The sequence below is a fragment of the Enterobacter cloacae complex sp. P29RS genome, from assembly GCF_014893445.1.
Classification (GTDB): Bacteria; Pseudomonadota; Gammaproteobacteria; order Enterobacterales; family Enterobacteriaceae; genus Enterobacter; species Enterobacter intestinihominis.
In genome coordinates this window covers 1-57,671 of sequence record NZ_JADBPZ010000021.1, presented here as the reverse complement: position 1 = coordinate 57,671, position 57,671 = coordinate 1, and the positions used below count along the sequence as shown (strand labels likewise).

The 57,671-nt window shown below is 53.1% G+C and carries 54 protein-coding genes and 1 tRNA gene (1 of these 55 running past the window's edge); 37 read left to right on the top strand and 18 right to left on the bottom strand.

From position 1 onward, the window contains the following. Both proA and IM282_RS16140 read left to right on the top strand, forming a co-directional pair. A protein-coding gene (gene proA, locus IM282_RS16145; RefSeq protein WP_165716275.1) for a glutamate-5-semialdehyde dehydrogenase crosses the window boundary here: on the top strand, positions 1-864 show its 3' portion. The gene continues 390 nt to the left of window position 1, outside the view; only the last 864 of its 1,254 coding nucleotides appear in the window; the start codon falls outside the window, past its left edge; the stop codon is at positions 862-864. A gap of 111 nt (positions 865-975) precedes the next feature. After that, positions 976-1,051 (top strand) — tRNA-Thr (locus IM282_RS16140). A gap of 319 nt (positions 1,052-1,370) precedes the next feature. Here the strand turns inward: IM282_RS16140 and IM282_RS16135 are convergent. Continuing rightward, positions 1,371-1,859: a hypothetical protein gene (locus IM282_RS16135; RefSeq protein WP_038418009.1), complete on the bottom strand. Its 489-nt coding sequence runs from the start codon at positions 1,857-1,859 to the stop codon at positions 1,371-1,373. After that, positions 1,852-2,709: a winged helix-turn-helix domain-containing protein gene (locus tag IM282_RS16130; protein WP_165716273.1), complete on the bottom strand. Its 858-nt coding sequence runs from the start codon at positions 2,707-2,709 to the stop codon at positions 1,852-1,854. The genes IM282_RS16135 and IM282_RS16130 overlap by 8 nt, the downstream gene beginning before the upstream one ends. Positions 2,710-3,130: 421 nt before the next feature. On the opposite strand from IM282_RS16130, the gene IM282_RS16125 reads away from it, so the two are divergent. The 7 genes from IM282_RS16125 (at position 3,131) to hha (ending at position 10,033) form a co-directional block, all read left to right on the top strand. Beyond that, entirely contained in the window at positions 3,131-3,910 is a 780-nt protein-coding gene (locus IM282_RS16125) for an EAL domain-containing protein (protein WP_192970636.1), read from the top strand. A gap of 13 nt (positions 3,911-3,923) precedes the next feature. Further along, positions 3,924-4,511: a hypothetical protein gene (locus IM282_RS16120; protein WP_192970635.1), complete on the top strand. Its 588-nt coding sequence runs from the start codon at positions 3,924-3,926 to the stop codon at positions 4,509-4,511. Between the two features lie 216 nt (positions 4,512-4,727). Beyond that, positions 4,728-5,276 carry a fimbrial protein gene (locus tag IM282_RS16115; protein ID WP_045622410.1) on the top strand — a complete coding sequence of 183 codons (549 nt, stop codon included), beginning with the start codon at positions 4,728-4,730 and terminating at the stop codon, positions 5,274-5,276. 62 nt (positions 5,277-5,338) lie between these two features. Further along, positions 5,339-6,052, top strand: a complete 714-nt coding sequence (locus IM282_RS16110; protein ID WP_058677403.1) for a molecular chaperone — start codon at positions 5,339-5,341, stop codon at positions 6,050-6,052. Positions 6,053-6,076: 24 nt separating this feature from the next. Continuing rightward, positions 6,077-8,662, top strand: coding sequence for a fimbria/pilus outer membrane usher protein (locus IM282_RS16105; protein WP_370553812.1), 2,586 nt, complete (start codon positions 6,077-6,079; stop codon positions 8,660-8,662). 29 nt (positions 8,663-8,691) lie between these two features. Next, positions 8,692-9,780: a fimbrial protein gene (locus tag IM282_RS16100; RefSeq protein WP_165716271.1), complete on the top strand. Its 1,089-nt coding sequence runs from the start codon at positions 8,692-8,694 to the stop codon at positions 9,778-9,780. Between the two features lie 49 nt (positions 9,781-9,829). Then, complete coding sequence (gene hha, locus IM282_RS16095; RefSeq protein ID WP_192970634.1) at positions 9,830-10,033, top strand: hemolysin expression modulator Hha; 204 nt, start codon at positions 9,830-9,832, stop codon at positions 10,031-10,033. A 366-nt stretch (positions 10,034-10,399) separates the two neighbouring features. Here hha and IM282_RS16090 read toward each other — a convergent pair whose 3' ends face one another. The 5 genes from IM282_RS16090 to IM282_RS16070 all read right to left on the bottom strand — a co-directional run bounded on the left by IM282_RS16090 (position 10,400) and on the right by IM282_RS16070 (position 14,787). After that, positions 10,400-10,894 (bottom strand): DUF523 domain-containing protein, encoded by a 495-nt coding sequence (locus IM282_RS16090; RefSeq protein WP_154051903.1) that lies wholly within the window; start codon positions 10,892-10,894, stop codon positions 10,400-10,402. Between the two features lie 169 nt (positions 10,895-11,063). Next, positions 11,064-11,810 (bottom strand): cyclopropane-fatty-acyl-phospholipid synthase family protein, encoded by a 747-nt coding sequence (locus IM282_RS16085; protein ID WP_192970643.1) that lies wholly within the window; start codon positions 11,808-11,810, stop codon positions 11,064-11,066. A gap of 10 nt (positions 11,811-11,820) precedes the next feature. Then, on the bottom strand, positions 11,821-12,078 hold the full coding sequence (locus IM282_RS16080; protein WP_022647185.1) for a YjhX family toxin: 258 nt from the start codon (positions 12,076-12,078) through the stop codon (positions 11,821-11,823). A gap of 259 nt (positions 12,079-12,337) precedes the next feature. Next, complete coding sequence (locus IM282_RS16075) at positions 12,338-14,275, bottom strand: bifunctional diguanylate cyclase/phosphodiesterase (RefSeq protein ID WP_022647186.1); 1,938 nt, start codon at positions 14,273-14,275, stop codon at positions 12,338-12,340. Positions 14,276-14,292: 17 nt separating this feature from the next. Next, positions 14,293-14,787: a molybdopterin-dependent oxidoreductase gene (locus tag IM282_RS16070; RefSeq protein WP_045308926.1), complete on the bottom strand. Its 495-nt coding sequence runs from the start codon at positions 14,785-14,787 to the stop codon at positions 14,293-14,295. Positions 14,788-14,969: 182 nt separating this feature from the next. On the opposite strand from IM282_RS16070, the gene IM282_RS16065 reads away from it, so the two are divergent. Further along, entirely contained in the window at positions 14,970-15,479 is a 510-nt protein-coding gene (locus IM282_RS16065; RefSeq protein WP_192970633.1) for a hypothetical protein, read from the top strand. A gap of 22 nt (positions 15,480-15,501) precedes the next feature. Here the strand turns inward: IM282_RS16065 and IM282_RS16060 are convergent, their stop codons facing one another. Continuing rightward, the gene (locus IM282_RS16060) at positions 15,502-17,286 is read right to left on the bottom strand and encodes a diguanylate cyclase (protein ID WP_192970632.1); all 1,785 of its coding nucleotides are present in this window, start codon (positions 17,284-17,286) and stop codon (positions 15,502-15,504) included. Positions 17,287-17,400: 114 nt separating this feature from the next. Further along, positions 17,401-18,510 carry an AI-2E family transporter gene (locus tag IM282_RS16055; protein ID WP_022647190.1) on the bottom strand — a complete coding sequence of 370 codons (1,110 nt, stop codon included), beginning with the start codon at positions 18,508-18,510 and terminating at the stop codon, positions 17,401-17,403. A 158-nt stretch (positions 18,511-18,668) separates the two neighbouring features. Between IM282_RS16055 and mmuP the strand changes: the two genes are divergently transcribed. The 6 genes from mmuP to tauD all read left to right on the top strand — a co-directional run bounded on the left by mmuP (position 18,669) and on the right by tauD (position 24,625). Continuing rightward, complete coding sequence (gene mmuP / locus IM282_RS16050; protein WP_023305550.1) at positions 18,669-20,069, top strand: S-methylmethionine permease; 1,401 nt, start codon at positions 18,669-18,671, stop codon at positions 20,067-20,069. Further along, on the top strand, positions 20,056-20,988 hold the full coding sequence (gene mmuM, locus IM282_RS16045; RefSeq protein WP_058645979.1) for a homocysteine S-methyltransferase: 933 nt from the start codon (positions 20,056-20,058) through the stop codon (positions 20,986-20,988). The genes mmuP and mmuM overlap by 14 nt, the downstream gene beginning before the upstream one ends. Before the next feature lie 224 nt (positions 20,989-21,212). Further along, on the top strand, positions 21,213-22,175 hold the full coding sequence (gene tauA / locus IM282_RS16040; protein WP_038415446.1) for a taurine ABC transporter substrate-binding protein: 963 nt from the start codon (positions 21,213-21,215) through the stop codon (positions 22,173-22,175). Between the two features lie 10 nt (positions 22,176-22,185). Next, positions 22,186-22,953 carry a taurine ABC transporter ATP-binding subunit gene (gene tauB, locus IM282_RS16035; RefSeq protein WP_046620594.1) on the top strand — a complete coding sequence of 256 codons (768 nt, stop codon included), beginning with the start codon at positions 22,186-22,188 and terminating at the stop codon, positions 22,951-22,953. Continuing rightward, positions 22,950-23,777: a taurine ABC transporter permease TauC gene (tauC, locus tag IM282_RS16030; protein ID WP_022647195.1), complete on the top strand. Its 828-nt coding sequence runs from the start codon at positions 22,950-22,952 to the stop codon at positions 23,775-23,777. The genes tauB and tauC overlap by 4 nt, the downstream gene beginning before the upstream one ends. Further along, positions 23,774-24,625, top strand: a complete 852-nt coding sequence (gene tauD / locus IM282_RS16025; RefSeq protein ID WP_023305554.1) for a taurine dioxygenase — start codon at positions 23,774-23,776, stop codon at positions 24,623-24,625. The genes tauC and tauD overlap by 4 nt, the downstream gene beginning before the upstream one ends. Before the next feature lie 69 nt (positions 24,626-24,694). Here the strand turns inward: tauD and IM282_RS16020 are convergent, their stop codons facing one another. Both IM282_RS16020 and hemB read right to left on the bottom strand, forming a co-directional pair. Further along, entirely contained in the window at positions 24,695-26,419 is a 1,725-nt protein-coding gene (locus IM282_RS16020) for a lysophospholipid acyltransferase family protein (RefSeq protein WP_192970631.1), read from the bottom strand. A 125-nt stretch (positions 26,420-26,544) separates the two neighbouring features. After that, entirely contained in the window at positions 26,545-27,519 is a 975-nt protein-coding gene (gene hemB, locus IM282_RS16015) for a porphobilinogen synthase (RefSeq protein ID WP_003859169.1), read from the bottom strand. Between the two features lie 452 nt (positions 27,520-27,971). On the opposite strand from hemB, the gene IM282_RS16010 reads away from it, so the two are divergent. Next, positions 27,972-30,746, top strand: a complete 2,775-nt coding sequence (locus tag IM282_RS16010) for an autotransporter outer membrane beta-barrel domain-containing protein (protein WP_023305556.1) — start codon at positions 27,972-27,974, stop codon at positions 30,744-30,746. An 87-nt stretch (positions 30,747-30,833) separates the two neighbouring features. Beyond that, a complete protein-coding gene (locus IM282_RS16005; RefSeq protein ID WP_022647199.1) occupies positions 30,834-31,460 on the top strand; it encodes a helix-turn-helix domain-containing protein in 627 nt (208 codons plus the stop codon). A gap of 2 nt (positions 31,461-31,462) precedes the next feature. Here IM282_RS16005 and ampH read toward each other — a convergent pair whose 3' ends face one another. After that, entirely contained in the window at positions 31,463-32,623 is a 1,161-nt protein-coding gene (gene ampH, locus IM282_RS16000) for a D-alanyl-D-alanine-carboxypeptidase/endopeptidase AmpH (protein WP_192970630.1), read from the bottom strand. Between the two features lie 204 nt (positions 32,624-32,827). Here ampH and IM282_RS15995 point away from each other — a divergent pair, with 204 nt between their 5' ends. The 3 genes from IM282_RS15995 (at position 32,828) to IM282_RS15985 (ending at position 35,806) form a co-directional block, all read left to right on the top strand. Further along, positions 32,828-33,361, top strand: a complete 534-nt coding sequence (locus IM282_RS15995; RefSeq protein WP_022647201.1) for an isochorismatase family protein — start codon at positions 32,828-32,830, stop codon at positions 33,359-33,361. Positions 33,362-33,475: 114 nt separating this feature from the next. After that, complete coding sequence (sbmA, locus tag IM282_RS15990; RefSeq protein ID WP_022647202.1) at positions 33,476-34,696, top strand: peptide antibiotic transporter SbmA; 1,221 nt, start codon at positions 33,476-33,478, stop codon at positions 34,694-34,696. Positions 34,697-34,708: 12 nt separating this feature from the next. Further along, positions 34,709-35,806: a DUF1615 domain-containing protein gene (locus IM282_RS15985; RefSeq protein ID WP_045308919.1), complete on the top strand. Its 1,098-nt coding sequence runs from the start codon at positions 34,709-34,711 to the stop codon at positions 35,804-35,806. Here the strand turns inward: IM282_RS15985 and IM282_RS15980 are convergent, their stop codons facing one another. Beyond that, on the bottom strand, positions 35,807-36,109 hold the full coding sequence (locus IM282_RS15980; RefSeq protein WP_003859159.1) for a DUF2755 family protein: 303 nt from the start codon (positions 36,107-36,109) through the stop codon (positions 35,807-35,809). 249 nt (positions 36,110-36,358) lie between these two features. Here IM282_RS15980 and IM282_RS15975 point away from each other — a divergent pair, with 249 nt between their 5' ends. Continuing rightward, complete coding sequence (locus IM282_RS15975; protein ID WP_022647204.1) at positions 36,359-36,577, top strand: DUF2754 domain-containing protein; 219 nt, start codon at positions 36,359-36,361, stop codon at positions 36,575-36,577. 3 nt (positions 36,578-36,580) lie between these two features. On the opposite strand, the gene ddlA is transcribed toward IM282_RS15975, so the two are convergent. Continuing rightward, positions 36,581-37,678, bottom strand: coding sequence for a D-alanine--D-alanine ligase (ddlA, locus tag IM282_RS15970; protein ID WP_022647205.1), 1,098 nt, complete (start codon positions 37,676-37,678; stop codon positions 36,581-36,583). 104 nt (positions 37,679-37,782) lie between these two features. On the opposite strand from ddlA, the gene IM282_RS15965 reads away from it, so the two are divergent. The 5 genes from IM282_RS15965 to adrA all read left to right on the top strand — a co-directional run bounded on the left by IM282_RS15965 (position 37,783) and on the right by adrA (position 42,139). Continuing rightward, on the top strand, positions 37,783-38,466 hold the full coding sequence (locus tag IM282_RS15965) for an extensin family protein (RefSeq protein WP_192970629.1): 684 nt from the start codon (positions 37,783-37,785) through the stop codon (positions 38,464-38,466). A gap of 169 nt (positions 38,467-38,635) precedes the next feature. After that, positions 38,636-39,859, top strand: coding sequence for a multidrug efflux MFS transporter (locus IM282_RS15960; protein WP_023299423.1), 1,224 nt, complete (start codon positions 38,636-38,638; stop codon positions 39,857-39,859). 199 nt (positions 39,860-40,058) lie between these two features. Then, positions 40,059-40,319 (top strand): anti-adapter protein IraP, encoded by a 261-nt coding sequence (iraP, locus tag IM282_RS15955; protein WP_003859148.1) that lies wholly within the window; start codon positions 40,059-40,061, stop codon positions 40,317-40,319. 293 nt (positions 40,320-40,612) lie between these two features. After that, positions 40,613-40,933: a phosphate starvation-inducible protein PsiF gene (gene psiF, locus IM282_RS15950; protein WP_022647208.1), complete on the top strand. Its 321-nt coding sequence runs from the start codon at positions 40,613-40,615 to the stop codon at positions 40,931-40,933. Positions 40,934-41,035: 102 nt separating this feature from the next. Further along, positions 41,036-42,139 (top strand): diguanylate cyclase AdrA, encoded by a 1,104-nt coding sequence (gene adrA, locus IM282_RS15945; RefSeq protein ID WP_192970628.1) that lies wholly within the window; start codon positions 41,036-41,038, stop codon positions 42,137-42,139. A 16-nt stretch (positions 42,140-42,155) separates the two neighbouring features. Here adrA and proC read toward each other — a convergent pair whose 3' ends face one another. Then, positions 42,156-42,965, bottom strand: coding sequence for a pyrroline-5-carboxylate reductase (gene proC, locus IM282_RS15940; RefSeq protein WP_023305563.1), 810 nt, complete (start codon positions 42,963-42,965; stop codon positions 42,156-42,158). Between the two features lie 97 nt (positions 42,966-43,062). Here proC and IM282_RS15935 point away from each other — a divergent pair, with 97 nt between their 5' ends. The 5 genes from IM282_RS15935 (at position 43,063) to ppnP (ending at position 45,699) form a co-directional block, all read left to right on the top strand. After that, positions 43,063-43,521 (top strand): YaiI/YqxD family protein, encoded by a 459-nt coding sequence (locus tag IM282_RS15935; protein ID WP_192970627.1) that lies wholly within the window; start codon positions 43,063-43,065, stop codon positions 43,519-43,521. Between the two features lie 144 nt (positions 43,522-43,665). Beyond that, positions 43,666-44,190 carry a shikimate kinase AroL gene (gene aroL / locus IM282_RS15930; RefSeq protein WP_022647212.1) on the top strand — a complete coding sequence of 175 codons (525 nt, stop codon included), beginning with the start codon at positions 43,666-43,668 and terminating at the stop codon, positions 44,188-44,190. 44 nt (positions 44,191-44,234) lie between these two features. Continuing rightward, positions 44,235-44,426 carry a protein YaiA gene (gene yaiA / locus IM282_RS15925; protein WP_023305565.1) on the top strand — a complete coding sequence of 64 codons (192 nt, stop codon included), beginning with the start codon at positions 44,235-44,237 and terminating at the stop codon, positions 44,424-44,426. Positions 44,427-44,662: 236 nt separating this feature from the next. Further along, positions 44,663-45,340: an AroM family protein gene (locus IM282_RS15920; protein WP_003859133.1), complete on the top strand. Its 678-nt coding sequence runs from the start codon at positions 44,663-44,665 to the stop codon at positions 45,338-45,340. Positions 45,341-45,411: 71 nt separating this feature from the next. Beyond that, positions 45,412-45,699, top strand: coding sequence for a pyrimidine/purine nucleoside phosphorylase (gene ppnP / locus IM282_RS15915; protein ID WP_003859131.1), 288 nt, complete (start codon positions 45,412-45,414; stop codon positions 45,697-45,699). 47 nt (positions 45,700-45,746) lie between these two features. Here ppnP and rdgC read toward each other — a convergent pair whose 3' ends face one another. Beyond that, positions 45,747-46,661 carry a recombination-associated protein RdgC gene (rdgC, locus tag IM282_RS15910; RefSeq protein ID WP_058645975.1) on the bottom strand — a complete coding sequence of 305 codons (915 nt, stop codon included), beginning with the start codon at positions 46,659-46,661 and terminating at the stop codon, positions 45,747-45,749. A gap of 123 nt (positions 46,662-46,784) precedes the next feature. On the opposite strand from rdgC, the gene mak reads away from it, so the two are divergent. Beyond that, positions 46,785-47,690, top strand: coding sequence for a fructokinase (mak, locus tag IM282_RS15905; RefSeq protein ID WP_003859127.1), 906 nt, complete (start codon positions 46,785-46,787; stop codon positions 47,688-47,690). A gap of 87 nt (positions 47,691-47,777) precedes the next feature. Here the strand turns inward: mak and sbcC are convergent, their stop codons facing one another. Continuing rightward, positions 47,778-50,909, bottom strand: coding sequence for an exonuclease subunit SbcC (gene sbcC, locus IM282_RS15900; protein ID WP_192970626.1), 3,132 nt, complete (start codon positions 50,907-50,909; stop codon positions 47,778-47,780). Next, a complete protein-coding gene (gene sbcD / locus IM282_RS15895; protein WP_155024988.1) occupies positions 50,906-52,111 on the bottom strand; it encodes an exonuclease subunit SbcD in 1,206 nt (401 codons plus the stop codon). The genes sbcC and sbcD overlap by 4 nt, the downstream gene beginning before the upstream one ends. 187 nt (positions 52,112-52,298) lie before the next feature. On the opposite strand from sbcD, the gene phoB reads away from it, so the two are divergent. The 4 genes from phoB to proY all read left to right on the top strand — a co-directional run bounded on the left by phoB (position 52,299) and on the right by proY (position 57,489). Continuing rightward, a complete protein-coding gene (phoB, locus tag IM282_RS15890) occupies positions 52,299-52,988 on the top strand; it encodes a phosphate response regulator transcription factor PhoB (protein ID WP_003859122.1) in 690 nt (229 codons plus the stop codon). 21 nt (positions 52,989-53,009) lie between these two features. Continuing rightward, complete coding sequence (phoR, locus tag IM282_RS15885) at positions 53,010-54,305, top strand: phosphate regulon sensor histidine kinase PhoR (protein ID WP_023299433.1); 1,296 nt, start codon at positions 53,010-53,012, stop codon at positions 54,303-54,305. A 409-nt stretch (positions 54,306-54,714) separates the two neighbouring features. Beyond that, positions 54,715-56,034 carry a branched-chain amino acid transporter carrier protein BrnQ gene (gene brnQ / locus IM282_RS15880; protein ID WP_003859118.1) on the top strand — a complete coding sequence of 440 codons (1,320 nt, stop codon included), beginning with the start codon at positions 54,715-54,717 and terminating at the stop codon, positions 56,032-56,034. 81 nt (positions 56,035-56,115) lie between these two features. Further along, positions 56,116-57,489, top strand: coding sequence for a proline-specific permease ProY (gene proY, locus IM282_RS15875; RefSeq protein WP_017383160.1), 1,374 nt, complete (start codon positions 56,116-56,118; stop codon positions 57,487-57,489). Positions 57,490-57,671: the final 182 nt, after the last annotated feature.

Sequence of the window (57,671 nt, the reverse complement as noted above, 5' to 3'; positions counted from 1 at the left end):
TCCCTGTGCCTGAAAACCGGTAACGCCGCTATCCTGCGTGGCGGGAAAGAGACCTGGCGCACCAACGCCGCCACGGTGAACGTCATTCAGCAGGCGCTGGAAGAGTGCGGCTTACCGGCGGCTGCCGTGCAGGCGATTGAAAGCCCTGACCGCGCGCTGGTCAACGAGATGCTGCGCATGGACAAATACATCGACATGCTCATCCCACGCGGCGGCGCGGGCCTGCACAAGCTGTGCCGTGAGCATTCCACCATTCCGGTCATTACCGGCGGTATCGGCGTATGCCATATCGTGGTGGATGACACCGCGGAGATCGAACCTGCGCTGAAGATTATCGTCAACGCTAAAACTCAGCGTCCAAGCACCTGCAATACGGTGGAAACGCTGCTGGTGCATCAGGGCATCGCCAGTACCTTCCTGCCAGCGCTGAGCAAGCAGATGGCGGAAAGTGGCGTTACGCTGCATGCGGACGAGAAGGCTCTCGCCCTGCTGAAAGACGGTCCGGCAAAGGTCGTTCCGGTTAACGCGGAGCAGTACGACGATGAGTATTTGTCGCTGGATCTGAACGTGAAGGTAGTTGCGGATCTCGATGATGCTATTGCGCACATTCGTGAACACGGAACCCAGCATTCTGATGCGATCCTGACGCGCACCCTGCGCAATGCCGATCGTTTTGTGAATGAAGTGGATTCGTCTGCGGTTTACGTGAATGCCTCGACGCGCTTCACCGACGGCGGCCAGTTTGGTCTTGGCGCGGAGGTGGCTGTGAGCACTCAGAAGCTGCATGCCCGCGGTCCGATGGGGCTGGAAGCGCTGACCACCTACAAGTGGATCGGCTTCGGTGATGATACCATTCGTGCGTAAATAATCTCGGGTGATGCAAAAATAGCCGTTTGATTCAAAAGGGCATTGACGCATCACCCGGTTAGATCTACTCTTTTGCCCCGTGGTTACGCTCGTAACCGGTCTCTCAGGGCCGATATAGCTCAGTTGGTAGAGCAGCGCATTCGTAATGCGAAGGTCGTAGGTTCGACTCCTATTATCGGCACCATTTCAAATTCTCCCGCTATCTCTTTTCGGATTCGTTTGGTTGCAATCTGAAGTTCTATTTAAACGCCTAATCACTTTGGTTTGTCTCCCCGCCTGGTTTGCCATCCGTTCTGTTGTGAACAGGTCGAGAATAACGGTAAGATATGCACAGTGTATTCATCTCAGACATACGTTACGTCGTACCGCAAAGTTATGGAGCAGAACCAGTTGACCGTATTCTGGTTTGAACTCTGCCCTGAGATGTGCATATCACCAACGTTAAGATGGTCATCCGAAAATCACCTTATTTCATATTAAACCGATTAAAGGGTTATAAAATTTTATCTTTTTTTCACACAAATAAATAAAGGAAGAGGAACATCGCCAAAAACAAAGGTATTGAGATATCTTCGAACGGTGAGCCTGTTGTTTTCCAGATCAAACATATCGAAAAGCAGCCCAGAGGCCTCTGTCTCGGTCATGCTGTCCCCGGGGTGAGCTGTTGTCTTCATATCACTCAGGTAAAAATCGCTTTTGTTTCTGCTCAGGACCGTGAATGTTATATCCCGATTAACGAGATGCGTATTGATAGGGGAAGGCTGTCTTGCTGATACCGAAGTACCAAAGATACTGATAATACTTTCAGTACCCGGTCGTATTACCACACTGATGGTTCCATTAAAGAGATACTCTTGATCGCCCGGTGAGTTCATTTGTAAGGTTCCAGAACAGTTAATGTTGCCACTTTTAGTCATGTTACTGATAGTGACAAGGATGCCTGAGAAAAACACAAATAAAGTAATTGTTAATAATTTATATTTTTTATTCATGGCTATATACGCTCTTGCAACTGGATAACTTTTTCTTGTTGCCAGCCTGATAACTGCATCTGCTGATGAATAAACGTCCTGCTTCATCAAAAATCAGGCTGTCTTCCTGCTGAGAGATATAAAAGCTTCCTGGGAGGCAAGGTATTGATTCTCTGGCTATCTTTTCAGTTAAGGTGAGTCTCACGGGGAGCAGTTCATGCGCACTTCTGAAAAACATATATACAGGGCAGCTGTCAATCGTACCGACCTGGTATACCCTGGATACTTTCATCTCATTAGTTTTAAGCTGAATATGATAACAAATAAGTAAGAACATGATTAATGACAATGCATTAAGGCCATGAAACCATACTAATCTTTTACTGTTTTTTGTAATGGAAGTCGTACTGTCCTCTTCAGTGCCTGTATCTTTATTAGTCTCTGTAAGAGACATCCCCTGTTCGACCGTGTCAGGTAGAAAATCATCACTGAATAAACGGGTATCCGGAAGCAACAGGTCTTGTTTTTCTGCTCCGGGTTCGATCATTTTCACTTCTACATCTTTGTTCATCACAAAACCGGTACGTGGAATAGTGATGATGATATCGGCTGTTTCACCAAGTAACTGAAAATTTTTTCTAATCAACGATACATATTGTGTAAGTGTATTGTTGGACGCTTTATAACCGTACTCATCCCATACGCAATTGAGAATTTCTTCACGGGTTAAAGTTGACCCCTGATATCTGATAAATAACGACAGCAACCTTGAGGCCGTTGCTGGAAGAAGGATCGAGTCATAACTCTTACAGTTAGTTAAAGAACACTGAGCGTCATCATAAACAATATTCTCATTGAAAATATAGAGCATAACCCGTCCTTATCCTTCAGGTCTTACCTGCGGAACTTTTACCTGTATGAAATAGTGAAACTGATTTTGGCGCAGATTTTAGCATATTAAACATATCTGTCACGCGAATATGATGGTGTTTTGTTATTTACAATAACTATCATATCAAAATTTAGAATTGTCCTTCCGACATGAATGTTTTATATACATTCTGATAGTTCGTAAAACTCTCTCAATGATGAGCCTTATTTCTATATAAAAGAATAAAAAAATTAATATTGCACATATACTCAGATGAATCATCTGATATTTATATATTTTGCAATATATTATATAAAAAATTAGAAGTCAGAGTTATGATTGTTTCATTGCAGACGGACACGCTGAAGCAAACGAAAGTAAGGATAAACACTGCGATACAGATAAAAGAAGGGTATGAAACATGCTGATAATGAATGATACACTTGAAAAGAAATGTTCTTACAATTGTGAAATGGATGTTACGCCTTTCCTTCAGCCTGTTATTAATACTTATGATAACTGTATCGTGGGAGCAGAAATCCTCTGTAGAGTAAAAACAAAAAAAGGATACATACTGAATCAGCTGCATATCGAAGAGCTTGAGGTTCCTGAGCGTGCAGATTTTTATGCAAGAGAGCTTTTACTGAAAACGGCAGAACTGTTAAGGAAAAATGACGGCGCAGGCGAAATCCCATCGGGCTTTGTTTTTTCTCTGAATATCACCTGTGGTCAGATAAGTTCTCAAACTATCAGAAATGCGGTGGTGAGGTTTAAGAGTTATTTCAAAACAGACGTGGTGATCCTGCTTGAGATAGTGGAAAGAAATATTACTGATGCGACCAGTGATATTCTGAATGCAATCACATTCTATAATTCTATCGGAGTGAAGTTCGCTATTGATGATGCTGGGATAAACACTGCTGCAATGAAATTTTTTGGCGTAAGTAATGTTTCAATTCTAAAACTGGATCGCTCGGTTACGCAGATAAAAGAGAACTTTGAACTAATTTACCGGAAGTTAATTGATGGCATCGTAAAAGTATCCTCTCTGTGCGGGGTGCATATTGTTGCGGAAGGAGTGGAAAATCAACATCAAAAAGAAGCTCTGGAAAAGGCTGGCATCATACATATGCAAGGGTATTTTTTTTTACGACCTTTATCCGTAGCTGCTTTTTGTGATTTTATAAAACACTACCGCTGACAGGACGGATACCATGACAGTAAAAAAAACAGTTTTTATCATCTCCGATGATTATTTTTACCTTAATGGGTTGGGGTTTTTATTAAAGAATGAAAATAATCTAAATGTTTTTTGTCATTATGTAGATCAAAACCAGCAGGAATGTTTTTCTGATGGTATTCCTTTTGAAAACTATAATGAAAAAAGCATCATAATACTGGCAGTGGATGACTTGAACCTCATCAGGAATTTCGCTGCGCGTTTTAGAACTAATATTGTCTTTTCTCTGAGAACCCTCGGCAAAAGAGAAATGGCGCTTTGTTATAAAGGTTTTTTGGTAATTAACAGATGCCTTTCATCATGGCGGATGTTAGATGTAATTAAGAAGTACGGGAGGGTAAGTTTTATGCCTGGCATATCTCTTACCCAAAAAGAGGAACAGGTGATTTTCAACTATTTTAACTTAACCGGTGCCCAGTTTAGTTCCTTTAAGTATAAAACTGGGGTTAAGAAAATTAGTCATTATAAACGTTCTGCTTATCAGAAAATGTTGGTTAATGGTGATGGGGAAGCTCATTTTGTAGTGAAAGCATTAAGTGAAATTATAACAGGGATGCTATAACCGCTGTCCCATGGTTTACCTCTGTTTGTTTATTGCCAAAATTCATTTGTTTGAACAGATGAAGTGCTTAATACTGAAAATTAATAACTCAACGCTTTATGTTTTTTTGTAGTGCCTGGTGATTTTCACCATTCTAAGTAAGGGTTTTGATAAGGATGTTTTCACATCTCCTTATTACAACTCTATCGTGTATAAATATGATCTAAGGATATAGACATGAAAAAAAGTGCTATTGCGTTAACGCTGTTTGCTGTTCTGGGTGCAACTGTAAATTCTGCGAATGCTGCATCGACAGGAACCATTACCTTTAATGGTCAACTGACTGCCACTACCTGTGATGCCGTCGTTGATACACAGGGTGCAGATGCAACGGTTATTCTGCCTACCGTTGGTACCAACCAGTTGACTACTGCAGGCCAGACCGCGGGGCGTACGGGATTTAATATTGCCCTGACTAATTGCCAGGGCACTCTGCAAAACGCCTCCGCGTTCTTTGAAGCAGGTCCGACCGTGGATTTAGCCAGCGGACATCTGCTGAATAAGACCGGAACGGCAACCGGCGTCAGCCTGCAGCTGCGTGATGAGTCCTCTGCTACTGGAGGTGTCATTGTGGCGGGTAACGGCAATCAGGCTGCCAACACAACTTATGTTGATGTTTCATCCGGCAGTGCAAATCTGCCTTATTCAGTTGAGTATTTTGCTGATGCTGCAACCACTGCCGGGACAGTTATCAGCCAGGTGGTTTACTCCATTCAGTACATGTAATTCAACGTACTTTATTAATCAGGGGGCTTCGGCCCCCTTTCAGAGAGGGTGGATTTATGCCTATGCAGCGGAAGCATACCTTTTTTTTTATTCAGACACTGAGTTCACTATGCATACTTTTTCTGGTGCTGCTTAGCGCGCCCGTGAAAGCCAGTATTGTTATTACCGGTACCCGGGTGATTTACTCTCAGGGCGAGCGCTCTGTCAGTGTGAAACTTAATAATAATGGTAAATCCCCCGTACTTATCCAGAGCTGGGTTGATGATGGAGTTATGAGTAAATCTCCGGATACCAGCACTGCCCCCTTTATTGTGACGCCCCCGATAAACCGTGTTGATCCCGGCAAAGGTCAGACACTACAGATCAGTTTTACCGGAAAACACCTGCCTTCAGATAAAGAGTCAGTATTCTGGCTTAACGTGCTTGAAGTGCCAGCACGTAACAGTGCAAAGAAAGATGATAATTTTTTACAAATCGCTTTTCGTACCCGGATAAAACTTTTTTATCGGCCGCAGGCGCTTCAGGGGAAATCCATTGAAGCTCCGGATAAGCTCGAATGGAAAACCGTAGACGGGAAATTACAGGCCATCAATAAAACGCCCTGGAATGTATCTATTTCTGGCGTAAAAGCGAATGGAAAAAAGACCGAAGGGAAAATGATAGCACCTTTTGATGCTGAGTCGTTTCCGTTGCAGGTAAGGCATGGACAAACGATTCACTTTGACGCCGTCAATGATTATGGCGCAGTCACTGCGAAATCTGCTGCTGTTCAATAACGTCTGTTTGACAGGGAATATAACGTGAAAAACCATAATAAATATTTCCGCAAGAGCTTTCTTGCAGCAGCTGTTGCGGGTTTTTGCAGTATATCGCATTCAACTGAAGCAATGGAACACACAGGAGCGCAGCCTGAGAATCCTCTGTCAGAAGTGATACCTGACCCCGGGACCGGGGACGTTGAATTTATCAGTGATGTACTGATGTTACAAAACAATCAACCCGTCGATATCAGCCGCTTTTCAAAGCGCGGTTTTCTTTTACCCGGGAAATATTATGCCTCTATTCGGGTAAATGGGAGTGAAGTAGGGAATGAAAATATCGAGATTAAAACCCGGGCGGATAACTCTGGTTATGTCTGTATAACGCCGGAATTACTGAAAGCGATCCCTCTGGCCTGGGAAAGAATCAATGAGACCGACACAGTGCGACAGCCAAATTCTGATGGCTGCACCGAGATCTTATCTGGCATCCCGAATGCCAGGGTCGAATTCGATGCCGGTGAGCAGGTACTGGATATTACGTTGCCGCAAAAATATGTTCATCGCTCTGCGCGTGGTTCCGTGAACCCGGAGCTCTGGGATAGCGGTATACCAGCAGCATTTCTCAGCTATGGGCTGAACGCCTGGACAAGTCAGTCCAGTCATTACGATTATAAGTCGTTGTTTGCCTCACTGAATACCGGATTTAATCTTGGCGCATGGTATTTCCGTCATAATGGCTCCTATTCATGGTCTGATGATGGGAAAAAGGATTATCAGTCTCTGAACACGTTTGCTCAGCGAGATATTCCGTTTATCAAAGGTCGTTTACTTATTGGCCAGTCTAATACCACAGGCAGGGTTTTTGACTCCCTGCCATTTTCCGGTATGCAAATTGCCAGCGATGAGCGCATGTATCCAACTTCGCAGCGGGGCTATGCGCCTGAAATCAGGGGGATGGCCAGAACGAACGCCAAAGTCACTGTACGCCAGAATAACGCCATCATTTATGAGACAACTGTCTCCCCGGGTGAATTCGTCATTAACGATCTTTATCCGACGGGGTTTGGTGGCGACCTTGCCGTGACCGTTCGGGAAGCAGATGGCAATGAAAACTTTTTTCTGGTCCCGTATACCGCGATGCCGCAGTTGATTAGACCGGGGTCGTACCGCTATTCCTTTACGGCGGGTAAATTACGCCAGCTTAACCTTAGAGATAAACCGGAGTTTTATGAGGCAACCTGGCAGCATGGCCTGTCAAATTACCTGACGGGCTATACTGGCTGGCAACAAAGCGACGGTTATTATGCCGCTCAGGCCGGTATGGCAATAGGAACCCAGGCCGGGGCGATTTCTCTGGATATCACCCAGTCGCATGCTTCTTTCTCAGGCAATCCGAACGGTCAGGAATATGGCCATAAAACGTCATCCGGACAGAGCTACCGACTTAGCTATTCAAAATTTATCCCCCGGTCGGGCACCAATCTGACGCTGGCAACCTATCGTTTTTCAACGCAGGGCTATTACGATTTGGCAACAGCCATGATGACAAAAGATATGCTGGCGCGTGGTTACGATGAACAGCGTCTGAAACGTTCCAAAAGCCGCTATACCCTGACTGCCAGCCAGTCTCTTCCAGAAGGCCTGGGACAGTTCTATGCAAGTGCGTCATTACAGAATTACTGGAACAGTAAGGATACCGATAAACAATTCCAGGTCGGTTACAGTAATAGCTGGAATTCCGTCACTTACGGATTAAATGTCAACCGGACATACACCTGGTACGGCAAAAGTGATACCAGCTGGCTTCTTTCCCTCAGCTTCCCCTTGGGTACTGCCGGAGATACACATGTTCCATCCGCGCGTCTGGAAACAGGGCGCAACAATGATGGATCCTGGTCTGAGGCGGCCTCCCTGTCCGGAAGTGCCGGCGAAGACAACCAGTACAGCTATGGGGTAACAGCCCGCAATACCAGCGGCGCAACCGGCAGCAGTCTGTATGTTAACGGGCAGTGGCGAACACCGTATACGTACCTTAATGGCAGCAGCAGCGTTGGTAATCACTACCAGAGCCAGTCATTTGGTGCGAATGGGTCCGTGATCCTGCATTCCGGTGGCGCAACCCTCAGTCCTTACACCTCAGATACCTGGGCGTTGATTGAAGCCAGAGGAGCCGAAGGTGCCCGGGTTTCCTCTTACCCTGGTATCCGCATTGATAATATCGGTTATGCCGCAGTGCCTTATCTGAATGCATATGAACTGAATGAAGTGGCCATCGATCCAAAGGATGCGACAAACAATGTCGGTTTTGAGAGCACGTCACGTAAGGTGGCCCCCTACGCCGGTGCCATTGTAAAGGTTCAATATCATACGCAGACAGGGGTCCCCGTACTGATTTCTGCCCGATGGAAAGGAAAACCAGCCCCCTTCGGCGCGGATATCAGCAATGAGAAAGGTAATTATATTACGACCGTCGGCCAGGCCGGGCAGATATTTGTTCGCCTTGAGCCAGGCACTCATATTCTCAAACTGAAGGCCGGTAATCAGGGACAATGCAAAATGAAAGTTATCATTTCCGAAGAAGGTTCAGCAATTAATATGAAGAAAGAGGTCCTGGAATGTTACTGAATGCGGTAGGGTTTCTGTCACGCAGTAGCATGAAAATGTTACTCGCTATTTCATTGTTCATCATGGCGCATTTCCCGTCGGTGGCCTTAGCTGCACCTGTTTGTGACGACACGAATATTGGCCACAAAGAGATAGTATTACCTGGAGGTAGTATTTCACCCGGTGTTGACCTATCCTCGTTGACCACTGTGATAGCCTCTAATTACACTATAACTTCAAGTTACAATTATCAGTGTCATGTAACTGCTGGAGATTTTGCAACTTATACGCTATATGTTTTTCTTGAACCATTGAGTTCATATGGTAGTTCTTATAATTTGAATATAGGGATTAAACCAGCTTACAGTGTCGTTGCAATGAATGCTCCGGCATTTGGAGTCGGATTCACTAATTCTCTTTCTTCTCCACCAGGCATGGCGGTGACTACAGTTCATTATGTAACAATTTCCGGCCCCGCTGGATCTTCTGCCATTGGTAATGGTTCTGGCATAGGTACTGGTATATATTATATAGCATTAGTTAACGGTTCCCTCTTACAGCCAGGCGTTTTATCGGGGAGTGACCTGCCCACCTTCGGCATATACGGCATGATTTATAAGAGTGATGGAACACTCTATGACGGAAAGAAAATAACGATGGGGTCTGTATCTTTTAGCGGCTCAGTGAATGTTATTCCGTTTACATGCCAGACACCTGATGTGGTCGTGCCAATGGGAAAATATAAAACGACTGATTTCACCGGTGTGGGAAGTACCAGTCAATGGGTGGATTTCAACATTGAATTAGATAATTGCCCGGGGAATTATCCAGGATATTTTCAGGCAAAAAACCAAATGAGTGTATTGATTAATCCCGTTTATGGCAACCCTACACCTGATTCATTCAGTCTCAAATCAGGTACTGGCAGTGCAACGGGGATAGATATGCAGGTCAGAAAGCAAAATGATACCAGCATGATAAAAATGGGAACAGCTTTTTATCCTCTGGGCCCCGTAACCGGAAATACGGGAGTGACGCAATTACGGATCCCTCTGCAGGCCAGATATATACAGTCAGGCGGGCAGGTGACTCCTGGTTTGGCGGAGTCAGCGCTAACGTTCACAATAAATTATTATTAGTATGATAAATAATAATTTTTCTCTCATCCATTGAAATTAAAGAGTCGATATGACCAAACAGGAATGGCTTTTACAACTCAGGCGGTGTACATCAAAAGATACGTTAGAAAAACTCATAGATAAAAACACCTATTCTCTTTCCAGTGATGAGCTGGAGACATTTAACTCTGCGGTCGATCACCGACTGGCCGAACTGACAATGGGGAAACTTTACGACAAGGTACCTCCAGAAGTGTGGAAATTTGTGAAATAAAATGCGGGCGTGGCAGGTAGCACAGCGCCTGCGTGACGTTAAGTTATGTCAAACCTGACGGCTGAAAGAGGAGTATCCTTCTTGTCGTCAGGTGGGCTGAATGCTCAATGCACGTTAAATTTTATGACGTTATTGGCCATCCGCAGATAATCACTAGAAAGGTAACAGGATGGCTGAGATGATCATATTTTTAGCAATTTTCATGTGTCTATCCCTGATCTCATCGACATTTCCGCGCTAACGTTTCACCAAATCAATTGGTGCTTAAAATTAATGAGATTCAGAAAGGTTTTGTGAAGTGTGTTTTTCTCAAAAAATAGCATAAACGGATTAAGTGAGTCTTATCCGTAGCCATTTAAAAAGAACTCACTTTTCTTTTTCATCAATCCAGGCAATCAGGTCGGCGAGCCTCTTCTCAGAAAATACGGCTATACCATGTTTGGAGAGTAGCGATGCAGCGACACCCATTCCTGACTTACGCTGGCCGCTGAATGAACCGTCATAGATAAATTGACTACCGCATGTTGGGCTGTCGTCGGTTAATAGCGCCGCGGTACAATCTGACTCCTGAGCGGTACGAAGCGCTAATCTGGCGGCGAGCTGATATTGTTCAGTGACATCCTGCCCATTAATTTCAATTATTCTGACCTGCGCCAGCAATGTATCTTTAGTTTCAGCAGAAATAATTTCAGCCGGAGGACGGGGCACTGATAAACCGGCGGCCAGTTCTGGACAGAAGATCACAAGGCGTCCTTCTTTCTGCCAGCGCTGCAACTGATCTGACATCTGTGCTTTCTCGCTTCCGTCATAACGTACTTTGAGTCCCGTCAGGCATGCACTTACCAGTATTTTATTGATCATCGTTATCTAATATGACGTAACCCGTATAGCTGTATGTTAACACATTACTTGTATATATCTGTCTCTTAGCGGGGGAATGCTGCGCTGTATCTTTAGACTGATTGAGAAAAAGCATGATCGTAAACGCCGAATGGCGGTATACCCCAAAGGCTATACCGCCAGCGCCATATTATCGCGCCATTAACGCAAACACCCCCCAGCCAAAGTACTCCCGCGAGTACGTCACATGACGTTCAGGCGCTATCGTCAGCTCCGCCCGAACCTCCTGCGCGAAGTCATCTTCTGGGTTTTCCTCCAGCCAGCGACGCATGGTCATCCATTTTGCGGCTTCGTACCTGTCCCAGCCTTCCTGGTCTGCCAGCACCATTTCAACCAGGTCATAGCCCTGTTGATCGAAAGACACAACCAGACCGGGCAGAGTGAGAAAGTCTGCAATCGACGAGACGCCGCACGCCTGGGCTGTCTCCTCCGTCGCGGGTACCTGACGCCAGTACGGTTCGCCAATGAGCATTATTCCCCCGGGCTTGAGGCTTTTTGCCAGCAGATCCATCGTCCCGGCTACGCCACCCGCAATCCAGGTTGCGCCAACGCAGGCCGCCACGTCACATTTTTCATTCGCGACATAGCCAGCCGCGTCGTTATGAATGAAATGGACGCGTTCGCTGACGCCGAGTTCCTCTGCGCGCCGCGTGGCCTGCGCGGTGAAGAGCGGGCTCATGTCGATGCCGGTACCGGTGATACCGTAATCACGTGCCCAGGTGCAAAGCATCTCTCCCGAGCCGCTGCCAAGATCGAGAATGCGTGTGCCTCGCTTCATGCGTAACACGCGGCCCAGCGTCGCGTACTTCTCTGGCGTAAAGGGGTTATGAATGCGGTGTTCGCTTTCGCTAACAGTAAAAATACGTGGGATATCCATCATCCTCTCCTTAGCGGTTATCGGGCTGGGCGCGGACGTTATTCAGCCCCGTAGTGTTAATACGGTAGGGCTGACCGTTAACGGATTTGATCAGCTTTTTGGTTTTGAGCTTTTTGAAAACGGCGAGCGTGCAGTCAGCCAGCAGTAGCCCTTCGCGGCTATAGCATTCAACGGCGGTGACGCGGCCGGAGGTATTGCGGACGTGCACAATACGGCCACCTTTGGCGAGAACGTGTAAGGTACGTTGTTCCTGACGGGATAAATTCATACTGGAAAACCTGTTTAATCATCATGTGCAAAACGTGCAAACACACAGCGGTGTCCGCATTCGATTTCGGCGCATTGATAATCAGTCCGGCCTGGAAAGGTCGGTAAGCTGATTATCGGATGATTACATTCTCCAGCATCAAAGCCTCGGGTTGAGTTGAAAGGTATTTACGGGGTGAATGATAACACCTGATTTTTATAAGTGAATACCCAGGGGTGAAAAACGTGATCACGGTTGGCATCGGGTTGAGGAGAGGGAATCATTCCAGGCCGCTCTTAATTTTGCTGTCGACCTGAGGCTGTGGTTTGCTGAAAAGATATCCCTGCACAAGCTCGCAACCCAGAGCCTGAAGCCGCTCAAGCTGCTCTTCGGTCTCAACGCCCTCGGCTATAACGCCCATATTAAGGCTCTTAGCCATACCGGTAATAAGCTTCACAATATTAAGCGCATCTTCTTGTGTAGATATCGGATTGACAAAAGATTTATCGATCTTGATTTTATCAAAATTCAGTTCGCTGAGTCTGGAGAGCGACGAATAACCCGTGCCAAAATCATCAATGGAAATTCTTACGCCCAGTGCGCGGAGTTTTTTCAGAATCGCAATGGGGTTATTTCTGTCACTAAAGAGGGATGACTCCGTGACCTCTAACTCAAGACGGTTAGCCGGGAGCCCGGTCTCAGCCAGAACGGTCTGCACCGTATTAATAAATGATTTGCTGCCTAATTGAACAGGCGAGACGTTTACGGAGATCCTGGCCGGAACAGCCCAGGAGACCGCTTCCCTGCAGGCCAGTTTAAGTACGGTTTTACCTATCTCGTTGATCATGCCTGTTTTTTCAGCGGCGAAAATAAAGCTATCCGGGGAAAGCATTCCCTTTACAGGATGCATCCAGCGAATAAGCGCTTCATAGCCGTAAATTTCCTTGCTGACGGAATTCACAATAGGCTGGTAATAAACAATAAATTCATTGTTTTCTATCGCCCTTGCCATATCATTTTCAAGCGTTCTGCTCTCCTGCAACTTCTGAAGCATTCGCTGACGGAAAACTTTAATCTGCTGTGAGCCTGCCTTTTTGGCTTCATAGAGCGCCAGATCGGCGAACTTATAAAGATAATCAGCACGTCGTTCATTATCTGATAAAACAATACCCACGCAGGTGGCAATTTTTATGAGCTGGTTATTAATCGTATAGGGTTTACTGATATTCTCGCTGATCTCTCTAGCGCGCAAAACGGCTTCGCTTTCGTTTAACCCACTGGCTAAAAAAGCAAACTCGTCTCCGCCTAAACGGTAAAACCTGTCTGAAATATTGCTCATGGCGGTCAACCGCCTGGATACCTGACGTAACAGTAAATCGCCAGCATCATGGCCATAGGTATCGTTGACCTCTTTGAATCGGTCTAAATCAAATAACATTACCGTAACGGGAACATGATTTTCTTCGGCCTCAAGATTGAGTTTGCTGAGCTCATCCCAGAAGTACAGACGGTTTTTCATGCCAGTGAGGGAATCATGGTAAACGTCATACTCTAGTTTTGAATTCTGAATCTGTAGGGTCTCCTTGGATAACTGGAGTTCTTCTGCAAGACTTTCAACCTGCCTGTGCGCTTTAAGGATGTTTTTATTTTGATAGATCGTTAAAAAACCCAGGATAATACTCAGAATGATCAGCAGTAAAGAGAGGGCTGAGTAAATATAATACAGGATCTGTATTTTATGGTTGCTACTGTTAATCGTGCTAATGTCTTTCGTTAACGCGCTTGATGAAAGCTGACTGAGTGGAGCATCCAGCAAATGCATGGTATGAAGGTATGTTTTTACATCCGAATGGCTCATTTTTTCGAGGTTAGCATCCAGATACGTAAGGATTTTATCAAGGCTTAACGCGAGGTCATGATGTGCCTGAACGTTTTTAATGTAATGTCCTAAATCCCCCTCCTTAAACAGATCATTCTGGCTTAGCATAATTTCCAGCCGCATCCGGACCTGGTCTATCGTAACGTCATCGGAATCGGTTGCGTACAGACCAAGCCATGATTCAAAGCGGTAATATTCGGATACCAGTTGGGCGACAGACCATGACTCCGTGTAATGAGTCAGTTTTTGGAGCTCCTGCTGTCGATCGTAAACAAGAAAAGCAATATATCCAGTGGTGATAAAAAGAGAAAAAATGATACCAACCAGTATCCTGTTCATTATGTTCTCCTGAACTGCTATTCAATCTTCATTTTGCTGACCTGCCATGCCGATCGCGAATAATATATCTGATTATTTAATTCAGGAAGACTGTCGTAGGGATATACAATGAATGCCGGACCTTTATCTCGGATGCGCATATATTCACCATTAACCTTCAAAGCGAGTATGGCATTATATTTTTTAAAGTCGCTCAGCGGGATGGCTGTCGCGTAATCATTAAGCGCTATAACATTGACCACGTTACCCTTTGCGCCAATATAATCCATGAGTTTGCTCATTGGAACACCCTCAAACTTTGTGCGGCCATTATACCAGGGGGATGATGTCTGGAAGCTCACCATACCGAGTTTTTCAAGGCTGGCGATATCAAACACGGCTTTTCCACTTTCATTCGTGTTCTCGATATTACCGTAAATCGTTAAAATGGGTTTACCATCAGGTTTTGGCAACTCACCAGCCAGGGTGACGCTTTGCACTAAAAAGCAGCACAGCATTAGGATTAATCGCATTTCAGCCTCCACGTTTTAACATAAGTATAAGAATTATAATTTAGTTATCCTACTAGTTTATATATTTTATCTCTCCCCACGTTTATCCATCATAATCAGGATGTAAAAACGCCGTCAGTCGGCAGCCACCCGAGCGATGCTTAACCTTCTTACCGCAGACGCATGACAAGGAACCGTCCATCATGAAAAAAGATAGCTATGCCTTTTTAATTCCACTCATCGTTGGCGGGTTAGCGTTGATATTTGGCTTTGTTGTCTGGTCAATCGAGATTTATCGCGTGACATTTCTTACGGCCCTGGGGGAACAGTATCTTGCGGCTGTCACATTGCTGCTGCCGCTGGTGGCGATAGTGATGTTCGCCGCGAAGAGGGCGTTTAAAGACAAAACCCTTGTTGACGTTGTCAAACTTTACCTCGGCCTCATCATCTTCAGCCTGCCGGTTGCCATTTTCGTCATCTTTACCGCGGCCTGGCTACTGAACGGAGAATACTCTGCCTGGAGCCAACATTACCGGTATGAATCCGGCAGCAGAAATAGCTGTTCGGGGGCGGAAGTCTATGAGCCGGAACTCAAGAGAGAGATCCGCATCTGTTATCCTCAGGGATATTATTTAATCGATGGCACCCTGTACGTGGACAAGCGGAGTAATTCGCTGGGTATGGTGGTGCTTTGGGCGATCGCGCGATCCTGAACCTCAGGCTCGAATAACCCCTTTAGCCCGCCTCCAGCATCCCAAAGCTGACAATCCGCGAGCGGCCCAGCTCTTTCGCCCGGTACAACGCGACGTCCGCCGCGCGCAGCAGATTATCGCTCTGCGCGTGCTGCGGATAGCTGGCGATCCCGATCGACACATCCACCGGGCCAATCTCCGAAAGCCCGTAGCGCAGCGAAAGCGCATGCACGCCGTTGTAGATCTCCGTTGCAGCGCCGTGCGCTGCTTCCTCATCTGCATCGGTAAGAAGCACCAAAAACTCTTCACCCCCATAGCGGAAGGCCAGCCCGCTATCGTGTACCGCCCGTTGAATAATGGCTGCCACGCTTTTGATCACCAGATCGCCAGCCTCATGACCAAAGCGGTCATTAATGCTCTTGAAGTGATCGATATCGATCATCAGGCAGCTTACCGGCTCCTCGTTACGCACGGCCTGCTTCATTTGAGTACGTAACGTATCTTCCAGATGGTGGCGGTTACGCAGCCCCGTCAAGGGATCGAACAGGGCTTTTTCCAGCAGCGCATCGCGCAGCCGCTGGTTGGCCAGCGCCAGTCCCAGCGCCTCGGCCATCAGTTCCAGATAGGCGCGGGACGGCGCGGTTTCAGGCGTGATGTTCTGGAATGAGAGCAATCCAATCGCCTCGCCCTGAGCAATCAGGGGAACGCACAGCGATTGCTGCGCCTGTGATTCGGGCAGATGATAACAGCCGATATCCGGCTCGCCGTTCACTGGCGGATGGCTTTGACCACGCCGGACGGCCCAGCATTCGTCAGGATGGAACGGCTTTTTATCCCCTTCTGGCGATAGCCATTCGGCCGTACAGCGCATCTGCCACGGCTCGCGTTCCAGAATATACAGACGCCCTGAAACCCCCGGCGCAATATTGGGTGCAAACAGCTCCGCCACATTCATCACGTCGGCAAAGTTTTCACAGCCCTGCAACCGCTGGGTCATTCGCGCCAGCAGTTCGCGGATGGCCCAGTCAGCATCGCGCTCTTTTTCCAGCCGCTGCCTTGCCAGCCCGTTCTCACGGAAGATGCGGATGGCCTGCGCCATATCACCGATTTCATCAACCTGGGTAAAGTTCGGCGTTTCGACGGCGTAATCCTGCGATGCAAGACGATGAACCACGTCACTCAGACGCACCACCGGACGGAGTACGCGGCGCTTGAGGATGAAAACCATCACAAACAGGAAGAGCAGGGCGGTCAGGCCGACCATCACCTCAGAGGCCGTTCGAAGCGTTTTGGACGTTTTGGTTGCGGCCTGCACGTCGGCAATAATGCGCTTGTCCAGCAGCATGCGAAAGCGTTCGATAGTGTTGTGTGCCCGTTCGAGTTCCAGCTCATAGCTCTTACCAAACAGCAGCGAAACGGCCTGCTGTTCCTCGCCACGGGCGATGCCGTCAATGGCTGCCTGCTGTTCATCCTGGAGATCGTCTACAATTTTCAGTCCGTCGTACAGCAGCGCCAGCTCTTCGCCCGATGCCCCCGTATTTTTGAGCTGTCGCAGCGTGTGTTCGATATTCTTCAGCTCGGCTTCTTTCGCCTGATATTTCTCAAGCACCTCGGGCTCTTTTTGGATGACGTAAAGCCGCGCCAGATCGGAGAGCATCCAGGTGTCTGTCTCGATCTCCTCCGTCAGCTGATCGAAGACCTGGCGTTGTTTAACGGCTTCACGTTCGATGTTATCGGCGTGGGAAGCCATCAGCATGACGATGCCGGAGGCAATGGTCAGGCACACCGTGACACCATAAGCCCAGTTCGTGATCGTGGCGATTCGCACCTGTTGGATCCTTCTACGACAAATGTGGAAGAGCGTTCATTTCAGATTATAGAAAACCTCTGATTTATCGCGAAAAAAAAGGCGGCACAGGGCCGCCTCACAGAACGCGTTTCTTTATAGATCCGGAGAATTTCTCCCCTCTTCGATAAAGTCTGCGTCCAGCTCCTCGGCGTTGCCTGCGTGGTCGCGGCCGGAGAAGAGGTTCCAGCAGGCGATAAACAGAGCGGCAATCAGCGGCCCAATCACAAAGCCGTTAATGCCATACAGCTCCATACCGCCGAGCGTGGTGATCAGTATCAGGTAGTCCGGCATTTTGGTGTCTTTGCCCACCAGCAGCGGACGCAACAGGTTGTCCACCAGCCCGACGATAATGACGAAGAAGCCCACAATGAACAGACCCTGCCACAGCTGGTGAGTGGCAAACAGGAAGATGGCGGCGGGAACCCAGACGATGGCCGACCCAACGGCAGGCACCAGGGAGAGAAATGCCATCAGTGCGCCCCACAATACGCTGCCGTCAATACCGACAATAGCAAAGGCGATACCACCGAGCGTGCCCTGAACCACCGCCACGACCGCCGTGCCTTTTACCGTGGCGCGCGACACGCCGACAAACTTAGCGAACAGGTGCTGTTTGACGAAGTCAGACAGCGGCAGCGAGTCGAGGATCTGGCGCACCAGATACGGCCCGTCTTTCAGCAAGAAAAACAGCAGATACAGCATAATGCCAAAGCTGATGGCAAAGCCGAACGTCCCTTTCCCAATCAGGAACGCGCTGCCCGCCAGATACTGCCCGCCCTGTAACGCGACATCGGAGAGTTTTTTCTGGATCTGCGCGGCGTTGGTCAGGTTGTGATCCGCCAGGAAGCCGCTGGCCCAGTCCGGCAGGCGGTTGAAGATACCGGCGATCACTTCCGGGAACTGCGTGTTGTTCTGTTGCAGCCTGGTGTAAACCATGTTCAGTTCCACCGCGAGCGAGGAAAGGATCACCATCAACGGAATAAACACGATCAGGCAGATAATGCCGAGTGTGAGGAGTGAAGCCAGCCCGTTGCGATCGCCCAGCGCGGTACGCAGTTTGTTTTTCACCGGGTTGAAAATGATGGTCAGGATCGCGGCCCACAGAATCGCCGAGAAATAGGGAGACAGCACGTCAAAGAAGGCCCAGGTTACAAGGGCCAGGATGAGAATAAAGAAACCTTTGGTCAGTCCGTTAAATCGCATAGTGAGTCCTGGTGAAGAAGAAACTGTGTCGACTATAGAACTGATTTAAGGATTTACCAATAATTGCGCTGAAGTCGCGCCGGGTGGCTTTTTGTTAACAATCGCGGTATAACACTCCTTCTTTGGATGTTTAGATGTCCATACGTTTAGAAGGTAACATGCAAACACAACAAGAAAACGGGCAACTTAAGCGCACCATGAAAACCCGCCACCTGATTATGCTCTCGCTGGGTGGCGTTATCGGCACAGGGTTATTCTTCAATACCGGATATATCATCTCGACAACCGGCGCGGCGGGCACGCTGCTGGCATATCTTATCGGTGCGCTGGTGGTCTGGCTGGTCATGCAATGTCTGGGCGAACTTTCCGTGGCGATGCCGGAAACCGGCGCGTTTCACGTCTATGCCGCCCGCTATCTCGGCCCGGCGACGGGGTATACCGTGGCGTGGCTCTACTGGCTTACGTGGACAGTGGCGCTGGGATCGAGCTTTACCGCGGCCGGGTTCTGCATGCAGTACTGGTTCCCACAGGTTCCCGTCTGGACGTGGTGCGTTGTGTTTTGCGCTGTGATCTTTGGTCTTAACGTGATTTCCACGCGCTTTTTCGCGGAAGGGGAATTCTGGTTCTCGCTGGTCAAGGTTATCACCATCGTCGCCTTTATTATTCTCGGCGGCGCGGCCATCTTTGGCTTTATCCCGATGGCGGACGGCTCTGCCGCGCCGGGACTAAGCAACATTACCGCCGAAGGCTGGTTCCCGCACGGTGGCCTGCCGATCCTGATGACCATGGTGGCGGTCAACTTTGCCTTCTCAGGAACGGAGCTTATCGGCATAGCGGCAGGGGAAACGGAAAACCCACATAAGGTTATTCCGGTTGCTATTCGCACCACCATCGCCCGGCTCATCATCTTCTTTATTGGCACCGTGTTTGTGCTGGCGGCGTTGATCCCGATGCAGCAGGCTGGCGTGGAGAAAAGTCCGTTCGTGCTGGTGTTTGAAAAGGTCGGCATTCCGTATGCGGCGGATATCTTTAACTTCGTGATCCTGACGGCGATCCTCTCGGCGGCGAACTCGGGTCTGTACGCCTCGGGCCGTATGCTGTGGTCTCTGTCTAACGAGAAAACGCTGCCGCGCTGCTTTGCCCGCGTCAACAAAAACGGCGTGCCGCTGACGGCGCTTTCTGTTTCCATGCTGGGCGGCGTGCTGGCGCTGTTCTCCAGCGTGGTCGCGCCGGATACGGTGTTTGTGGCCCTGTCAGCCATTTCCGGTTTTGCGGTGGTGGCGGTGTGGATTAGCATTTGCGCGTCGCACTTCGTGTTTCGTCGCCGTCACGTGCAGTCCGGCCAGCCGCTATCCGCGTTGCAGTATCGCGCGCCATGGTATCCGCTGGTGCCCGTGCTTGGCTTTATCCTCTGTCTGGTGGCCTGTGTCGGCCTGTGGTTTGACCCCAGCCAGCGTATTGCCCTTTATTGCGGGCTTCCGTTTGTCGCCCTGTGTTATGGTGCGTACTACCTGACCCGAAATCTGACCACGCAGGAGCCTGAACATGTCGCAGAATAATCCGCTTACCGCCCTCCTTGAAAAACAGCCGTTTGTCGTGCTGGATGGGGCGATGGCAACGGAGCTGGAAGCGCGCGGTTGTAACCTTGCCGACAGTCTCTGGTCGGCCAAAGTGCTGATGGAAAATCCGGAGCTGATCCGCGACGTACACCTCGACTACTACCGCGCGGGGGCACAGGTGGCGATCACCGCCAGCTATCAGGCGACACCCGCAGGCTTTGCCGCTCGCGGGCTGGACGAGTCGCAATCCCGGACGCTGATCGGCAAAAGCGTAGAGCTGGCACGCAAAGCGCGCGAAGCGTACCTGGCTGAGAACGCAAATGCAGGCACTTTGCTGGTGGCGGGATCTGTGGGCCCTTACGGCGCGTATCTGGCCGATGGTTCCGAGTATCGCGGCGATTATGTGCGTAGCGCTGAAGAATTTACCGCCTTCCACCGCCCGCGTGTAGAGGCGCTGTTGGATGCGGGCGCGGACCTCCTGGCCTGTGAAACGCTGCCTTCGTTCACTGAGATTAAGGCGCTGGCGGCGTTGCTGACGGCGTATCCGCGCGCCCGAGCATGGTTCTCATTTACCCTGCGTGACAGCGAGCACCTGAGCGACGGAACGCCGCTGCGGGATGTTGTTTCTGCGCTGGAAAGCTACCCGCAGGTTGTCGCGCTGGGGATTAACTGTATCGCGCTGGAAAACACCACGGCGGCGCTGACGCATCTGCACAGCCTGACGTCGCTGCCCCTGGTGGTCTATCCGAACTCCGGCGAGCATTACGATGCGGTGAGTAAAACCTGGCATCACCACGGTGAAACGTGCGAGACGCTGGCGGGGTATTTACCGCAGTGGCTGGAAGCAGGCGCGAAGCTGATTGGCGGCTGCTGTCGGACCACGCCGCAGGATATTGCTGCGCTGACGGTTCAGCGCTGAGGCCTTTGCCGGGCGGCGGCTGCGCCTTACCCGGCCTACGGTTCGTGCAATTTGTAGGCCGGGTAAGGCGCAGCCGCCACCCGGCGAAACAACCGCACAAAATTCACTATCCTTTCCCGCTTTTTTTCTAAAAACGAATCGTCATTAGCGATTCTTTTTTATTCCTTTATCAAAATTCTCGCGCCGGAAATACTGCCCTCATAACAACAAGGGGAGCAGACATTATGGCAATTTCATCGCGAATCACGTTACTTGGTGCACTGGCGCTGTGGGTATTTCAGGCGCAGGCGGTGGACGTCACCGTCGCGTATCAGACTTCCGCGGAACCGGCGAAAGTCGCGCAGGCGGATAACACCTTCGCCAAAGCGAGCGGGGCGAACGTCGACTGGCGCAAGTTCGACAGCGGCGCGGCAATTGTGCGGGCGTTAGCCTCGGGCGACGTGCAGATTGGCAACCTGGGTTCCAGCCCGCTGGCCGTTGCCGCCAGCCAGCAGGTGCCGATTGAAGTCTTCCTGCTGGCGTCGCAGCTCGGAAATTCCGAAGCGCTGGTGGTGAAGAAAAGCATCACGAAACCCGAAGATTTGATTGGCAAACGCATCGCGGTGCCGTTTATCTCCACCACGCATTACAGCCTGCTGGCAGCGCTGAAACACTGGGGTATTAAGCCGGGCCAGGTGCAGATCATCAACCTGCAACCTCCAGCGATTATTGCCGCCTGGCAGCGTGGCGACATTGACGGAGCATACGTCTGGGCGCCCGCCGTCAACGAGCTGGAAAAAGACGGCACCGTGCTGACCGACTCCGAAAAAGTGGGGCAATGGGGGGCGCCAACACTTGATGTCTGGGTCGTTCGTAAGGACTTTGCCGAAAAACACCCTGAAGTGGTGAAAGCCTTCGCCAAAAGCGCCATCGACGCCCAGCAGCCTTACATCAGCAATCCGGATGAATGGCTGAAACAGCCCGCCAACCTGGAGAAGCTCTCACGTCTGAGCGGCGTGCCGGAAGCTGACGTGCCGGGGCTGGTGAAAGGCAACACCTATCTGACACCTGCGCAGCAGGTCCAGCAGCTGAACGGGCCGGTGAGCAAAGCGATTGTCGACACTGCGACGTTCCTGAAAGAGCAGGGCAAAGTGCCTGCGGTGGCAGCGGATTACAGCCGGTTCGTGACCGACCGCTTTGTGAAATAAGGGGGCTGCGATGCTGAACATTACCAACCTGTCTGCCGATTACGGCGGCAAACCCGCCCTGAAAGAGATCAACCTGACGCTGGACAGCGGTGAACTGCTGGTCGTACTGGGGCCGTCCGGCTGCGGGAAAACGACGCTGCTGAACCTGATCGCCGGGTTTGTACCGTATCAGCACGGCACGATCCAACTCGAAGGAAAACAGGTAACGGGGCCGGGCGCAGAGCGCGGCGTGGTCTTCCAGAACGAAGGGCTACTTCCGTGGCGAAACGTGCAGGAAAACGTTGCGTTTGGTCTGCAACTGGCCGGCGTAGCGCGTGAACAGCGTCTGAATACGGCGCGCGACATGTTGAAAAAGGTCGGGCTGGAGGGGGCTGAAAAACGCTTTATCTGGCAGCTTTCAGGCGGGCAGCGTCAGCGCGTCGGGATTGCCCGTGCGCTGGCGGCTAACCCTCAGCTGCTGTTGCTGGACGAACCTTTCGGGGCGCTGGATGCCTTTACCCGTGAGCAGATGCAAACCCTGCTGCTGCGCCTGTGGCACGAAACCGGCAAGCAGGTGCTGTTAATCACCCACGATATCGAAGAGGCCGTGTTTATGGCGACGGAGCTGGTGCTGCTCTCACCGGGACCGGGACGCGTGCTGGAGCGTCTGCCGCTTGAGTTTGCCCGGCGCTATGTGGCGGGAGAGCCAGTACGCAGCATTAAATCAGACCCGCTATTTATCGAAAAACGGGAATACATCCTGAGCCGTGTGTTTGAACAGCGGGAGGCGTTCTCATGAGCATTGTCTTCAGTGAAAAAACGCGGCGGACGCGCCGTGCCTTACGCTGGCCGTTCTCTCGCCAGCTCACCTTAAGCGTCAGCACGCTGGTGGTGTTGCTGGCGGTATGGTGGGCGGTTGCCGCGCAGCAGTGGATCAGCCCGCTGTTTCTGCCCCCGCCAGGCCAGGTTCTGGAAAAACTGATCGCCATCGCCGGACCGCAGGGCTTTATGGATGCCACCCTCTGGCAGCATTTAGGCGCCAGTCTGACGCGTATTCTGGTGGCGCTGCTGGCGGCGGTCATTATTGGCGTTCCGGTGGGGATTGCGATGGGACTGAGCCCGACGGTGCGCGGCATTCTCGACCCGCTGATAGAGCTTTACCGTCCCGTACCGCCGCTGGCTTATCTGCCCCTGATGGTGATCTGGTTTGGCATCGGCGAGACGTCAAAGATCTTACTGATATATCTGGCTATTTTTGCGCCGGTAGCAATGTCGGCTCTGGCTGGCGTAAAGAGTGCGCAGCAGGTACGCATACGTGCGGCGCAGTCGCTCGGCGCCAGCCGCGCGCAGGTACTGCTGTTCGTCATTTTACCAGGTGCGCTGCCGGAGATATTGACCGGGTTGCGCATCGGCCTTGGGGTGGGCTGGTCAACGCTGGTGGCGGCAGAGCTGATTGCCGCCACGCGCGGCCTTGGGTTTATGGTGCAGTCGGCGGGAGAGTTCCTGGCGACTGACGTGGTACTGGCAGGGATCGCGGTCATCGCCGCGATCGCCTTTGGATTAGAACTGGGACTGCGCACGCTACAGCGTCGCCTGACGCCCTGGCATGGAGAAATACAATGAGTGAACGTCTGACGATTATCCCGTTGGGGCCGTACATTGGCGCGCAGGTGTCGGGCCTGGACGTAACCCGTCCGCTGAGCGATAACCAGTTTGAGCAGCTGTACCACGCGGTGCTGCGCCATCAGGTGGTGTTCCTGCGCGAGCAGGCCATCACCCCGCAACAGCAGCGCGCGCTGGCCCTGCGTTTTGGCGACCTGCATATCCACCCGGTCTACCCGCATGCGGAAGGGGTGGAGGAAATTATCGTGCTGGACACTCATAACGATAACCCGCCCGATAATGACAACTGGCATACGGATGTTACCTTTATCGACACACCGCCAGCCGGGGCGATTCTGGCAGCAAAACTACTGCCAGAGACCGGCGGCGATACGCTGTGGGCGAGCGGCATTGCGGCGTTTGAGGCGCTCTCCGCGCCGTTCCAGACCTTGCTAAGTGGCCTGCGGGCGGAGCATGATTTTAAAAAATCGTTCCAGGAGTATAAGTACCGTAAAACGGAAGAGGAGCACCAGCGCTGGCTGGATGCGGTCGCAAAGCATCCGCCGCTGTTGCACCCGGTGGTGCGTACCCATCCGGTGACCGGCAAGCAGGCGCTGTTTGTGAACGAAGGGTTTACCTCGCGCATTGTGGACGTAACGGAAAAAGAGAGCGAGGCGCTGCTCAGCTTCCTGTTTGCGCATATCACGAAACCGGAGTTTCAGGTGCGCTGGCGCTGGCAGGAGAACGATCTGGCGATCTGGGATAACCGCGTCACGCAGCATTACGCCAATGCGGATTACCTGCCGCAGCGAAGGATTATGCAGCGGGCGACGATTTTGGGGGATAAGCCGTTCTACCGTGCGGTTTGAGCCCCTCACCCTAACCCTCTCCCCAAAGGGGCGAGGGGACTGACCGGTGCGGTTTTCACCCTCTCCCTTTTAGGGAGAGGGCAGGGGTGAGGGTATTAAGTGCGCCTCTATATACCGCTGATAGCGGTTCGCCTTCAGATAACACAGATCCACCAGCACCAGCCCGTCGATACAGTTATTGAACGCCGGATCGCTGCCGAAATCGATAAACTGCACGCCGCCTGGCTCGCATAGCTCGGAATATTGTTTATAAAGCGGCGGAATACCGCAGCCCAGATTGCCGAGCAGGGATTTGAGCTTTGTCAGGTCATCCACGTAATCCACCCCGCTAAATTGCGCCAGCACGTCCGGGAGTGACGCCGGGTAGGGTTGACGCGAGGCGGCTAACGGGTGGCTGGCCGGAAACCAGAGACGATAAAACGCGACCAGCAGATCCCGGGCGGCAGGCGGTAAGCCGCCGGAGATGGACACCGGACCAAACAGGTAACGGTAATGTGGATAGCGCGCCAGATAGGCGCCAATGCCTGACCACAGGTAGTCCAGACCGCGACGTCCCCAGTAGCGCGGCTGTATAAAGCTGCGCCCCAGCTCAATGCCGTGCTCCAGTATGTCCTGCATTTTTTCGTCGTAGTGGAACAGGCTGTAACTGTACAATCCCTCGACGCCGCACTTTTCCACCTGCATGGCCGTTGGCATAAAGCGGTACGCGCCGACAATCTCGAGGTCATCATCATCCCACAGAATAAGGTGCAGATAGTCATCATCGTAGCTGTCGGTATCCCGGCGCTTTCCGCTGCCTTCCTCCACGGCGCGAAAGGCAATCTCGCGCAGTCGCCCCAGCTCGCGCAGCAGAGGCGCCTCTTCCTGCCCGTTGCGCTGCCACAAATAGATGGTTTTACCATCGCTGGTTTTGCCCAGACATTCGGCCTGCGCCAGCTCCCGCTTCAGCGTGGCCCTGTCTTCCGGGCGGGCAATGGCGCACTGGGTTTTAAAGACGCCAGGCAATCCCTTGCCAAGTCGTATCACGTGCTGACGGCACTGCTCGGCCATCTCACGCGATGAAAGGGTAGAGCTAAACCGATCATTCCAGGCAATCTGCTGGCCAATTTTGATCGGCAGCTGGCTGTGACGGCGGCGAAACATCTGTTGCATCAGCAGCAGCAGGGATACCGTCGGCGATACCAGGGTGCTGGCATAAAACAGCAGGCTGTTGTGGGCCTGAATATGTACCGGTAGCAGCGGTACCCGTAGTTTGCTGGCCAGCTTGATAAAGCCCGGATGCCACTTTTTATCGCGGATGCCTTTACGCGTTGGGCGGGAGACTTCGCCCGCCGGGAAGAAGATCAGCACGCCGGCGTTTTGCAGGTGCTGCTCCATCTTCACCAGAGATGCTTTTGCGGTTCTGCCGCCCATATTGTCCACGGGGATAAACAACGAGCTGAGGGGCTCAAGGTGAGACAGCATCCGGTTGGTGACAACCTTGACGTCCCGGCGCACGCGCGAAACGGCATACAGTAGCGCCAGCCCATCCAGGGTGCCCGTCGGGTGGTTCGCTATCACAATGAGTGGGCCGTGTTCGGGGATTTGTTCGAGGTCTCGGGCGGAAATGGTGCAGAGAATATCAAGGTGTTCCAGAACCTGCTCTACCATATCCAGCCCTTTCAGGTGGCGGTGGCTGGCGGCAAACTGCTGAAATTCGTCTTCGTGGAGCAGTCTTTTTAACAGACTTTTTTGCCAGGGTCCGGGCCTCGCCTGAGGCCAAAGGTCATCAAGAACGCTGTCGAGACTAAACATTGATCACTCCTCCTGCCGTCTTGCCCAGACAGTAGAAGGAGGAGATGTCGGTTGTATTGCAGTTTAGTGAAGATTCGCGCAGAGAGTAGGCCGGGTATGGCGAAGCCACCCGGCGCTAAAGCGGATTAACGCAGAATTTTCTTCTCAGCCAGATCCAACGCGAAGTAGCTGAAGATTAGATCCGCGCCCGCGCGTTTGATCGCCCCCAGGCTTTCGAGGATCACTTTCTCTTCGTCGATGGCACCCGCCTGCGCGGCGAATTTGATCATCGCGTACTCGCCGCTCACCTGGTATGCGCCCAGAGGCAGTTCGGTGCGTTCGCGAATGTCGCGCAGGATATCCAGATACGCGCCGGCCGGTTTCACCATCAGACAGTCTGCGCCCTGTGCTTCATCGAGCAGAGATTCACGAATCGCTTCGCGGCGGTTCAGCGGGTTCATCTGATAGGTTTTACGATCGCCTTTCAGCGCCGTGCCCGCTGCTTCACGGAACGGGCCGTAGAAGGAGGAGGCGAATTTGGTGGAGTAGGACATGATGGCGGTGTCGGTAAAGCCTGCCGCATCCAGCGCATGACGAATAGCCTGAACCTGACCATCCATTGCCGCAGAAGGTGCAATGAAATCCGCACCCGCGGCGGCGGCAACCACCGCCTGCTTGCCCAGATTCAGCAGGGTCGCATCGTTGTCCACGCCGTGATCGCACAGCACACCGCAGTGGCCATGAGAGGTGTATTCGCAGAAGCAGGTATCTGACATGACGATCATCTCCGGCACACTCTCTTTGCAGATGCGCGACATGCGTGCCACGAGGCCGTCTTCTTTCCATGCATCACTGCCGGTTGCGTCAGTGTGGTGGGAGATACCGAACGTCATCACCGAGCGGATGCCCGCATTCGCAATGCGTTCGATCTCGCGGGCCAGATGCTTTTCAGGAATGCGCATCACGCCCGGCATCGCGTCGATGGCTTTGTAGTCATCGATCTCTTCTTCAACAAAAATCGGCAACACCAGATCGTTTAAGGTCAGTGTTGTCTCTTCAAACATGGCGCGCAGTGCGGGTGACTTGCGCAGGCGACGGGGACGAGCAATTAAATCGGTCATGGTATGCCTGATGTTTGTGGAACAAAGAGGCTTAGTGTACCTGAAAGCGGAGAGTGGTGTTTTACTAAAGTTGTCTTTTAGATTTTCGAAATCGATTAATATACGCTACATGTATTTTGTATATATTATAAATCTTATTATGGTGTCCAGAGTGGTATGTGATATTGGTGAGGCTTCTATATTGGTTTGGGATTATAAATATAAATGATTTATTGCTTTTTATTATATGTGTCGAAGCAACTAAAGTAGTTTGCAATCAGTTGAATTTATAATATTTATTCATAATGATTGATATTGTCCTGGGTTTATAAGCTTATTTGTCTGAATACGGACTTAATGGAATCATTCATTGAACCTTTTCGAAGTGAAACTGCATAATTCCTTCCGCAATTAAACGTTGCCAAATGATTTGATGGACAAACTTGCTTACGTCCCTGAGGAGGGATGACCCAATGCAAACATGGAAAAAGAAACTGGTTGTATCACAACTTGCATTAGCCTGCACACTGGCTATCGCTTCTCAGGCCAATGCGAAAGATATATCCGGCACGACATATAATACTTTTGGATATGACAATACTGCGTCCACGCCCTGGTATTATGGTTATGCTGACTGGGATTATTCAGATGCCACACATGATGGTGACATTTATCCAGTCATCAATAAATCAACCGTAAACGGAGTTATTTCGACATACTATCTGGATGATGGTGTCAATGGCCGTGCGAACGCGTTGAGTATTTCTAACAGCACCATTAACGGCATGATCACGTCAGAGTGTATGACCACGACGTGTGCAGAAGGCGTGGATACTGACGGCACTACGCATACCCAGTACGATCGTTTTAGCCTGACTGTTGATAACTCCACCATCAACGATACCTACGAGCATTATGCGTATGATGTCGTTAATGGCGATACCACTGAAACGCATTATCTGGACACCTATGGTCTGGGTAACGCCATCACCCTGGATGTTGAGTCTGATATCGTTATTCAGAACAATTCCCACATCGCGGGCATCACGCTGACGCAGGGTTATCAGGAGCTTGATAACACGCCATACGACGGTGTTGAAGGCGTTGCTAACAGCAGCAATATCTTTACCGATACGCTGGTGGTGAAAGACTCTGTGCTGACCTCTGGCGCATACAGCGATCTGGGTACCAGCGGCTTCTACGGTCAAACGGCGAAGCCAAGCGACTACGGTGAAACCAACGCCACGGCTGCGGATGATGCGGCGCTGATCGTTGCTGCCAGTGCGTCTGATAACGCCATGCAGACCACCGCTACCTTCGATCACTCTACCGTTACGGGTGACATTCTTTTCTCCAGCACCTTTGATAACAACTTCTACGAGAATGGCGATCCGGCAACGGATACCACAGAAGATGGCGTCTATAACCCAACCACCAACGGCTGGGATGGTACCGATAAACTGGATGTCACGCTGACCAACGGCAGTAAGTGGGTGGGTGCAGCGCAGTCCAGCGTTGAAGCTATCGGCACTGCGCAGATGTATGGCCAGGGCTACAGCAACGTAGACTGGCACGCATTGTCCCCGAATAGCATCTGGCCTGATTCTACCTTTGACAGCAACGGTCACGTTGCCGGTGAAGAGGTGTATCAGAGCGGCCTGTTCAACGTGGCGCTGGATAACGGTTCCGAGTGGGATACCCGCAAGATCTCCAACATCGATGCACTGACGGTGAACAACCAGTCTCAGGTCAATGTTGAAAACTCCGGCCTGCTGGCAGATTCCATCACCCTGACCAATGCTTCAACCTTGAATATTGGCGACAGCGGTGCCGTGGCAACCGACAGTCTGTATCTGGATAGCTACAGCCGTGCGGCACTGACTGAAGAGACGGCAGAACTGTATGCCAACACCATTACTGTAGACAACGGTGCAGAGCTGGCGCTGGGTCTGGGTCAGGTTGATACGCACAATATGGTGCTGACTGATGGCGGTGTGCTCAACGTTGCCAGCCGCGATTATGTGCTGAACAGCGACCTGAACAACGCACGCTATATCACCAACGATAGCCATAAAGCGGACTACGACTATGGTGTTGTCGCGCTGAACTCTGACGGCCATCTGGCGGTGAACGGTGACGTTGCCGGTAACTATAAAGTGCGCATCGACGATGCGACCGGTGCAGGCTCCGTAGCTGACTACAAAAACAAAGAGATCATTCGCGTCTATGACAATAACGCGGATACCGCTGCCAGCTTTACTGCGGCAAACAAAGCTGATTTAGGTGCATACACCTATCAGGCGCAGCAGAAGGGTGACACCGTTGTTCTCCAGCAGGAAGAGCTGACTGACTACGCCAACATGGCGCTGAGCATTCCTTCTGCTAATACCAACATCTGGAATCTGCAACAGGATACCGTGGGTACCCGTCTGACCAACAGCCGTCATGGCCTGGCAGATAACGGCGGCGCATGGGTGAGCTATTTTGGCGGCAACTTTGACGCGGATAATGGCACCGTTAGCTACGATCAGGACGTAAGCGGCATTATGGTGGGTCTGGATACTCAGATCGACGGTAATAACGCGAAGTGGATTGTCGGTGGTGCGGCTGGTTTCGCGAAGGGTGATATCAGCGATCGTACTGGTCAGGTCGATCAGGACAGCCAGACTGCGATGATCTACGCGTCGGCGAAGTTCATGAACGACATCTTCCTCGACAGCTCCATGAGCTACACCCGCTTCAACAACGACCTCTCTGCTACCATGAGCAACGGTCAGTATGTTGACGGTAATACCACGACTGACGCCGTTGGTTTCGGGATGAAACTGGGCTATGACTGGAAACCAAACCTGTCTGGCTACGTCACGCCTTACGCGGCGATCTCTGGCCTGTTCCAGTCCGGTGATGACTATCAGTTAAGCAACGACATGCGTATCGATGGCCAGTCTTACGACAGTATGCGTTATGAGCTCGGCGTGGATGCAGGTTATACCTTCAACTACGGTGGCGAGCAGGCATTAACCCCTTACTTCAAGCTGGCTTACGTGTATGACGATGCCGACAACAATGCTGATATCAACAATGACAGCATTGACAACGGCGTGGAAGGCTCTGCGGTTCGCGTGGGACTGGGCACTCAGTTCAGCTTCACGAAAAACTTCAGTGCTTACACTGATGCGACTTATCTGGGCGGCGGTGACGTTGACCAGAACTGGGGAGCAAACCTGGGTGTGAAATATACCTGGTAAGAAAAAACGCGGGGGATTTTGCCCCCGCTTTTTTATGTGCTTTAAAAATAATAAAGAACCGACATATACAGATGACTTGAGGTATGCATGAACGTTAATGCGAAACCACTTTCTGAATTAAGCCGGCTCATAAAGTGTCTGGAAGTCGCCGGTACCCCATTTAAAACGGAACCACAACAATTTATAACTACCGGCAATAATGATGATGAACCATTGACATTTGTAATACAATCCGGCCTGACAGTCGTTCACCGTAAATCAGATGAATTACTCGTGGGTATTGCACGGGCACCCTATATTCATGGATTAAGTGCATGGATTAATGACAGCTATCTTGAATATTCTCTGATGGCACAAACACCTTGTACCGGATTTTATTTGCCAGCCTCTACTGCATGCGAAATTATTCAAGAAGCGCAACTCTGGCAAGAAGCATTCTGCTGGCTTTCATGGCTAAATCATTTACTGGGAAAACGTGATATCCAGCTGGTCGGAAATAATTCGTATAGCCAAATTCGGGCGATGCTAATCAATATGGCCGAGTGGGATGACACGCTACGCTCAAAAATTGGTGTGATGAATCATATTCAGCGTAGCACGCGTATATCACGTTCGGTGGTTGCGGAGGTTCTGGCGGCGCTGCGTCAGGGGAACTACATCAATATGAGCCGGGGCAAACTGATCAGTATCAACCGTTTGCCCACGGACTATTAAGCTCAGTTAGCGGCCGTAAGTACCTGCGCTTTATTGGCGCTCAGCTCGGCTACAAGGTTATTTACGCCATCACTCATATTCACGAAGCGGGTGTTCGGTGACCGGGTGACCACCACAAAAGCGCCCACGTTTGATTGCGGAATCATCGCCATGTAGGTGATGAATCCGCCACCCCCACCGGTTTTTTGAATAATACCCGGGCGACCATCTTTTGGTGCCATATATACCCAGCCCATGCCGAGGGCATCGGCTTTACCGGGAACATCCATACCAATGACGCGACGTAACTGAGCACGCTGGTAGATGAGCGTCTGCATTCGGTCGGCCTGATTACTGCGCGCGTAAAAATCCGATGAGAGGAACTGTTGCATCCAGCGCATCATGTCGCCAGGCGTAGAGTAAACCCCACCGCTGCCAATGGCTGCCAGCGTGTTATTACACGGGCTGGCCCCTTTTTCCGCCACCATCAGACGCTTGCACTGGTCCGGGGAGGGGGTGTAAGTAGTATCTTTCATCCCGAGCGGACGCGTGATTTGCTCTTCAAACAGCTGAGGGTAATGCTTACCTGATGCCGTTGCTAACGCGTCGGCCAGCAGATCAAACGCCAGGTTAGAATAGCCAGCCTGAGAACCCGGAGCCGATTTCAGCGTTGCGGTGCTCAGATAGTTCCAGCGTTGTTCGCGAGTTGGCCAGACAAAGACAGGGCGATGCGCAGCGCCACCGGGCTGTTCTCGCGGCAGGGCGCTGGTATGGGTCGCCAGGTTCACCAGCCTGATCGGCGTTCCCTGATATGTCGGAACGCGAGCGCCGGGTGGCGCATATTTGCTGAGCGGATCGTCGAGTTTTACCACGCCCTGATCGAGCAATTTCACCAGCATTTCGCTGGTCATCAGCTTGGTTATCGACGCGACACGGATAACGGAATCCAGCTGCGGGCGAACGTTATTTCCCGGTCGTGTTTCACCGAAGCTGCGAAACACCCGCTGGTTACCGTCGATCACGACCAGCGCCATTCCCGTCGCACCACTGCCGTAATAAATAAGGTTCGCATAGCGATCGGCAATGTCAGAGGCCAGAACCGGTGCCGTCAGAGGCTGTGCTGCCTGGGCGGTGGACAGGCTCACCGCACACAGCGCGGCGAAAGAGAGCAGACAACGTTTCAACGAAAAGCATCCATCCAGTGAATAAGGAGAGTTACGGGTAGTTATACTACTAATCGGCGTTGGGCAATCGTCCGATTTGCATAACGATAGCGAGAAAAACGTAACCGTGGGTAAATTTGCACAATTTACTTACGGCCAGACTCCCATTTTGTGACATCGGGCTTATGATAGTCACCAGTTACATTCATTATTGCGGAGAACGGTATGTCTGAAAAGCGTGTGGTTTTGGTGGTTGATATGCAGAATGGGGTGTTTAAGACGCCGCGCCATCAGAGTGAGAAATGTGTCTCACTGATCAATCAGCTTACCCAGGCTGCTGAGGCCGTTATTTTCATACAGCATACTGAAGCTGGTGGGCTAGAGGAGGGGAGCGAAGGGTTTGCATTGCTGCCCGATCTCAACCAGCCGGCAGGGGCGTTTTACGTCACGAAGACCGCTTGCGATGCCTTCTATAACACTTCGCTCGAGGCACTGTTGCGCGAACAGGGGATCGATGAATTTATTATCTGCGGCTGCGCGACGGATTATTGTGTCGATGCCACCTTTAAAAACGGTGTCAGCCGGGGCTACCACATCACGGTTGCGGAGGATGCCCACACCACGGCCAATCGTCCAGCGGCCGATGCCCAGGTTCTGATCGCGCACTATAACGATGTCTGGCGTAACTTCATCGCCCCTGCCAACCCGCCTTCGGTGAAACGCACCGAAACAATTCTTGAAAACTGGAAAGCGAACTAATAATTCACCCGCAGGTCTGACTTTTTTGCCTGAGCCGGGAGGCTGGCCCAGGCAAGGTTTCGTGTGGCGATATGTTAAACACAGCAACAGCCATAACAACAAGAAGGAAGCACAATGTTTAAGTCTTTTTTCCCAAAGCCGGGGCCCTTTTTCCTGTCGGCATTTATTTGGGCACTGCTGGCTGTCATTTTCTGGCAGGCCGGTGGCGGCGCGTGGCTGACCCGTCTTACGGGGGCAACGGGCGACATTCCCATTAGCGCTGCGCGCTTCTGGTCCATGAGCTATCTGCTTTTCTACGCCTATTACATGCTCTGCGTGGGGCTTTTTGCCATGTTCTGGTTTATCTATTCGCCTCACCGCTGGCAATACTGGTCGATTCTCGGCACGTCGTTAATCATCTTTGTCACCTGGTTCCTGGTGGAAGTGGGCGTGGCGGTCAACGCCTGGTATGCGCCGTTTTACGATCTGATCCAGACGGCGCTGAGTTCGCCGCATAAAGTGACCATTAACCAGTTCTACCATGAGGTGGGGATCTTCCTCGGCATCGCCCTCATCGCCGTGGTGATCGGCGTGATGAATAACTTTTTCGTCAGTCACTATGTGTTCCGCTGGCGTACCGCGATGAACGAACACTATATGGCGCACTGGCAGCACCTGCGTCATATCGAAGGTGCCGCACAGCGTGTGCAGGAAGACACCATGCGTTTTGCCTCTACACTGGAAGATATGGGCGTGAGCTTTATTAATGCCATCATGACGCTGATCGCCTTCCTGCCGGTGCTGGTGACACTCTCATCCCACGTTCCGGAACTGCCGATTGTCGGCCATCTGCCGTACGGCCTGGTCATTGCCGCGATTGTCTGGTCGCTGATGGGAACGGGACTGCTGGCAGTGGTGGGGATCAAGCTGCCGGGGCTGGAATTTAAAAACCAGCGCGTGGAAGCGGCCTACCGTAAAGAGCTGGTGTATGGTGAAGACGATCCCAACCGTGCGTCACCGCCTACCGTGCGTGAGCTGTTTGGCGCCGTACGTCGTAATTACTTCCGCCTCTATTTCCATTACATGTATTTCAATATCGCGCGCATCCTTTATCTTCAGGTTGATAACGTTTTCGGGTTGTTCCTGCTGTTCCCGTCCATCGTTGCGGGTACGATTACACTCGGTCTGATGACCCAGATCACCAACGTTTTTGGTCAGGTTCGCGGTTCGTTCCAGTACCTGATTAGCTCCTGGACTACGCTGGTGGAGCTGATGTCCATCTACAAACGTTTACGCAGTTTCGAGCGTGAGCTGGACGATAAGGATTTGCAGGAAGTCACCCATACATTAGGTTAAAAAGGAATTGCTATGCCATTTGCCGTACCACGTGCATTACCGCTGACGTTACTCGCCGCCGTCGTGCTGGCGGGCTGTGCCGAGAAAGGGGCTACCCCGCTCAAAGAAGGGGAGAAGCCCGTTGATGTGGCGAGCGTGGTGCGGCAAAAAATGCCCGCCAGCGTGAAGGATCGCAGTGAGTGGGCTGATGCGCTGGCAACGACCTTCAAAAGTCAGAAGATCGCGCCTACCGAGGAGAACATCTGCTCGGTGCTGGCGGTGGCGCAGCAGGAATCGATGTATCAGTCAGATCCTGTTGTGCCTGGCCTGAACAAAATCGCCTGGAAGGAGATCGACCGCCGGGCCGAATCGATGCATATCCCGGTTTTCCTGGTACATACCGCCCTTAAAATCACCTCGCCAAACGGTAAAAGCTACAGCGAACGGCTGGATACGGTGAAAACCGAGAGGCAGCTCAGCGCCATTTTCGATGATTTCATCAATATGGTTCCGATGGGGCAGAAGCTGTTTGGCTCGCTGAATCCGGTACATACCGGCGGTCCGATGCAGGTAAGCATCGCATTTGCGGAAAAGCATACCGACGGCTATCCGTGGGATATCGACGGTACGGTGCGTCAGGAAGTCTTCTCCCTGCGCGGTGGGCTGTGGTTTGGGACGTATCACCTGCTGAATTATCCGGCCAACTACGATAAACCGCTGTATCGTTTTGCCGACTTTAACGCGGGCTGGTATGCCAGCCGAAATGCAGCCTTCCAGAATGCGGTAAGCCGCGCCAGCGGTGTGAAGCTCGCTTTGGATGGCGATCTCATTGCATACGGCAGCAGCGAGGCAGGGTCCACCGAACGGGCAGTGCGAAAACTTTCGACGAAACTGGAGATGAGCAACAGTGACATTCGCCGACAGCTGGAGAAGGGTGACAGCCTGGCGTTTGAGAAAACGGATCTGTATAAGCAGGTTTTCGCGCTTGCAGAGAAGAAAAGTGGAAAGGCACTACCCAGAGCCATTCTGCCAGGCATTCAGCTTGAAAGCCCGAAGATCACGCGTAACCTGACGACCGCATGGTTCGCAAAACGCGTGGACGATCGTCGGGCTCGCTGTATGGGACTGTAATCAGTGGCGGTTGCGCCAGCGCAGCACGAGCGCAATCACGCCCAGAACCATGCTGCCCGCGAGGAAGGGAATGAGCCCGAATACGGTGCTCACGCCTAAACCGATTTCAACGCGCGGGCGGCCGGTATCCTGCACCTGCATCAGATGCTCATACACGCCAGGGGCATGCACCAGCATGTTCAGCAGTTGGGTTCCTGCCCAGAAACAAAACAGAACAAACAGGGCATAGGCAATATTCCCCGCCGTGGAGGTTTTTGGTTGTTTTCCGCCAAAAATCGGTTTCGACAATGTAAAGTCTGCCATAAGACCTCCCGAAAATATCACTCTGTTTTAATACGCGTCGTACAGGGTGAGTGTGACAGGTCATAGCATTTGTCAATATCAGAATCGTGGGAAATTCGGCTCAGGATTTCTCCTGGATTGTCGATTTCTGCATCACGTCACAAATTGATAACATAAGTGAAACTGCGCTGCTTTTCAGAATTTACGTATCCGCCACAGACGGCTTTATCAAACTGTGAGAGGATAGTTTTTTTTTCTGCCGGAGTTGTCATGAAGCTCACTTCCAAACTACGCCGTGACTGGCATTACTACGCCTTTGCGATCGGGCTGATCTTTATACTCAACGGTGTTGTCGGGCTGCTGGGATTTGAAGCGAAGGGCTGGCAAACCTATGCGGTTGGGCTGGTGACCTGGGTAATCAGTTTCTGGCTGGCGGGATTCATTATCCGCCGTCGTCCCGATGAGACGACGGCAGAGAAAGCCGACTAACCGTCAGTTAACAGAGCTTTTCAGGGCGCTGTCAGCGGCGTGACGCTCCAGCGCCAGTTCAATCAGGCGGGTGATCAGTTCCGGATAGCTTATTCCGCTGGCCTGCCACAATTTCGGGTACATGCTGATATTGGTAAAGCCCGGCAGGGTGTTGATTTCGTTAATCACTACCTCGTTATCCGCCGTCAGAAACACATCGACGCGCGCCATCCCACTGCATCCCAGCGCCTGATAGGCTTCAACGGCGATCGCCCGGATCTTGTCGTTAACGTCAGGATCGAGCGCGGCGGGAACCACAACCTGGGCACCTTTGTCGTCAATATATTTGGTGTCGTAGGAGTAGAAGTCGCTATTCAGCACCACTTCACCACAGGTACTCGCCTGCGGGAAGTCGTTACCCAGTACGGCGCACTCAATTTCGCGCCCGTTAATTCCCTGCTCAACCACCACCTTGTGGTCAAACTCAAAGGCCAGACGAACGGCATCGTTAAACTGTGCTTCGCTGGTGACTTTGCTGACGCCGACGGATGAGCCCTGATTCGCCGGTTTCACGAACAGCGGCAGGCCGAGTTGCGCCTGGATCTGCGCGAAGCTGTGTTTATCGCGGTTGGCGCGAGTGAGCGTGACGAACGGTGCAATATTCAGACCGGCGTCGCGCAGCAGACGTTTAGTGACGTCTTTATCCATGCAGGCGGCAGAACCCAGCACATCGGAGCCGACAAACGGCAGGTTCGCCATCCGCAACATGCCTTGCAGGGACCCGTCTTCGCCCAGCGTGCCGTGAACGATAGGGAACACCACGTCAATCTGTGCCAGCGCCTGCGCGTTCCCGGCATCGATAAGCTGTCCCTGTGCCACGCCTGGAACCGTTGCGACGCTGATATCAGAAGGATTAAGGGCGATGCGCGCCGGATCATCAGCGTGTAACAGATACTGGCTGGCATCGTTAACATGCCACTGGCCCTGTTTATCAATGCCCAGCAGCACCACGTCAAAACGGCTTTTATCAATCGCATCAACGATATTTTTAGCCGATTGCAATGACACCTCGTGCTCTGATGATTTTCCCCCAAAGACAATACCTACGCGCTGCTTTGCCATCTCACTCTCTTCCAGTCTGACGAAAAGCCAATAACATACCACGATGCCCGGCGGGTTTCGCGGCCTTCTGCCATAATGTTTTGAGGGATGTTGAAGGGGGGCGCGTGAAAGGAAAAGGTCTGCTTATTCTTATTGTTATTGCCGGGATCGCCACGGTGGGCTACCGCTGGTTGCCGCCGCATTACAACCCTTTCGTGCCGCTTACGCTTGACGATCCGCCTGGAAAAATAACCCAGTTTAAACTCCGGCGCTTAACGCCGCAGGCGTGCGCAAACCTGTTAGCGCAGGCGAATCAACGCCAGCTTATCCGTACCCAGGCGGTCGCTGACAGCGCCGGTGAGTGTCCGCTGAGTAACGTGGTGCGCGTGCGCGATTTTGGCCCGGTCAGCCTGAACGGCAGCTTCCTTGCCAGTTGCCCGCTGGCGTTAAGCTCGGCGCTGTTTGTCAGCCAGCAGGCCCGGCCGCTCACCAAAACCTGGACCGGCAGCGAGCTTACGCGTATTGAACATCTGGGCAGCTTCGCCTGCCGCAATATCTACAGCCGCCCGGATGCGCGGCGCAGCGAACATGCCACGGCGGATGCGCTGGATATCAGCGCTTTCAGGCTGGCAAACGGACAGCGTGTTACCGTCCTCAACGGCTGGAAAGCGGAAAAGACGCAGCCCTGGCTACAGGCGCTGTTGTCGGCAAGCTGCGGCTATTACGGTAACGGTCTGGGGCCGGACTACAATGCCGCCCATGCCAACCATTTCCATCTGGGAATGCGCGGCTATGGCTTATGTCGATGAAGCATAATCTTCCGCCGAAAATTGGATAGATTGTGACTTATCTCACAAATATGATGACTGGGAAGATAAAACACCAAAGTCTGCAAGGCCGCATCTCTGGCGCTATGTCATTGCGCGTAACTTGCTAATCTGTCGGCGAATTCGCCTAAAAATGAAGACTATTTCTGTTATGGAATCCTGGAAAGTTAACCTCATTTCAGTCTGGTTCGGCTGCTTCTTCACCGGACTGGCTATCAGCCAGATATTGCCCTTCCTGCCGCTTTACGTGTCGCAGCTGGGGGTCACTTCCCATGAAGCGCTCTCTATGTGGTCCGGCCTGACGTTCAGCGTGACGTTTCTGGTGTCCGCCATTGTGTCACCGATGTGGGGCAGCCTTGCGGATCGCAAGGGGCGCAAGTTGATGCTGCTCCGCGCCTCGCTGGGGATGGCGATAGCCATTTTGCTCCAGGCCTTCGCCACCAACGTCTGGCAGCTGTTTATTCTGCGGGCGATAATGGGGCTGACCTCCGGGTACATTCCGAATGCCATGGCGCTGGTGGCCTCACAGGTACCGCGCGAGCGGAGCGGCTGGGCACTCAGCACGCTTTCCACGGCCCAGATTAGCGGTGTAATTGGCGGCCCCCTGCTCGGCGGCTTCCTGGCTGACCATGTTGGGCTGCGCGCGGTCTTTATCATTACCGCCATCCTGCTAACGGTCAGCTTTCTGGTCACCCTTTTTCTGATTAAAGAGGGCGGTCGGCCTGTCGTCAGCAAATCAGAACGCCTGAGCGGAAAGGCGGTTTTCGCCTCGCTACCTTATCCTGGCCTGATGATTAGCCTTTTTGTGACAACGATGGTGATCCAGCTCTGTAACGGCTCGGTGGGACCGATTCTGGCGCTGTTTATCAAGTCGATGGCACCGGACAGCAGCAACATTGCTTTTCTGAGCGGGATGATTGCCGCCGTGCCGGGCGTGTCGGCGCTGATGTCCGCTCCGCGTCTGGGGAAACTGGGCGACAGGATCGGTACGGCACGCATTCTGATGGCAACGCTCATCATTGCGGTGATCCTTTTCTTTGCCATGTCGTTCGTCACAACACCGCTTCAGCTCGGGGTGTTGCGCTTCCTGCTTGGCTTCGCGGATGGTGCTATGCTGCCCGCTGTACAGACGCTGCTGGTGAAATATTCCAGTGACCAGGTAACCGGCCGCATTTTTGGCTACAACCAGTCGTTCATGTATTTAGGCAACGTAGCGGGCCCGCTTATTGGCGCCTCGGTCTCGGCGATGGCGGGTTTCCGCTGGGTATTTGCCGCGACGGCGGTGGTGGTGCTTCTTAATATTATTCAACTGGCCTTTGCCTTGCGCCGTCGCCGGCGAATCGCTGAGGCAAAGTCAGCCCGGCAAACACGATAATATATTATTAATTCTTATGATGGCCGCATTTTTATATAACGAAATGCGGCTTCTGTCTTTTAGAAAAACGTTTCGCTTGCGCTCCGAAATATCTTTTTTGGCAGCAATGTCACTTTTGCATAAGATAAAACCAATCCATGCTTTTCATTATTCAGTGAGGGTGTTAATTTCAGGGGAAATCACATAAGGACATAGCACCATGAAAAATCTCATTGCTGAGTTGTTGGTTAAGCTTGCCCAAAAGGAAGAAGAGTCGAAAGAGCTGGTTGCCCAGGTCGAGGCGCTGGAGATCGTTGTGACGGCGCTGTTGCGACAGATGGCAAAACCAGAGCAGGAGGCGTTGATCGACAACGTTGAAGGCGCGCTGGAAAAAGCTCGCCCTGATTCACAGGTGCCTGCAGAGGACGCGGAGCTGCTTCAGCAATACGTAAAGAAGCTTTTAAGGCATCCTCGCAGTTAACCCGCCAGAGGTGAAATGACGTGTCACAGAATTGTCATGCAGGATGCCTGGCGTCGCTCTGTTTTTATTTTTACCCTGTTACCATAGGGAAATTAAAATGAAGCAGAGCACACTTTTCACCGCATTAAACTCGCTCGTAATTACCTCCTCCGTTCCTGCGAAACCGGTTAATAATAATCGCGCTGCGACGGGACTGAAATAACCCTGAATCACGGTGAAAATCATGGTGCAGGGTGGTTTTTTTCCCGTAACGAACCAGACTTAACGTGGAACTTCACATAAAGGATGGTGCAATGAAAACAACAATACTGGTTACCCTGCTCTCTGGCCTGTGTCTGATCGCCTCAGCACATGCGGAAGAGAAAACGTTAACGCCCCAGCAGCAGCGCATGACGACCTGTAACCAACAGGCGACCTCGCAAAGTCTGAAAGGGGATGCCCGTAAAACGTATATGAGCGACTGCCTTAAAAATGGTACGACCAAACCGGGTGAAAAAAGCCTGACCCCGCAGCAGCAAAAAATGCGCGAGTGCAATGCCCAGGCGACACAGCAGATGCTGAAAGGCGACGATCGCAGCAAGTTTATGAGCGCGTGCCTGAAAAAACAGGCGTAGTGCTAATGGGTGAGTCACGGCTGTGGCTCACCCAAAATTTCATACTTTCCCCGCTATCCCCCTCTCTATAATTTGGGAAAATGTTTCAGAATATTCCCAAAAATGATGAATGATGAGTTTTATGACAATCACGAGAACATTCGGGAAGCGTGGTATCAGCAGCTTTCTCAGGATGACTCATACCGTTCCGGTCTGCGATTTGCCCGGCGAATACGGCTGGCACGCATCGTTGGTCTGGCGGCGCTGTTTGTTCCGCTTGCCAGCGTTCTGGTGAGTCAGCTTCTTTCTGGCGTCTGGTGGTTGCTATTGGTGGGCTGGGTCTTTGTCTGGCCCCATCTGGCCTGGCAGCTGGCTTTTCGTTCGACCTGCCCCCACAGCGGTGAAATCGTTAATCTGAAAATCGATGCCATCATTGCTGGCGTCTGGGTGGGATTAATAGGGTTCAATGCGCTGCCAACGGCGGCGCTGATCGTGATGATCGGCATGAACATGATGGGATCGGGGGGATGCCGCTTATTCCTGACAGGACTTGCGCTGCTTGCTCTGTCTGCCCTGCTCACCGTGCAATCCACGGGTACTCCTGTGCTATTGACCTCTGAACCGCTGGCGTTGTGGCTGACGCTCCCCGTGCTGGTGGTCTACCCCATGCTGTTTGCCTGGCTCAGCCACCGCACGGCGATCCGGCTGGCAGAGCATAAGCGTCGGCTTGAGCTGATGAGTACCCGCGACGGAATGACCGGCGTGTTCAATCGCCGTCACTGGGAAACGTTGCTGCGTAACGAATTTGAGGCCTGCCGTCGCAGCCATCGACAGGCGACGATACTGCTCATCGATATCGATCACTTCAAGACGATCAACGACACCTGGGGGCATGACGTGGGGGATGAAGCGATTGTCGCCATCACGCGCCAGCTTCAGCTGACCCTGCGCGCAGGCGATTATATTGGCCGCTTCGGGGGAGATGAATTTGCGGTGATCATGTCCGGCACGCCTGCCGACAATGCGATTGCGGCGATGGCGCGCGTCCATGAAAGGCTGGTCAACATGCCGCTGCACGGAGCACCTATGGCGAGGTTGTGTATCAGCGTTGGGGTTGCCCCCTGGGGGGCGCAGTTCACGCACTATCGTGAATGGCTAAAGGCCGCGGACGTGGCCCTCTATAAAGCCAAAAATGCCGGACGGGGTCGCACCGAAGTGGCCGCCTGACGCCCGGCGTTACGCATCAGGACTTACTCAGCTTCTCTGATTTTTCCATGCATTTTTCCATCGCCTCGATCACGGCGGAGCGGAACCCGCGCTCTTCCAGCACGCGCACGGCTTCAATGGTTGTGCCACCCGGCGAGCACACCATATCTTTCAGTTCGCCCGGATGTTTACCCGTTTCCAGCACCATTTTGGCCGAGCCCATCACCGCCTGCGCCGCAAATTTGTAGGCCTGCGCGCGCGGCATACCGCCAAGTACGGCGGCATCGGCCATGGCTTCGATAAACATAAAGACATACGCCGGGGCAGAACCACTCACGCCGACAACCGGGTGGATCATCGGTTCGGCAATCACTTCCGCTTCGCCGAAGCAGCGGAAAATGTTCAATACATCCGCCACCTCTTCAGAAGTAACCAGCGCGTTCGGGGTAACGGAGGTCATACCGGCATTTACCAGCGACGGGGTGTTTGGCATGGCGCGAACAATCTTACGGTCGTGCCCCAGCGCGCGGGCGAGCTGGTCGAGGGTCACGCCTGCGGCAATCGACACCACCAGGCTCTCTTTGTTCAGGCTGGAGGTGATCTCGCTCAGGACTTTAATCATGATATTCGGCTTAACGGCGCCAAAGACAATGTCCGCCACCTGAGCCACTTCCTGCGCGCTTTCGGCGGCGTTGATACCATACTCATCACGCAGCGCCGCGACTTTATCCGGGGATGGGGTGAAGACCCAAATCTGCCCCGGCAGCACCTGGCCGCTGGCTATCAGTCCACCGAGGATAGCTTTACCCATGTTTCCGCAGCCGATAAACCCGATTTTCTTATCCATCACGTCTCTCCGTTATTATGCGTTGTTATCTCTCATTGATAGCTTAACAACGAAATGCAGGCGACAATAGTCGCCAGAATCATAATGGGGAGACACTATGGCGATTTGGGTTGATGCGGACGCGTGTCCGAATGTGATTAAAGAGATTTTATTCCGCGCCGCCGAGCGGGTGCAGATGCCGATGACGCTGGTGGCGAACCAGAATATCCGCGTGCCGCCCTCCAGATACATCCGATCTCTGCGCGTTCCGGCCGGGTTCGACGTGGCAGATAACGAGATAGTACGCCTGTGTGACGCAGGAGATCTGGTGATCACGGCGGATATCCCGCTGGCTGCCGACGTGCTGGCGAAGGGGGCCGCGGCGCTTAACCCGCGCGGCGAGCGCTACTCTCCGGCAACGATCCGGGAGAAGCTCACCATGCGTGATTTTATGGATACCCTGCGTTCCAGCGGCGTGCAAACCGGTGGGCCGGACAGCCTGTCGCAGCGCGATCGCCAGCAGTTTGCCGCCGAGCTGGATAAATGGCTGCTGGAAGTGAAGCGCCGCCCGGCGTAGCCCACCTCCGGGCTGTTTTGTGGTACAGTGTGACTTCCACAGGCTTGTCATTCCGTACCGCTTTGCAGTAAAGTTAGCGCAACATCTTCTGCAATCATTTCTTTACAGCCTTCAGTTATCCGGCAGCAAGGGGAACACCTGGTTATGAACCCACCCATCTTTTTAGTTGGCCCTCGCGGCTGTGGGAAAACCACCGTTGGTCTGGAGCTGGCGCGTCTGTGCCAGAGTCAGTTTGTCGATACTGACCACTGGCTCCAGGAGAATGCCGGTAAGACCATCGCCGATATCGTGGAGAATGAGGGGTGGGAGAGCTTTCGTGCGCGCGAAACGGCCACGCTGGAAGCGGTGACCGCACCGTCGACCGTGATTGCGACCGGTGGAGGCATTATTCTGGCGCCGTATAACCGCCAGTTTATGCGCGAAAAGGGTGTCGTAATCTACCTTTGTGCCCCGGTTTCTACGCTGGTGGGGCGGCTGGAGGCGTTTCCGGAAGAGGGACAGCGCCCGGCGCTGACCGCGAAACCGCTGAGTGAAGAGGTCAGCGACGTCCTCGCCGAACGCGATGCACTGTACCGCGAGGCGGCACACCACGTTGTGGATGCGTCAGCGTCACCCGAGAAAGTTGCGATTCAGATTATTACCGCCCTGCGTTTGGCTTGCGCCAGCTAACAGCCGTCTATACTCATAGCTCAGACATAAAAAAAGGATGAGCTATGCCAACCAGACCTCCCTATCCACGTGAAGCCCGCATCGTTACCGTTGAAAAAGGTAATAGCGATCAGACCGTAACCTGGTACCAGCTGCGTGCCGATCACCCTAAACCTGATTCGCTGATCAGCGAACATGAAACCGAACAGGAAGCGCTGGATGCGAAACGGCGCTATGAGGATCCCGAGAAGTCCTGACAAGAATCCGAATTCGTTACAACCGTGCCTGAATCACATTTTTAACTTATCGCTGATGTTAAGCAGCAGTTAATATTTAGTTATTACAGGTAGATTTGGAAAGGCCAGTCGATCTTTACATTACGGTGTAGAGATCCCCTGCTACGCTTGGTGCTGTTTTGTTGAAAAAATGAACAGTGCAGCGTAGTGAGCCTGTACTTGTGTGGCAGTTGTGGTAGTAACGGAAGGCGATCAAAATGAAGGCGACGTTGGCGATCCTCACGATTGGTGTGGTGCCTGTAAGCGAAGTATTACCGCTCTTAACCGAGCATGTCTCTGAACAACAAATTACGCATCTCAGTCTGTTAGGGAAGCTCAGTCGGGAAGAGGTCATGGAAGACTACGCGGTCGGAGAGGGGGAAGATCCCCTGGCAACGTTACTCAGTGACGGTAAACTGGCGCACGTGTCACGCCAGAAAATTGAGCGCGCGCTACAGGGTGTGATCGAAGTGCTCGACAATCAGGACTATGACGTCATTTTGCTGATGAGCACAGCACCCGTTAAAGGACTCAGCGCGCGTAATGCCATTCTGCTCGAACCGATGCGGATTATCCCCCCGCTGGTGGCGTCAATTGTTGATGGTCATCAGGTGGGCGTTATCGTTCCCGTAGAAGAACTGCTGGATAACCAGACGGTGAAGTGGGCCGCGCTGGAGCACACCCCGTTGTACGCGCTGGCAAACCCGTTCTGGGACAGCGAAGCGAAGCTGATTGCGGCCGGGCAGGAGTTGATCGACAGAGGGGCGGATGTCCTGATGCTGGACTGCCTGGGCTTCCATCAACGGCATCGTGATTTACTGCAAAAGGCGCTGGATGTTCCGGTGCTGCTCTCTAACGTCCTGATGGCGCGCCTGGCGTCAGAATTACTGGTGTAATGATTTTGCGTGACAGGTCATGAGCATGGCCCCTATAGTGGATTTTTCTCTATAAATATAAGGGCCAGTTCATGCTTCAAAGTAACGAATACTTTTCCGGTAAAGTGAAATCCATTGGTTTTACCAGCAGCAGCACTGGCCGCGCCAGTGTCGGCGTCATGGCGGAAGGGGAATACACCTTTGGCACCGCAGAAGCGGAAGAGATGACGGTGGTCAGTGGTGCGCTGAACGTCCTGCTGCCGGGTGAAACGGAGTGGAAAGTCTATAGTGCCGGGCAGGTGTTCAACGTGCCGGGCCACAGCGAGTTCCATTTGCAGGTTGCAGAGCCAACCTCTTATCTGTGCCGCTATCTGAAATAAAAGCATGCCGGGTGGCGCATTCGCTTACCCGGCCTACGTTTTGCCTGTCAGCGCTGCGCTTCGCCGCCGAGACCTTCCACCAGGTTCTGAATTAACGCCGCCAGCTCGCCGGTCATCAGGATAAAGTCTGCGTCAAAGCGCTGAGCATAATCTTCGCGGTCGATATCTTCGTTCTGATCGCGCAGTTCATCGCAGAACTTAAGGCGCTTCACGGAGCCGTCATCACACATCACAAACTGAATGCGCTGCTGCCAGTCGAGTGCCAGTTTGGTCACCACTTTGCCCGCTTCAATGTGCACGGCGATTTCGTCGCTCACCAGATCCTGTTTCTTCGCGCGGATCACGCCGCCATCTTCCAGCAGCGCTTTCAGCTCTGCTTCATCAAGGATCTGGAAGCCCTGCGCGGCAGTCCCGCTGCGCACCCACTCAGTCAGGGTCAGCTCAATCGGCGTCTCCAGTGCCAGCGGTACCACCGGTAATGAGCCAAGGCTCTTACGCAGCAGCGCCAGCGTATCTTCCGCTTTTTTGGCGCTGGCGCAGTCGACCATGATCAGCCCGTTCACGGTGTCGATCCACATCATGGTCTGGCTAAAGCGGCTAAAGGCGCGCGGCAGCAGCGAGTGCAGCACTTCATCCTTCAGTGAATCTTTTTCGGTTTTTTTAAGCTTACGGCCCTGTTCAGCTTCCAGCTTGACGATCTTCGCTTCGAGCGCCTGCTTCACCACAGGCGTCGGCAGGATCTTCTCTTCTTTGCGGGCGCAAACGATGATTTGCCCCGTGCTGCTGGCGTGGGTCAGCGCATCGCTTTGAGAACCCATTGGCGGAACCCAGCCGGTTTTTGCCATATCCTGGCTACCGCAAGGGGTAAAGGAGTAAGCGGCTAACTGTTTTTCCATCTCTTCTGCACGCAGCGAAACGTCGCGGCTGAGACGGTAAACCATCAAATTTTTGAACCACAGCATGATAATTTCCACGGCCTTGTCGTTAAATCAGCGGGCATGATAACGAATTGTCGCATCGCTTGCATTGCTAATCGGGAAGTGGGCTTCTACTCTGTTGATAATCAAAATAATGAGGAGTGTCTTGTGCGTATTGGGATTGATTTGGGCGGCACCAAAACAGAAGTTATTGCGTTGAGCGAGCAGGGGGAGCAACTGTTTCGCCACCGTCTGCCTACGCCGCGCGATGATTATCACCAGACCATAGAGACGATTGCCCGTCTGGTCGATATGGCAGAGCAGGCAACGGGCGAGACGGGCACGGTCGGGATGGGGATCCCCGGCTCCATTTCGCCGTATACCGGCGTGGTGAAAAATGCCAACTCCACCTGGCTCAACGGTCAGCCGTTTGATAAAGACTTAAGCCAGCGTCTGAACCGGGAAGTGCGTCTGGCAAATGACGCTAACTGCCTGGCGGTCTCTGAGGCCGTAGATGGCGCAGCGGCTGGCGCGCAGACCGTATTTGCGGTCATTATCGGTACCGGCTGCGGGGCGGGCGTGGCCTTCGGTGGGCGCTCGCATATTGGCGGCAACGGCACCGCAGGTGAGTGGGGGCACAACCCGTTACCGTGGATGGACGAAGATGAACTCAAATACCGTGCCGAGGTGCCGTGCTACTGTGGCAAGCAGGGCTGTATTGAGACCTTTATTTCCGGCACGGGGTTTGCCACCGATTATCATCGTCTGAGCGGCCAGCCGCTGAAAGGCAACGAGATTATGCGTCTGGTTGAGGAGCAGGATCCGGTGGCTGAACTGGCGCTCAGCCGCTACGAAATGCGGTTGGCTAAATCACTGGCGCATGTGATCAATATCCTCGATCCGGACGTGATTGTGCTGGGCGGCGGCATGAGCAACGTTGACCGGCTGTACGCGACGGTGCCAACGCTGGTGAAACAGTGGGTATTTGGGGGCGAATGCGAAACGCCGATCCGCAAAGCCGTCCATGGAGATTCCAGCGGTGTGCGCGGCGCGGCGTGGCTCTGGCCGGAATAAACGCAAAACGGCAACTTGCGTTGCCGTTTTTGATGTTTGTACCCTCTCCCACAGAGAGAGGGCCAGGGTGAGGGCAACATCCCCCATTTACTGCACCGCAAACTCCCTGTCCAGCCTGCTATACCCCAGCCCGTTGATCTTCTTCACCTTGATCTGCACCGGAATACGTTCTTTCATTGCCTCTACGTGGCTGATCACGCCGATGGTTTTCCCGGTGGCGTTCAGCGCGTCGAGCGCATCCAGCGCGGTGTCCAGCGTTTCGCTGTCGAGTGTGCCGAACCCTTCATCCAGGAAAAGCGAGTCAATGCGCGTTTTGTGACTGACCAGATCGGAAAGCGCTAAAGCCAGCGCCAGACTGACGAGGAAACTTTCCCCGCCGGACAGGGTACGGGTATCGCGTACCGCATCGGCCTGCCAGGTATCAACCACCTCCAGCTCCAGCGCGTCGCTGGCTTTACGCTGAAGCAGATAGCGGCCATGCAGACGGTTGAGCTGCTGGTTGGCAAGCCACACCAGATTATCCAGCGTCAGCCCCTGGGCGAATTTACGGAATTTATCGCCGGTGCTGGAGCCTATCAGTGCATTGAGATAGCCCCAGTCGTCAGCCTGACGCGCCGCCTCCTCAATCTGCTGCATAATCGCCTGCTGGTGCAGACGGTTATCGGCGTCCTGTTTGAGCTGCTGGCGGATCTCCCCCTGACGCGTGGTGTTTTCACGAAGCTGTTGCGCCAGCTGGTGTAACTGCGCCTGAAGGGTTGCGGCGTCGGTTTCCAGCCCCTCGGGGCGCTGTGCCTGATGCGCCTGAAGCTGCTGGTTTGCCTGTACGGAGAGCGCCGTGGCCTGCTGGAGCTGGTTCTCCAGCGTCTGCTTTTGTTGTTCAAGCTGGCGGATCGACGCTTCATCCAGCAGGGCGGAGAGAAATGCTTCCCGATCGGCAAAGCAGCTCGCGGTCAGCGCGGCGTTGAACTGAGCCTGTGATTGCTGGAGCCGTTCACGCTCAAGCGTCTCCTGTTGCTGTAGGGTGGTGAGCTGACTTTGCAGCGACACGCATTCGTCGTGGATGCCGCGCCAGTTCTCAGGGATAACCGCGTCGGCTTCTGCATCATTGGTAACCGGCAGCGTCTCCAGAATGGGCATCAGGGCGTTAATACCTTCCTGAATCGTACCGTGCTGGGCCTGTTTTTCCTGCCACAGGGTATATTCGCTTTCGCGCGCGCTCAGCCAGGCGCTTTCAGCCCCTTCATCGGGCACGCTAAGCGACAGCGACTCTAGCGAGGCTGCCAGCGCCTGACGCGTCGCCGTCAGCTGCTGCTGGTACTGGCGCGCCTGATCTTCCTGTTCATTGAGCTGGTTTTGCAGCGTCAGACGCTGGCTAAGCTGATACAGCTGGCGTTCATACTGCTCCTGTTCGCTCATCCAGGGGGCAATATCATCCTGAATATTCAGCGCTATGTTCAGGGAGGTGCAGACCTCCAGCCACTCTTTAGTGAGTGCTTGCTCTTCCTGAGAGAGGGCCTGTACTTCCTCTGTCTCGCGCTGGATCTGTTGGGTGAGCGCATTCACCTGCCCGAGCACCAGCAATCCTTCCTCTTTTAGCGCGGCAACCTCTTTCTCCAGCGCGTCGCGGCGGCGCTGATTGTCGGTCAGTTCAAGCGCCTGATACTGCACAACTGCCGGGTGTTCGCTTGAACCGCAGAGCGGGCAAGGTTTACCCGCTTCGAGCAGTGCACGATAGTTCTCAAGATCCTTGATTGTTGCCTCACGCTCACAGAGCGCTTTCAGGTCGGCATAGTGCTGATTTTTCTCTTTGAACTGCTGACGCCGCAGGATCAGCGTTTCATTGAGCTTAGCCTGCTCAGCCTGCGCTTTCTGCACGCTTTCCGCATTCTGACGCAGCCGTTTTTGCAGCGGCTGATAGCGAGCGTGAAGCGCAGTCAGACGCTGGCGGAGCGCCCGCGATTGTGCCTGTTGCTCCATTGCCGTCGCGAGATCCTCAGCCGTCAGCGTCAGCGTACTCTCCGGCATCTCAGCCAGTTTCTGACGAAGCTCAGCCATACGCGCTGACTGGGCCACAAGCTGATTTTTATCGCGACTCAGTTGCGTAAAATGCGCCCGCCAGCCGGTAATTTCCTGCCCCCACTGACGGAAACGATCGTGTTCGGTTAGCCACTGCGTCAGTACCGTGTGTTCTGTCCGCAACTGTTCACGGTTGTGCAGCGCACCGTTGCGAATACGCGAGCGCTGCGCCGCTCTGTCGAGTAAGCGAGTATTTACTTCAACAATTCGCGCTGTTGTCTGCGCCAGGCGGGTGGTCTGCTCCTGCTGATACTCCCACAGCGGACGTAGCTGGGCGGCGGGCTGTGCCAGCTGGAGCTTCGCCAGTTGCGGCGCGGCGTCCGTCAGAGCCTGTTGCGCCTGCTGCTGCGAAGCGGCTGCGCGTTGCTGCTCACGTATCAGCTCGTCGTTACGCGTAAGCCACTGAAAATCTTTCTGTTGGCTCTGCTGCTGTGCCAGCAGGATTTTTTCTTCGTCAGTAAGTGCCTGCAAACTTTGCTGCAAGTGCTGCTGCTGTTCCTCGCTCAGCAGCACAACGCCTGCGGCCTGCGCTTCGCACATCTCCAGCGCGTTGCGTGCCGCTTTGTGTTTTTCAAAAACCATGGCGGAAATGTGGCCGTAAATTTCCGTGCCGGTCAGTTCCTCCAGCAGCTCTGCCCGATCGCTCGGTTTAGCATTCAGGAAGGCGGCAAACTGCCCCTGAGAGAGCAACATCGAGCGGGTAAAGCGACCATAGTCCAGCCCGGTGAGTGCGGCGGTTTGTTCCAGCTTATCCGTGACTTTATCGGCCAGAATTTTGCCGTCTTCGCAGCGGGCCAGCTCAACGCGCGGTGCCTGTAAGTTCCCGTCTGGCTGGTTGCGGGCGCGGTTCTGGCTCCAGAAAGCGCGATAAGCAACGCCTTTGACCTCAAATTCCACTTCAGCCAGGCATTCGGCGGTATCGCGCGTCATCAGGTCGTTTTGTGCCTGAGAGACCTTATTAAGACGCGGTGTTTCGTGGTAAAGCGCCAGGCAGATGGCATCCAGCAGCGTGGTTTTACCCGCGCCGGTTGCGCCGGTGATGGCAAACAGCCCATTGCTGGCGAAAGGCTCCGCGGTGAAATCGATTTTCCACTCACCCTTTAGCGAATTCAGATTTTTCAGACGCAGGCTCAGAATTTTCATGCGTTTTCGTCCTCGTCATTGAGGGAATGCAGGGTATGGGCAAACAGCTCGTTAAGCCTGGTGCGCCTGGCCTCGTCCACTTCTTCATGCGCAAGCCGCCGCGCGAACACCTCTTCAACCCGAAGTTCGCTAAGCGTTTCACGCTGGGCGTTCAGCAGAATTTTCTCGCGCTGCTCGCGGCTGCGACGTACCAGCAGCACCTCTACGGGAAGGTCTTCCGTCAGCGTCTGAATTTTACGCTGCATATCGTACAGGTAGTCATCGGTGGCGATTTCGATATCGAGCCAGACGGGGGGATTAAGCACTGCGCCGCGCCACTGCTCAAGCTGAGCGGTAATGGCGGCCAGATCGCCTTTCAGCACCGCCAGCGGCTGGGTGACCGGCACCTCAAGCGTCTCAACGGCGCTAAGTTGGCCTTCGGTGAAGCTCACCAGATGCACGGATTTGGCTTTGCCCGTTTCGTCAAAACTGAGGGAAATGGGCGAGCCGCAGTAGCGAATATGCTCGCATCCCCCGACGATCTGGGCCCGGTGAATATGCCCGAGGGCAATGTAGTCGGCGGGAGGAAAGTTTTGCGCTGGAAACGCGTCCAGCGTACCGATATAAATCTCGCGCACCGCGTCACTCTTACTGGCCCCGACGGTGGTGAGGTGCCCGGTGGCAACGATAGGAATGGCCTGTTCGCCGCGCAGGGCGCAGGCTTCCGTATGCTGCTGGTGATAATAGCGGGTGATGGCCTGCAACAGATGCTGCTGTTTTTCGCTCCCGGACAGGCCTGCCTGGCTTTGCACGATATCGCGCGGGCGTAAAAACGGAATTGGGCATAGCACCGCGCCCGGCGTGCCATCACGTTTTTTCAGGATCTGCGGCGCGTGTCCGGCGCTGGCCACCACGGTGGTATTGAGGAACGCCAGAATATCGCGGGATTCATTCAGCGTCGCCACCGAGTCATGGTTTCCGGCGACAATCACCAGGTGACAACCGGTTTGCTGGAGGTTGACCACAAAACGGTTGTACAGCTCACGCGCATAGCTCGGCGGCGATCCGGTATCAAAAATGTCGCCCGCCACAATAATTGCGTCCACCTCGTGAGCCTGAGCCGTCTCCAGCAGCCAGTTCAGGAACGCTTCATGTTCCGCGGCGCGGCTTTTGCTGTAAAAATTTTGACCCAGGTGCCAGTCTGAGGTGTGAAGTATGCGCATAAGAGATCCGTGGCAATAATAAGAAAGCAGGATTATAAACGTTCGGGGAACGGAAAATAACCGCTGTAATAAAACAACAGTTTGCTATTTATCGTGGTAATGTTTTTCATAAATCTGTCATAAATCTGACGCATAATGACGCCGCATTACAGACTTGTAACTTAAATACGATAAGACAGGGCAAAGTATGGCGAGACGTATTCTGGTCGTAGAAGATGAAGCTCCGATCCGTGAAATGGTGTGCTTCGTGCTTGAACAAAATGGCTTCCAGCCGGTTGAAGCGGAAGATTATGACAGCGCGGTGAACCAGCTGAATGAACCCTGGCCCGATCTGATCCTGCTGGACTGGATGCTGCCTGGCGGTTCCGGATTGCAGTTTATCAAGCATATCAAACGCGAGGCGATGACCCGCGATATCCCGGTGGTGATGCTGACGGCGCGCGGTGAGGAAGAGGATCGCGTGCGCGGTCTGGAAACCGGCGCGGACGATTACATCACCAAACCGTTCTCCCCGAAAGAGCTGGTGGCGCGTATCAAAGCCGTGATGCGCCGTATTTCACCGATGGCGGTGGAAGAGGTGATTGAGATGCAGGGCCTGAGCCTGGATCCTACCTCACACCGGGTCATGACCGGTGAAAATCCCCTCGATATGGGCCCCACCGAATTTAAACTCCTGCACTTCTTTATGACACACCCGGAGCGCGTTTACAGCCGCGAACAGTTGCTGAATAACGTCTGGGGAACTAACGTCTATGTCGAAGACCGAACGGTTGACGTCCATATTCGCCGCCTGCGTAAAGCACTGGAACTGAGCGGCCACGATCGCATGGTACAGACGGTCCGCGGCACGGGTTATCGCTTCTCGACCCGTTTCTGAACAATGACAGGAGTGTGACGCGTGCTGGAACGTCTGTCATGGAAAAGGCTCGTCTTTGAACTGATCTTATGCTGCATTCCGGCCCTCATTCTGGGGGCTATTTTTGGCTATCTGCCGTGGTTTTTACTGGTGGCCGTGACGGGGTTGCTCGTCTGGCATTTCTGGAATTTACTGCGTCTTTCCTGGTGGCTGTGGGTCGACAGAAGTATGACACCCCCGCCGGGAAGCGGGAGCTGGGAACCGCTACTCTACGGCCTGCACCAGATGCAGATGCGTAATAAAAAGCGCCGTCGTGAGCTGGGAAGCCTGATAAAACGCTTTCGCAGCGGCGCGGAGTCGCTGCCGGACGCAGTGATCCTGACGACGGAAGAAGGGACCATCTTCTGGTGCAATGGCCTCGCACAGCAGCTGTTGGGCCTGCGCTGGCCGGATGATAACGGTCAGAACATCCTCAACCTTCTGCGCTATCCCGAGTTCACGCTGTATCTGAAAACGCGTGATTTTAGTCGTCCGCACAATTTGAAGCTCAATAACGGTCGCCATCTTGAAATTCGCGTGATGCCCTACAGCGATCGGCAGTGGCTGATGGTGGCGCGGGATGTCACCCAGATGCATCAGCTTGAGGGCGCGAGACGTAACTTCTTTGCCAACGTCAGCCACGAGCTGCGTACGCCGTTGACGGTGCTTCAGGGCTATCTGGAGATGATGCAGGAGCAAACGCTTGAGGGGGCGCCGCGTGAGAAAGCGCTGCATACCATGCGCGAACAGACGTTCCGCATGGAAGGGCTGGTCAAACAGCTACTAACGCTTTCAAAAATTGAGGCTGCCCCGTCGCTGGCGCTAAACGACATCATTGATGTGCCGATGATGCTGCGAGTGGTGGAGCGCGAAGCCCAAACGCTGAGCCATAATCAACACACCCTGAGTTTTGATGTTGATAACACGCTGAAAGTGCTCGGCAGTGAAGATGAGCTGCGAAGCGCTATCTCAAACCTGGTCTATAACGCCGTGAATCATACCCCGACAGGGACGCATATCGCGGTGCGGTGGCAGCATACTCCGGCAGGGGCTGAGTTTAGCGTCGAGGACAACGGGCCGGGGATTGGGCCTGAACACCTCCCGCGTCTCACCGAACGGTTCTACCGGGTGGATAAGGCGCGCTCGCGGCAGACCGGCGGGAGCGGACTGGGGCTGGCAATTGTGAAGCATGCCGTCAGCCACCACGAAAGCCGGCTCAATATCGAAAGCACCCTGGGTAAGGGCACGCGCTTTAGCTTCGTGATTCCGGAACGATTAATTGCCAAAAAAAGTGCCTGACAGCGTATGTGTCAGGCTACCTTTCCACGGGCCAGCGATTGCTGGCCCGTTTGCTTTGCAGTCAAGCGAAACGCGAGTGAATATTATACGGCTGGTGCTTTTTTGTTCGCATGATTAGCCATGAGTTTTTCTTATACATGGCATATTATTTTGGTCTGAATTTTCATGCTGGCATATTGTTCTGGTTTTACGATCCCTTCTTGCCTTTAAACGTTATAAGCGTTTAAATTGCCCCCCATATACTGTCAGACCGACTGTATTTGCGTGGTAAATCGAAAAACTATTCTTCGCCACGCCTGGACGGGAGCATATCCCGCTGAAATTGAGCAAATTTTCCGCTGTATCGTCCCGTCAGGGATGGCGAAAATCTCAACGTATTCAACACCACATCCACAGGCAGTAAGGTTTTATGACCCATCACTTGAAATCGCGTGACATTATCGCGCTGGGCTTTATGACATTTGCGCTGTTCGTTGGCGCAGGTAACATCATTTTTCCTCCAATGGTTGGCTTACAGGCGGGTGAACACGTCTGGACGGCTGCGTTTGGCTTCCTGCTTACTGCCGTGGGCCTGCCGGTACTGACCGTTATCGCGCTGGCGAAAGTCGGTGGCGGTGTGGACAGCCTCAGCACCCCGATTGGCAAAGTGGCTGGCGTTCTGCTGGCAACCGTCTGCTATCTGGCTGTTGGCCCGCTGTTCGCAACCCCGCGTACGGCGACCGTCTCCTTTGAAGTGGGTATTGCCCCGCTGACCGGTGACGGCGCGATGCCGCTGTTTATTTACAGCCTCATTTACTTCGCCATCGTGATTCTGGTTTCTCTCTATCCGGGCAAACTGCTGGATACTGTGGGTAACTTCCTGGCACCGCTGAAAATTGTGGCGCTGATTGTGCTGGCGGTTGCGGCCATCGTCTGGCCTGCGGGGCCCATCAGCTCCGCGATGGACGCCTACCAGAACGCGGCGTTCTCAAACGGTTTCGTGAACGGCTATCTGACGATGGATACGCTTGGCGCGATGGTGTTTGGTATCGTTATCGTTAACGCCGCGCGTTCCCGCGGGGTGACCGAAGCGCGTCTGCTGACTCGCTACACCATCTGGGCTGGCCTGATGGCCGGTGTCGGCCTGACGCTGCTGTATCTGGCGCTGTTCCGTCTGGGTTCAGATAGCGCAACGCTGGTCGATCAGAGCGCAAACGGCGCGGCGATCCTGCATGCTTACGTGCAGCACACCTTTGGTGGTGCAGGCAGCATGCTGCTGGCGGCGCTGATTTTCCTGGCCTGTCTGGTGACGGCGGTGGGTCTGACCTGCGCCTGCGCGGAGTTCTTCGCTCAGTATCTGCCGCTTTCTTACCGCACGCTGGTGTTTATCCTCGGCATCTTCTCCATGGCGGTGTCAAACCTCGGTCTGAGCCACCTGATTCAGGTCTCAATTCCGGTGCTGACGGCGATCTATCCGCCATGTATCGTGCTGGTAGTGCTGAGCTTCACCCGTCCGTGGTGGCATAACTCCACGCGAATTATTGCGCCAGCCATGTTTATCAGCCTGATTTTTGGTATCCTTGACGGGATCAAAGCATCAGCATTTGCAGAAATCCTGCCAGCCTGGACACAGCGTCTGCCGCTGTCCGAGCAGGGCCTGGCCTGGCTGATGCCTTCCGTTGTAGCGCTGGTTCTGGCGATTATCTGGGACCGTGCGGCAGGGCGTCAGGTGACATCCAACGCCCATTAATCAACGGCAACAAATTGTTTAACCACGGGGCTTAAGGCCCCGTGGTTTTTTGTTTTTTTCGTGTTGAATGGCAAGATTTTAATGGAAAGCACTAACAAACTTAAACGTGGATTGAGCACCCGCCACATCCGCTTTATGGCGCTGGGCTCGGCTATCGGTACCGGTCTTTTTTATGGCTCGGCAGATGCCATCAAAATGGCCGGTCCAAGCGTTCTGCTGGCCTACATCATCGGCGGCGTGGCGGCGTATATCATCATGCGCGCCCTTGGCGAAATGTCGGTTCACAACCCCTCTGCCAGTTCCTTCTCCCGCTACGCGCAGGAAAATTTAGGCCCGCTGGCCGGGTTTATCACCGGCTGGACCTACTGCTTCGAAATCCTGATTGTTGCCATTGCCGATGTGACGGCGTTTGGTATCTATATGGGGGTCTGGTTCCCCGCCGTGCCGCACTGGATCTGGGTGCTGAGCGTGGTGCTGATTATCTGCGCCGTTAACCTGATGAGCGTGAAGGTGTTTGGCGAGCTGGAGTTCTGGTTCTCCTTTTTCAAGGTCGCGACCATTATCATCATGATCCTCGCCGGTTTCGGCATTATCATCTGGGGGATCGGCAACGGTGGACAGCCAACCGGCATTCACAACCTGTGGAGCAACGGCGGCTTCTTTAGCAACGGCTGGCTCGGGATGGTCATGTCGCTGCAGATGGTCATGTTCGCCTATGGCGGAATCGAGATTATCGGCATCACCGCCGGGGAAGCGAAAGATCCGGAGAAGTCTATTCCGCGCGCCATCAACTCGGTGCCGATGCGCATCCTGGTGTTCTACGTGGGCACGCTGTTTGTGATTATGTCCATCTACCCGTGGAACCAGGTGGGCACCAACGGCAGCCCGTTTGTCCTGACTTTCCAGCATATGGGCATTGCGTTTGCCGCCAGCATTCTCAACTTTGTGGTGCTGACCGCCTCGCTGTCGGCCATCAACAGTGACGTGTTCGGCGTGGGCCGTATGCTGCACGGCATGGCGGAGCAGGGCAGTGCGCCGAAGGTGTTTGCCAAAACGTCGCGTCGCGGTACCCCGTGGGTAACGGTGCTGGTCATGACCGTGGCGCTGCTGTTCTCGGTCTACCTGAACTACATTATGCCAGAGAACGTCTTCCTGGTGATTGCGTCGCTGGCGACCTTTGCGACGGTGTGGGTGTGGATCATGATCCTGCTGTCGCAGATTGCGTTTCGTCGCCGTCTGTCGCCAGAAGAGGCCAAAGCGCTGAAGTTTAAAGTGCCGGGCGGCGTGCCAACGACCATTGTCGGTCTCATCTTCCTGGTCTTCATCATTGGCCTGATTGGTTATCACCCGGATACCCGTATTTCCCTGTACGTGGGCTTCGCGTGGATCGTCCTGCTGCTGGTGGGCTGGATGTTTAAATGTCGCCGCGATCGTCAGCTGGCGGAAGCACAGTAACATTCTTTTCCCCTCTCCCCACAGGGCTGAGGGTTCCCCACAAATTAATGCGAGCACTGAGCAATCCCCTCGCCCCTCCGGGGAGAGGGTTAGGGTGAGGGGAACATACGGCGGTGGTGGTCATTCCGTTCACTTTATGTTCCTTGCTACTCTGTAACGACATGACCGGTGAACGTGCCAGG

Excerpts from the sequence above, each read along its gene's own strand:
- IM282_RS16065 (WP_192970633.1), top strand. The coding sequence starts at position 14,970 with ATGAAAAAAGATAGCTATGCCTTTTTAATTCCACTCATCGTTGGCGGG.
- IM282_RS15995 (WP_022647201.1), top strand. The coding sequence starts at position 32,828 with ATGTCTGAAAAGCGTGTGGTTTTGGTGGTTGATATGCAGAATGGGGTG.
- IM282_RS15935 (WP_192970627.1), top strand. The coding sequence starts at position 43,063 with ATGGCGATTTGGGTTGATGCGGACGCGTGTCCGAATGTGATTAAAGAG.
- mmuM (WP_058645979.1), top strand. The coding sequence starts at position 20,056 with ATGTCGCAGAATAATCCGCTTACCGCCCTCCTTGAAAAACAGCCGTTT.
- IM282_RS16115 (WP_045622410.1), top strand. The coding sequence starts at position 4,728 with ATGAAAAAAAGTGCTATTGCGTTAACGCTGTTTGCTGTTCTGGGTGCA.
- sbcD (WP_155024988.1), bottom strand. The coding sequence starts at position 52,111 with ATGCGCATACTTCACACCTCAGACTGGCACCTGGGTCAAAATTTTTAC.
- IM282_RS15960 (WP_023299423.1), top strand. The coding sequence starts at position 38,636 with ATGGAATCCTGGAAAGTTAACCTCATTTCAGTCTGGTTCGGCTGCTTC.
- IM282_RS16125 (WP_192970636.1), top strand. The coding sequence starts at position 3,131 with ATGCTGATAATGAATGATACACTTGAAAAGAAATGTTCTTACAATTGT.
- IM282_RS16010 (WP_023305556.1), top strand. The coding sequence starts at position 27,972 with ATGCAAACATGGAAAAAGAAACTGGTTGTATCACAACTTGCATTAGCC.
- IM282_RS16080 (WP_022647185.1), bottom strand. The coding sequence starts at position 12,078 with ATGAATTTATCCCGTCAGGAACAACGTACCTTACACGTTCTCGCCAAA.
- IM282_RS16090 (WP_154051903.1), bottom strand. The coding sequence starts at position 10,894 with ATGATCAATAAAATACTGGTAAGTGCATGCCTGACGGGACTCAAAGTA.
- IM282_RS15975 (WP_022647204.1), top strand. The coding sequence starts at position 36,359 with ATGAAGCTCACTTCCAAACTACGCCGTGACTGGCATTACTACGCCTTT.
- proC (WP_023305563.1), bottom strand. The coding sequence starts at position 42,965 with ATGGATAAGAAAATCGGGTTTATCGGCTGCGGAAACATGGGTAAAGCT.
- hha (WP_192970634.1), top strand. The coding sequence starts at position 9,830 with ATGACCAAACAGGAATGGCTTTTACAACTCAGGCGGTGTACATCAAAA.
- sbmA (WP_022647202.1), top strand. The coding sequence starts at position 33,476 with ATGTTTAAGTCTTTTTTCCCAAAGCCGGGGCCCTTTTTCCTGTCGGCA.
- IM282_RS16070 (WP_045308926.1), bottom strand. The coding sequence starts at position 14,787 with ATGCGATTAATCCTAATGCTGTGCTGCTTTTTAGTGCAAAGCGTCACC.
- sbcC (WP_192970626.1), bottom strand. The coding sequence starts at position 50,909 with ATGAAAATTCTGAGCCTGCGTCTGAAAAATCTGAATTCGCTAAAGGGT.
- tauA (WP_038415446.1), top strand. The coding sequence starts at position 21,213 with ATGGCAATTTCATCGCGAATCACGTTACTTGGTGCACTGGCGCTGTGG.
- IM282_RS16005 (WP_022647199.1), top strand. The coding sequence starts at position 30,834 with ATGAACGTTAATGCGAAACCACTTTCTGAATTAAGCCGGCTCATAAAG.
- ppnP (WP_003859131.1), top strand. The coding sequence starts at position 45,412 with ATGCTTCAAAGTAACGAATACTTTTCCGGTAAAGTGAAATCCATTGGT.
- IM282_RS15985 (WP_045308919.1), top strand. The coding sequence starts at position 34,709 with ATGCCATTTGCCGTACCACGTGCATTACCGCTGACGTTACTCGCCGCC.
- tauD (WP_023305554.1), top strand. The coding sequence starts at position 23,774 with ATGAGTGAACGTCTGACGATTATCCCGTTGGGGCCGTACATTGGCGCG.
- proY (WP_017383160.1), top strand. The coding sequence starts at position 56,116 with ATGGAAAGCACTAACAAACTTAAACGTGGATTGAGCACCCGCCACATC.
- hemB (WP_003859169.1), bottom strand. The coding sequence starts at position 27,519 with ATGACCGATTTAATTGCTCGTCCCCGTCGCCTGCGCAAGTCACCCGCA.
- IM282_RS16085 (WP_192970643.1), bottom strand. The coding sequence starts at position 11,810 with ATGGATATCCCACGTATTTTTACTGTTAGCGAAAGCGAACACCGCATT.
- IM282_RS16055 (WP_022647190.1), bottom strand. The coding sequence starts at position 18,510 with ATGCGATTTAACGGACTGACCAAAGGTTTCTTTATTCTCATCCTGGCC.
- yaiA (WP_023305565.1), top strand. The coding sequence starts at position 44,235 with ATGCCAACCAGACCTCCCTATCCACGTGAAGCCCGCATCGTTACCGTT.
- tauC (WP_022647195.1), top strand. The coding sequence starts at position 22,950 with ATGAGCATTGTCTTCAGTGAAAAAACGCGGCGGACGCGCCGTGCCTTA.
- ddlA (WP_022647205.1), bottom strand. The coding sequence starts at position 37,678 with ATGGCAAAGCAGCGCGTAGGTATTGTCTTTGGGGGAAAATCATCAGAG.
- IM282_RS16110 (WP_058677403.1), top strand. The coding sequence starts at position 5,339 with ATGCAGCGGAAGCATACCTTTTTTTTTATTCAGACACTGAGTTCACTA.
- IM282_RS16075 (WP_022647186.1), bottom strand. The coding sequence starts at position 14,275 with ATGAACAGGATACTGGTTGGTATCATTTTTTCTCTTTTTATCACCACT.
- aroL (WP_022647212.1), top strand. The coding sequence starts at position 43,666 with ATGAACCCACCCATCTTTTTAGTTGGCCCTCGCGGCTGTGGGAAAACC.
- rdgC (WP_058645975.1), bottom strand. The coding sequence starts at position 46,661 with ATGCTGTGGTTCAAAAATTTGATGGTTTACCGTCTCAGCCGCGACGTT.
- IM282_RS16135 (WP_038418009.1), bottom strand. The coding sequence starts at position 1,859 with ATGAATAAAAAATATAAATTATTAACAATTACTTTATTTGTGTTTTTC.
- mmuP (WP_023305550.1), top strand. The coding sequence starts at position 18,669 with ATGCAAACACAACAAGAAAACGGGCAACTTAAGCGCACCATGAAAACC.
- phoB (WP_003859122.1), top strand. The coding sequence starts at position 52,299 with ATGGCGAGACGTATTCTGGTCGTAGAAGATGAAGCTCCGATCCGTGAA.
- iraP (WP_003859148.1), top strand. The coding sequence starts at position 40,059 with ATGAAAAATCTCATTGCTGAGTTGTTGGTTAAGCTTGCCCAAAAGGAA.
- IM282_RS16100 (WP_165716271.1), top strand. The coding sequence starts at position 8,692 with ATGAAAATGTTACTCGCTATTTCATTGTTCATCATGGCGCATTTCCCG.
- IM282_RS16130 (WP_165716273.1), bottom strand. The coding sequence starts at position 2,709 with ATGCTCTATATTTTCAATGAGAATATTGTTTATGATGACGCTCAGTGT.
- psiF (WP_022647208.1), top strand. The coding sequence starts at position 40,613 with ATGAAAACAACAATACTGGTTACCCTGCTCTCTGGCCTGTGTCTGATC.
- tauB (WP_046620594.1), top strand. The coding sequence starts at position 22,186 with ATGCTGAACATTACCAACCTGTCTGCCGATTACGGCGGCAAACCCGCC.
- IM282_RS15920 (WP_003859133.1), top strand. The coding sequence starts at position 44,663 with ATGAAGGCGACGTTGGCGATCCTCACGATTGGTGTGGTGCCTGTAAGC.
- brnQ (WP_003859118.1), top strand. The coding sequence starts at position 54,715 with ATGACCCATCACTTGAAATCGCGTGACATTATCGCGCTGGGCTTTATG.
- IM282_RS15980 (WP_003859159.1), bottom strand. The coding sequence starts at position 36,109 with ATGGCAGACTTTACATTGTCGAAACCGATTTTTGGCGGAAAACAACCA.
- IM282_RS16020 (WP_192970631.1), bottom strand. The coding sequence starts at position 26,419 with ATGTTTAGTCTCGACAGCGTTCTTGATGACCTTTGGCCTCAGGCGAGG.
- adrA (WP_192970628.1), top strand. The coding sequence starts at position 41,036 with ATGATGAATGATGAGTTTTATGACAATCACGAGAACATTCGGGAAGCG.
- IM282_RS16120 (WP_192970635.1), top strand. The coding sequence starts at position 3,924 with ATGACAGTAAAAAAAACAGTTTTTATCATCTCCGATGATTATTTTTAC.